Source organism: Novosphingobium sp., from assembly GCF_040398825.1.
GTDB lineage: Bacteria > Pseudomonadota > Alphaproteobacteria > Sphingomonadales > Sphingomonadaceae > Novosphingobium.
Genome location: NZ_JBBATI010000006.1, coordinates 1 through 57,671, shown reverse-complemented (window position 1 = coordinate 57,671; position 57,671 = coordinate 1). Strand labels below are relative to the sequence as shown.

Here is a 57,671-nt window from a genome sequence, read left to right as displayed (position 1 = left end):
GACCGCGCTGACCGGGCGCGACAATGTCCGTTTCATCAGCCGCATCTACAATTCGGATTTTGAACGCAACATTGTCGCGGTCGATGAATTTGCCGAACTGGGGCCCTATTTGCGCGAACCGGTGCGCACCTATTCATCGGGCATGCGCGCGCGGCTGGCCTTTGCGCTGTCGATGATCATCGAATTCGACTGTTTCCTGATCGACGAAATCAGCGCGGTGGGCGACGTGCGCTTTGCCCAGAAATGCCAGCACGAACTGTTCGAAAAGCGCAAGCACCGCGCGATGATCATCGTCAGCCACGATGCCGCCTATGTGCGCGACCATTGCGACCATTTTGCGGTGCTGCACGATGGCCGGATGCATTTTCACGACCACTTTGAGGACGCCTATGCCCTGTTCAAGGACCTGATCGGGTGGACCCCGCCGTGAACAGGACGTGCCTGGCCAACTTGTGCCTGACCCGCGCGCCATCCCGATGCCGATTGCCACCCGTTCTGTTTGGAGCCCCTATGTCGACCGAACCTGGCGAAAGTGATCCGCCGCCCTTGCCGACCCCCGGCGCGGCCGCGCTGCCACCGGTATCCCTGCCGCTGTTGCGCGCCGAACCGTTGCTGCCCGCAGAACGCGCGTTGAATGAGGCGCAGTATCGGGCGCGCACCGGATGCGTGTACCTGGGCGACCATACCGTGCTGTGCCGGGTGCTGGGGCGGTACAAGGTGTTTGTCGATACGCGTGATATCGGGCTGGCCAGCCACCTGATGCTTGACGGGTATTGGGAAATGTGGGTGACCGAAGTGCTGTCGGCGCTGGTGAAACCGGGCATGGTGGTCGCCGATATCGGCGCCAACGTGGGCTATTACGCGCTGTTGATGGCAGAGCTGGTGGGGCCGGCGGGCCGCGTGTTTGCGTTTGAGCCCAACCCCCGACTGCATGGATTGATGACCAATTCGCTGGCCGTCAACGGCATGGGCCACGCCGTGATCCACCGCATCGCGCTGAGCGACTGTGCGGGCGAAGTGATGCTGGTGGTTCCCCCGGGCGAGCCCAAGAATGGCTTTATCGCCCCGGTTGCCGACCCGGTGCCGGCCAATGCCGCGGTGGTCGGCAGCGTGCGGCTGGACGCCAATCCCGATTGGGCCGGAATCGAACTGGCGAAGATCGATGTCGAAGGATCAGAGGAAAAGATCTGGGCCGGCATGGCCGGGTTATTGGCGACAAAAACGCTGAAAACGGTCGTGCTGGAATTCACGCCGGAGCGGTATCGCGATCCGCGCGCGTTTCTGCAGGCGCTGACCGCGCCGGGCTTTTCGCTGGCGCGGATCGATGTTGATCGGGGTACTGTCGCCTGTGATGCCGATGCCGTGCTGTCGGGCCATCCGCAGGATGACGTCATGCTGGTGTTGCAGCGCTGATGCCATGCTGTGCCGCGCCCAGACCTTTCGCGAAAGCTGACCAGCGATGACCCGCATCATGATCGACGGGCGCAATCTGGGCCTGGAAAAAGGCACCGGGGTGGCGACCTATGCCCGCAATCTGAGCCATGAGCTCCACGCCATGGGCCACGGGGTGGAGGTGCTGTATGGCTATGGCGCGGGCCCTTCGCGCAACGCGCTGATGCGCGAAATCGCGTTTTTCGATGCCAACCATGGCGATCGTGACCGCATCGCCGCCGCGATTGAGGCGGTGCGCAGCCGGCTGATCGGGCCATTTGGGCAACATGCGTTCGATGTGCCGATCAGCGGGCGGGTGGTTTCGCGCACGTTCAGCGCGCGGCTGCCGTATTTCGACCGCATCGTCAATTCGCCGCATGTGTTCGCGCGCAGCCACGCCACCTTTGGCACGTGGAAAATGCTGACCCGGCTGTCGATGGCCGACCGGCCGGATATTGCGCACTGGACATACCCGCTGCCGATCCGGCTGAAAGGGCGGCCCAATGTCTATACCATGCACGATGTTGTACCGCTGAAACTGCCCTATACCACGCTCGACAACAAACGGTTCTATCTGCGGTTGATGAAGCGGATTGCCCGCGTTGCCGACCATATCATCACGGTATCGGAATGTTCGAAACGCGATCTGATCGACCTGGTCGGCATTCCCGAACACCGCATCACCAACACCTATCAATCGGTCGACATCCCCGAAAAATTCCTGGCCAAAAGCGATGAGGAAGTGGCGCGTGAGGTCGAAGGCACGGTCGGGGTCGATTACAAAGGCTATTACCTGTTCTGGGGGTCGATCGAGCCCAAAAAGAACATCGGGCGGATGATCGAGGGCTATCTGGCCAGCAAAGTGACCGCGCCGCTGGTGATCGTCGGCGCGATGGCATGGAAATCGGACGAGGAATTGCGGCTGTTGAACGATGAAAACATCGTGTTTCGCCGCACCATCGAAAACGACGAATTCACCCGCAAACGCGTGATGATCCTTCCCTATGCGCCGTTTTCACTGCTGGTCAGCCTGATCCGCGGCGCACGCGCCACGCTGTTCCCGTCAATCTACGAAGGGTTCGGCCTGCCGGTGCTGGAGGCGATGTTGCTGGGCACACCGGTCATATCATCCAACACCGCCAGTCTGCCCGAAGTCGCGGGCGATGCCGCGCTGCTGGTCGACCCCTATGACACCAGCGCGATCGCACGCGCATTGCGCACCATCGACGGGGACGAGGCCCTGCGCGCCGACATGGCCGCGCGCGGCCGGGTACAGGCGGCGAAATTCAGCCGCACCGCCTATCGCGAACGGCTGGCGCAGGTTTACCGCGCGGTGTCGTGAGGTGATGAAGCCGCCGACCATAATCCTGCACGCCGCTCTCGTCGTCGCTGCGATCGCCGGATTTGGCCCGGCAGTGGCGTCGCCACCATCGCTCGATCCCGGCCAAATAACCCTGACCGGCACCACGCTGCGGCGCGATGGCCACCCGTGGATCATGCGGGGCGTGAAACTCACCAGTCGGCTGGTGCCACCCCGCGTCATCCACCGCCCCATCATCGGGCCACACTTGCGTGAATCGCAAACGCTGTGGTCGGCCGATCTGCCCCTGCGCATCCGCCAGTTTGGCGCCGACACCGCCGCGATCGAAGTGTCGCAGCCGGGGCTGGACCCCGCCCACGCCATTTATGATCCGGACTATCGCGCCGAAGTGATCGCGGCGGTCATGGCGCTGCGCCACGCCGGGCTGACCGTGATGATTTCGATGCAATGGGAAAACGGCGCCGGTGCCCCGCGCCAACCGGATACGCCCGGCCCCGGCACACAGAATGCATGGCACGCGCTGTTATCGCCCGCGCCAGACGGCGTGGCGCTGCCCAGCGATGATGCGGGGCTGATCTTCGATGTGTTCAACGAACCGATGCCGATGCCTGTCTATGTCGCGGACATCCCCGCCGATCGCTGGGCGCAATGGCAAGCGGCGCACGCACCGGTGATTGCCACCATCCGCGCCGCCGGGTTCCACCGCCAGGTGGTGGTGGTCGGCGGGATCGATGGCGCGCACCGGCTGGACCATGCACCCATGGTGCCCGACCCCGATCACCGCATGGTCTATGGCGTGCATCCCTATCTGACCGCGAACATGCTGCAGTTTGAAACCGCGGCAGGCCGCGACCGCTATTTCGGCGATTTTTGCCGGCACAATGCCTGCATGATCACCGAATTCGCGCTGTCGCGCCGCCCCGATGAACGGCCAACCGGGTGCAAGGGCGATGCGCCGGCCGTGGTGCACGACCTGCTGGCCTATGCGTGGGACCGGCACCTGGGCATGGTCGGCTGGGCGTTCGATTATCCCTGGACGCTGATGGCGGGTCCGGATTTCACCACGCCCACCACGTTTGACGCCTGGGCCGGCAGCTGCGCCGCATCGACCGCGCCCTATGGCTTTGGCCAGATGTTGCGCGACTGGTACCACCGCCATGGATGACGCGACCGATGCCGCGGGCCGGGCGCAGACGGTGACCATGCCGCGGGCATCACAGCCAACCGCGCTGCATGCCGCGTTTGCCCGGCACGGCATTACCGATTGCGCGCTGCTGGCCAGCACATACCGGTCGGGCAGCACGTTCATCGCCGCGCTGCTGGGCGACAACGGGTTGCCCGGCCTGGGCAAGGAACGGTTCAACGACATCTGGCAGGTCGATGCGATCGACGCCGGCCTGGATGCGATCATCGCGCCGTTTGCCTGGGGCCGCTTCCCCACAAAACTGATGTGGCCGCACCGCAACAACCTGGCGCAGAAAATCGGTACCCCGCGTGATGCATCGCTGGTGCTGGCCAATGCCTTTCCCCATGCGCAATGGCTGTTCGTGCGCCGGCGCGACAGTTTCCGCCAGGCGATCAGTTTCTGGCGCGCCAAACGCACCGACCGCTGGCACATCTATACCGACCAGCCCGAACCCGACCTGGAATATTCCTTCGCCGAAATCGACACCTGCGCCCGCGAACTGGCCCTGCACGAACGCCTGTGGCAGGATTTCTTCGCCCGCGCCGAAGTCACCCCCTATGTGGTCCATTACGAAGACGTGCTGGCCCACCCCGGCATCCTGAACGGCTACCTCGCCCGCTATGGCAGCCGCATCACCACCACCCAGGTCGCGCTGAAAAAACAAAGCGATGACCGGTCGGAACGGTTTCTGGACCAATACCTGGCCGATTTGTATGCGCGGGGGGATTAGGCGCCACCGTCAAAGGTGGCGAAATTCAAGCTGAAACACCACCGGCCATTGCGCACCCGACGCGAATCCTTCAACAGTCCGTGGAATTGCCTACTCCGACAGGCCAAATCTCATCGGGCAGGATAGCGTTGGCAGCCAAGGAAGCTACGGCACGGATCAAGATCAACCGGCTGCTCGAAGAGGCAGGCTGGCGGTTTTTTGACGATACCAACGGGCCTGCCAATATCGTTCTTGAACCGAACATCAAGATCACCGAAACGCAGATCGATGCCCTGGGCGATGATTTCGAGACCACCAAGAATGGCTTCATAGATTTCCTGCTTCTCGACCGCGACGGCCGCCCGCTAATCGTTCTGGAGGCGAAGTCCGAGGGCAAAAATCCGCTGGCCGCCAAGGAGCAGGCGCGTCGTTATGCGCGTGAGCAAAATGCCCGCTTTGTGATTCTGTCGAATGGCAACATCCACTACCTGTGGGATTTGAAGCAGGGCAATCCCAACGTCATCACGAAGTTTCCCAGCCCGGACGCGATCAAGGATCACGATGCCTTCCAGCCGGATGCCGATCGCCTGGCCAATGAACTGGTTGATAACGACTTCATCGCGCTTACCCAGATGCCGGGCTACGCCAATGAGGCAGGATGGAAGGACGAAGCTCAACGCCCAGCCTTCATCGATAAGACCAAGCTGCGATTCCTTCGCTGCTACCAGAAAAGAGCCGTTCACGCGGTCCAGCGCGCCGCGAAGAAGGGCGATGTCCGCTTCCTGTTCGAGATGGCGACCGGCACCGGCAAGACCCTCACCTCCGCCGCCATCATCAAGCTGTTCCTCAAAACCGGGAACGCGCGCCGTGTGTTGTTCCTGGTCGACCGGATCGAACTGGAGACGCAGGCGGACAAGGCGTTCAAGGCGCTGCTGAAGAACGATTTCACCTGCGTCATTTATAAGGAGCGGCGCGACGATTGGCGCAAGGCCGACATCGTCGTCACCACCGTTCAATCGCTGCTGTTCAACGACAAATTCAGGCGATTTTTTGCCCCGACCGATTTCGACCTTGTCATCTCCGACGAAGCCCACCGTTCCATCGGTGGCAATGCGCGCGCGGTGTTTGAATATTTCGTCGGCTATAAACTTGGGCTCACGGCCACGCCCAAGGATTATCTGAAACAGTCCCGGAACAGCACTGCGGCCCGAGATCCGCGCGAAACCGAACGCCGCACGATGATCGACACCTATCGCATTTTCGGCTGCGAAGGCAGCGAGCCGACCTTTCGCTATTCGCTGCTCGATGGGGTGCGCGACGGCTTTCTTATCAACCCCTATGTCGTCGATGCCAGAACCGAGATCACCACCCAGCTGCTGTCGGACGAAGGGTTCCAGGTCGAAACGACCGACGAAAACGGCAATGAGGTGAAAGAGGCCTTCGCCGGCCGGGACTTTGAAAAAAAGTTCTTTGCCGATGCCACCAACGAAGTGTTCTGCGAAACTTTCATGAAGCATGGCCTGCGCGATCCCGTGACGGGTGAATTCGGCAAAGCCATCGTTTTTGCGGTCAGCCAGAACCACGCGGCAAAAATCGCCCAGATCCTGAATGAAATGGCCGATGAAATCTGGCCGGGCAAATACCAGTCGGATTTTGCGATGCAGGTCACCAGTGAGGTGACGACTGCCCAGACCATGACGATACAGTTCGCCAACAACAATCTGGGTGGGCGCAGCCGGTTCGATGAAAGTTATGCCACCAGCAGGTCGCGCGTCTGTGTCACCGTGGGCATGATGACCACGGGCTATGATTGCCCAGATATCCTGAATCTGGCGATGATGCGTCCAATCTTTGGCCCGTCAGACTTCGTGCAGATGAAGGGGCGCGGCACGCGCAAACACGCCTTTGCCGATGACATGCGCGATCCTGTGCGCAAGACAGCGATGGCGACGCTGCAAAAGACCCAATTCCGCCTGTTCGATTTCTTCGCCAACTGTGAATATTTCGAAGAAAAATACCAGTATGATGAAGAACTGACACTGCCCAGACCAGCAGCGCAACAGTTTGGTTCGACGGTGCAGTCGCCAACCCGCACTTTCACACCCTTCGAAACCTTTCAGGCCGACAGCATCGCCACCCAGCGCGAACAGCAGATCGGGCCGGAAGGGATGCGGATCGACCGCGAACTGTTCCAGAAATTCGAAGACATCGTCCGCGCCGACCCGACGCTGGCGGCAATGGTTGAACAGCAAAATTGGGAAGCCGCCACCCGCCGCGTGATCGAACACCTGTTCGACAAGCCCGACGATTTCTTCACGCTGGACAAATTGCGCCGCGCGGTCGGGCTGGATCGCCGTCTGACCGTGCGCGAAATCATCGAAAAGGCTTTCGGCCATATCCCCCGCTTCAAATCGCGGGATGAGCTGATCGACGACGAATTTCAGAAATTCCTGCTCGATCAAAAGCCTGAACAGGCCGACCGGATCACCCAGATGCGCTATTATTTCGATGCCTATATCAAGGACGCCGGCGTGCGCAAAAGCGTCGATGATGGCCACTTCACCAATCTGAACGTGAACCCGATTTTCGGCATGAAGGACCTGAAAGCGGTGCCAAAGCCGTGGATTCGCGGCATCCCGGAATATATCAAGGACTATGTGTCCCTGAACCGCTTCCTGCCGTAAGAGCGCCCGATGCTAGACACCGATACCAAACGCCGCATCAACACCTGTCGTGACATCCTGGTCGGCAAAGTGCCCGATCCCAAAAGCCAGGTCGAACAGATCACCATCGCGCTGATCTACAAGTTCATGGACGACATGGACCTTGAATCCGAGGAGATGGGCGGCACCCGCACATTTTTCGCAGGCGAGTTCGAACGGTACGCGTGGGCCAAACTGGTCGCACCGGGCGTGGGTGGGCAGGAAATGCTCAACACCTATACCGAAGCCCTGACCAAGATGGTCGAAAACCCGGGCATCCCCGAACTGTTCCGCACCATTTTCCGCAATGCCTATCTGCCCTATCGCGATCCGGAAACGCTGCGCAGTTTTCTGCGGGAAATCAACGGCTTTGCCTATGACCACAGCGAACGGCTGGGCGATGCCTTTGAATATCTGCTGTCAGTGCTGGGCAGCCAGGGCGATGCCGGACAATTCCGCACCCCGCGCCACATCATCGATTTCATGGTTGACATCATCGACCCGAAAAAGGGCGAAGTGATCCTTGATCCCGCCTGCGGTACCGCCGGATTCCTGATTTCGTCGTACAAACATATCCTGAAGGCCAACTCGACCGACATCGCCGGCACAGACGGCACCGGCGCGGAAGTTGACGCCGCAGAGGCAACGCTGGACAGCCCGCTGCGCTATGCCGGCGACCTGCTGACGCCCGATGATCGGCAACGGCTGGCCACCAATATCAAGGGCTATGACATTTCGCCCGACATGGTGCGGCTGTCACTCGTGAACCTGTACCTCCACGGCTTTGTCGATCCCAAGGTGGAGGAATACGACACCCTGACCAGCGACGACAAATGGGGCGAAACGGCGGACGTGATCCTGGCCAACCCGCCCTTCATGTCGCCAAAGGGCGGGATCAAGCCGCACAACCGGTTTGGTGTGGCGTCGAAACGCAGCGAAGTGCTGTTTGTCGATTATATGGCGGAGCATCTGAACCCCAATGGGCGCGCCGCGATCGTCGTGCCCGAAGGGATCATCTTTCAAAGCCAGGGCGCCTATTGCGACCTGCGTCGTGTGCTGGTGGAGGGTAAATATCTGGCCGCCGTCATCTCGCTGCCGGCAGGCGTGTTCAATCCCTATTCCGGGGTAAAGACCTCGATCCTGATCCTAGACCGTGCAGCGGCCAAGGCCAGCGACAGCATTGCGTTTTTCAAGATCGAGAATGATGGCTTTGGCCTTGGCGCACAGCGGCGCGCGGCGAAGGGCAGCCAGTTGCCCCAAGTGAAGGCTGAACTTAGTGCTTGGCTTGGGGCGATGCGAAGCGGCTGGGACGCGGTGCTGGAGTCATCGCTGGGCTTTGTAGTGGAGAGGGCGCGGATTGCCTTAGGCGGGGAGTATAATCTCAGCGCGGAGCGTTATCGGGACAACGAAGCACGGACTTCGGCCTTCCCAATGCTCCGTTTCGACGATGTCTGCACTCTGGAATATGGCTCTAGCCTTCCAAAATCTGATCGTCGCGATGGCCCATTCTTAGTCATGGGATCGAACGGCGTTACCGGTTATCATGATGAATATACGGTCGAAGGCCCAGCCATTGTTGTTGGCCGGAAAGGATCGGCCGGGGAAGTCACTTGGGTTAAAGATAATTGCTACCCAATCGATACAACATACTATGTAAAGCAGCGTAACCCCGCGGCGTCAGACTTACGTTACCTCTATTCTATTTTGCGCTCACTTGACCTTCCTTCGCTTCGGGGAGGCGCAGGCATTCCAGGCCTCAACCGAACCGATGTGTATGAAAAATACAAAATCCCCCTCCCGCCGCTGGAGGTGCAGCTGGAGATTGTTGCCGAGATCGAGGGGTATCAGAAGGTCATCGACGGCGCCCGCATCGTTCTCGAAAACTACCGCCCCCACATCCCCATCGATCCTGCGTGGCCGGTTGGCGCGATAAAGGATATAGCGACAACGGTCACTCCGCCTGCGAAGCTGCAAACCAGTGAGTACCGCGAATCTGGCCAGTTTCCGATCATAGACCAATCGCAGGAGTTCATTGCGGCTTGGACCGACAGTGCCGATGCAGTGATCGATCCTGCTGATGGCTTGGTGGTATTCGGTGACCACACTTGCGTCATCAAATTCGTCGATCAACCGTTTGTACAGGGTGCGGACGGCATCAAAATATTGAAGCCAATCGGCGATTTGAGCCCAGCCTACCTCGCTTATTTCCTCCAAGCCTACCCGCTGCCGACCGATGGCTACCGAAGGCACTTTAGCCTGCTCAAAGACTACCAAGTGGCCCTTCCACCTCTCGAAACACAGCAAGCCATCGTCGCGGAAATCGAGGCCGAACGGGCATTGGTCACGGCCAACCGCGAACTCATCGGACGCCTCGAAAAGAAGATCGACGCTGCGATCGCCCGCGTCTGGGGTGGGGCTGCGGAGGGCGTCGGCTGATGGAGGAGGCGCTCGAACTCAACGAATACCTCCCCTACTCGATGGCGGCTGCGAACGAGCAGAGCTACCTGGAGTTCCTGTGGTCGGCGTTCGAGAGCAACTATGAGCAGGGCCGCTATGAGTTCGCCAGCCTGGCATTTCATCTGCTCTATATGAGCTTTGTCAGCTTCTCGATCTGGCAGATCAGAATGGCCCGACCTGAGGCGTTCCACATGGCCATGGTCGGATTTCGCGCCGACGACGAAGGTAAGATCACCGAGTGCGACAGCCCCTTCAAATTCTATGACAAGTTGAAGGAATCCCAGATTTTCCGGTTTCTCAAGCTGATTGGCTGCAACAACGATCAGGTTGGCGAATTCGCGAAGTTTGTGAAGCGCCGCAACAAGATTGCGCACCCCACCGGCACCGTATTCTTCAACGACCAGCAAGCGATTGATGATGAAATCGTGGGCATGATGCGTGAGGTCCGCAACATCGAAGCGCATATGCAGCCGGTCATTGCCGAGCTTTATCAGCGCTTCCTTACCGACAGTGCTCAAGCCGAAGAGCTGGAATACGGCACCTTTGGCGAAGAGCTTTCCGCCAACTTCATCCACAAAGCCTATATGTCCATGGCCGACCTCCGCCACTGTTCGGCGTTCGATGTCACGACGTTCGGAGATCACCCCGGCCAGGACGTGATCACAGGGCTGCACGTTGAAGTTGTCGCATTGGCTGTGCGTGAGGGCGAACTGGTGGCGGCCTGATCGCCATCCGCAAGGTCATCTGGACGGTCAGATGGGAATGCAACGGCCAGAACCGGACATGTTCGTCTGTCAGATCATCGCGCCGGTTCCCGGCCCCTGGCGATCTGCCCGGCGGCGGGAATGCTAACGCATTCATTGCTCGCTGGATTCCCGATCCCGGTCGGGAATGACGAGTCGAAACAACCGATAACTGGTATAGTATCAAGCCGGGGCAAGCGCGACGCATACCTCCCACCCCGCATCGCGCGCCGGAACACCATAGCCTAATGGTATCGTTGGTGGTCGGGCTCGGCGCCCCGACCAATGTGGCTGGCAAAATCATATCCCGGCAATCCCGCCATCGCCCGGTTGCAGGCATGCAGCAGGCCGTGGGTTTCATCACCCAATTCCTGCGCGGCGCAGTTTTCGGCGACGATCTGGCGCAGGGCGTCGTCGGCCATCCGCTGCGCCGCCAGGGTCGCGCCGGCCGATTGCAGCGCGGGGGGGCGGCGGGTGGCGGGGTGGGGGGTGCGGGACGCTTGGGAGCGTATGGCCGCGTCCAGATCGGGGTAATCGGCGAAGGCGTTGGCGCGGAGCATCAGCCAGGGCAGGACTTCGGGTTCGACGCAGAGCATTTCGGCGAGCTCGGTGGCGGCGTCGGGGGGCAGGTCGTGGCCGGTTACCAGCGCGACGGCATCGTGCAGCCAGTCGGGGGCGATGGTCATGCGTCTGGGCCTTGTTTGCGCAGGTGTTCGGACAGGTGTGCGGGCAGCGGTACGGCGGTGAAGAAGCGTTCGACGCCGTCGATCATGGCGGTCAGGGTGAAATGCGCGGCCCAGGCGGCGCGTGCCTGTTCGCCGCGGCGGCGCAGTTCGGGACGGTCGGCGGCCAGGGCCATCAGCTCGGCCAGGATGGCCGCGACCACATCGGGGCCATCGGGGAACGCGCGGGCGCCATATTCGGGGCGGGCCACTTCGCGTGAGGCACCGGCTTCGAGCGCAAGCAGTGGCCGGCGCGCGGCCATCGCCTCAATCGCCACCAGGCCGAACGATTCAAACCGGCTGGGCATCAGCACCACATCCGCCGCGACATAGGCATCATCCAGCGCGTCGCGATCGAGCAGCCTGGGGGCAAAGCGGATGCGCGGATCATTCAGGATGGCGCCCGCGCCCAGCCGCCGCACGTGATCGCGTGCCGCATCATCCAGCACGCCGCCGACCAGCCGCATGGTCATCCCCGGCAGATCGAGCAGGCCGGCGGCGACCTGCACCGCGATATCAAAGCCTTTGCGCGGTTCAAACCGGCCGACGAACAGCACTTCGATCGGGGCGCCGTTCAGCATTTCCGCTTCGCGCGCGGCGGCGGCGACATCGCGGGTGATCAGCGGATCGGGGGTGCCGTGCGGGACCACGGTGGCGCGGTCGGCCACTGACAGGCCATACGTGTGTTCGATCGCATCGACCACGGCCGCGCTGTTGGCCAGCAGGTGTGGTGCGCGGGCCAGTGCGGCACATTCGGCGGCGATGACCTTGTCCACCACCGCAGCCCCAAAAATCGGGCGTTCGGTCCATTCGGGTTTGAACGGCCGGGCCATGGCATAGGTCGTGTGCAGGCTGATCACCGTCGCCAGATCGGGATCATTCAGCAGGGGCACAGCCTCCAAATCCCAGATCGGAAACGACACGATTTCCAGGCCGAACGATTTCAGGAATTGCGCCTCTCTCCACACGCGCGCCGCCCAGGCGGCGTGGGCGGGCGGCAGCGCATGGCATTCGGCCACGGCATCGGCGGCATCGTCATCGGGGATCAGCCGGTGCAGCCAGATGCCGTCGGAAAAGCGCACCGTTTCGTGGCCAGCGGGCGCGCGCGTGATGACATGGACATGGTGCCCGCGCGCGGCCAGCCCCCTTGCCAGCAGCGCGGTCCAGCGGGCGATGCCGCCATGATCGTGCGGCGGCCACCCCTGGCTGACCAGCGCGATCCGGCGCGCTGGGGCGCGGGGGAACGGGTGCAGCGGCGGGGGCGCCACCGTCGCCAGATCGCCGCGCTGCCGCGCACCATATTCGCGCGCCAGTTCCTGCCCCCGGGCAATGCCCTGGACCAGGTCTTCATCAAGCGAATGGCGGTGTTCGTGGGTAATATCGCCTGCCTGTTCCATGCGCAGGTTGGTTTCGGCAATCTGGCGGCGAAACTGTTCCAGTTCGTGCCCGGCGGCCACCGCATCGGCCGCGCTGCCATGGCGCATGATGAAATAGCTTTTCGATACGGCCGACGGGTACAGCGTGCGCGCCACGCGGTCGCCCGACCGGATATGGCTGGCGGCAAACTGGTGATAGACCAGCGCGCGCGGTTCGTAATGCACCTGCCAGCCGGCATCGACCAACCGCAGGCACACATCGGTTTCATCCAGCAGATAGGCAAAGCGGTGGTCAAACCCGCCAATCCCGCGCAGCGCGCTTGCGCGGAACGAACAATTGGTGCCCAGCAGGCTGGGGTAGAACGGCGTGCCAGGCCGGTTCAACGGCCGTTCGTCGAAATAATCGGTGACATTGTGCGCATTGCCAAACCGGTCGCACAGCGTTTTGCGCACCTGCCACTGCGTGCCGGTGTTGTCGATGGTATAGCCGCCGACCGCGCCGATATCGGCATCGGCATAGCGCGTGGCCAGCCGCCGCAACCATTGCGGGTGCGGCACCGCATCATCATCGATAAACGCGACGACCGCGCCGCTGGCGGCGGCAATGCCCACATTGCGTGACACCGCCAGATTGGCCACATCGCAGCTAAGCGCCTTGATCGCATCGCCCCAGCGCGCGATGACCGCGGCGCTGTTGTCGGTGGATGGGCCATTGACCACGATCACCTCAAATTCCGGGTAATCGAGCCCGGCCAGCCCGCGCAAGGCGTCATCGAGCCAGGCACCGCGGTTATAGGTGTTGACCACGATGGAAACCGGCGGAAGCAGTGTGGTCATATCAGCCCGCCACGACGTTGAGAAAATCGCGATTGGCGCGCGCGAAATCGTGCCGCCCCAGCAGGTCGCGCAGCACCGCGCGGTTGTCTGCCGCACTGCGCAACAGCATCAGCGCCTGATCATCCCCGGCACAGTGCGGCACCTGGGCCAGCCGCGCCAGCGTCGCGATATCGTGCCAGGTGGGTGGCGCCAGCAGCGGCGGCACAGCCAGATCGGGCACACCGCGCGGTTGATACGCGACCCTGCTGCCACGGCACACAAATGCCAGATGTTCGTCCACCGCATCGGCCGGTGCGGCCAGCGCCACCGCGCTGCGGTACCAGATTTCGGCGTGGGCGAACCGCCCCTGTTCCTTGATCGTGTGGGCATATTGGATGCAATAGCCCCAATGCAGCGGGAACCGGCGCAGCGCCGCGGCATATTCCACCTCTGCCACGCCCCAGTCACCACAATCGCGCGCGGCATCGGCGCGGGCGATATGGTCACAAAACCGCTCGTCCGCGCCAGACGTGGCCAGCGTGGTGGCGATTTGCCCGGCGCGGGTGACCGTGGCCATCGCGGCCAGCGTGAAGGCGCGCGGATGGTGAAGTGGCGCGTGATCAGGCGCGGGCGCGGGCGCAGGTTCGGCGACGGGGCGTTCGGCGGGCGGTCGCGCGGGAGGTTCCGCCGCGGTGCGCGCAGCGTTGGGTGCGAACAGCACGATCCGGCCCAGATCCGCCGCGCGGAGGGCGGCGGATGCGGCGGATGCGGCGGATGCGGCGGCCACGGGCAGGATTGTTGCGCGAATGGTCGGCACCTCACCCTCTTCGGCCAGCATGTGGCGACACTCCCCCTGCTTGACCCGCTGCCCGGCACTGATCCGGATTGCGTCCATGCTCGTTGCGATTGCGGTTCATGCGGACCCTGACCTGACCTAAACCCCGGTCCATGCCCGTCCGCGCCATCAAGGTATGATCGCATGCCTGACGAAATTGTAAGCGCGCCCTGCTCCAAATCCGATGGAATGCGACCCGACCTCGCCCCGCCGGACACGCTGCTGCCGGTCACACTGCTCGATGTCAGCCGGCTGGTCTGGCGGCGCTGGGCGGGGCGATTGCCGACCGGGATCGACCGGGTGTGCCTGGCCTATCTCGACCGGTTTGGTGGCCACGCCCGCGCCGTGCTGCAATGGCGCGGGCACGTGCGCGTGCTGTCACCCCGCCAATCGGCGCGGCTGTTCGATCTGATTGCCCATGGTGGTCCGGGGTTTCGCCGGCAATTTGTGGCGATGTTGCCCGCGATTGCCGTCGGCGCGCTGGGCGCAGGCGCGCGCGACCTGGCCGGCGCGCGCTATTTCAATGTGGGGCACACCGGGCTGGATCAGCCGGCGTTGCCGCGCTGGATCATCGCGCGGCGTTTGCGCGCGGTATTTGTGCTGCACGATCTGATCCCGATTACCCATCCCGCGCTGTGCCGCGCAGGGGGCGCGCGGCGCCATGAACGCCGCATCCGTCATGCGCTGACCGCGGGCGCGGCGATCATCGCCAATTCGGCCGCGACGCTGGCCGAACTGGATGCCTTTGCCACCGCACACGCACTGCCATTGCCGCCCCGGCTGCCGGCCTGGATCGGCGGAGTGGCGGCACACGCGCCTGCGCTCCACCAGCCGCCCGTACGGCCGTGGTTTGTGACGGTGGGCACGATCGAGGGGCGCAAAAACCATCTGATGCTGTTGCAGGTCTGGCAACGGCTGGCGCAGATTTTTGGCCCGGCCACGCCGCTGCTGATCGTGGCCGGGCAGCGCGGGTGGGAGGCCGGCGCGGCGCTGGCGATAATCGACCGCGATCCGGCGCTGGCCGCGCATGTCGTCGAAATTGGCGGTGCCGACGATGCCACGCTGGCCGGGCTGATTGCCGGCGCGCGCGCGCTGTTGATGCCGTCATTCGCAGAAGGATTCGGGTTGCCGGTGATTGAGGCACTGCAATTGGGCACGCCGGTGATCGCCAGCAATCTGCCGGTGTTTCGCGAAATCGGTGCCGGCATCCCCATGCTGATCGACCCCATCGACGCCCCCGCCTGGCTGGCGGCGGTGTGCGCGTTCCGCACCGACGGACCTGATCGCGCGCGGCAGATCGCGGCCATGGCGCAGTACCGCGCGCCGACGTGGGACGACCATTTTGCGCGCGTCGGACCCTGGCTGGACCAGATTCTGCCATGACCGCCGTGCCGTCACAAACCGACGCACCCCGGACGATCGTCATCGGCTTTCGCCGATGGCGGGCATGGAACCTGCGCCCGATGCTGCGCGCGCAGGGTGGCACATTGCGGTTTGTGCGCGATGTGGCCGGGGCACAGGCGCACGGCCCCGGTGCGGATGACCGTGTGATCGTCTGGGGCGCGGGCACGCCCGCCGGGTTGCCCGCGCTGATCGCGCACAGTGGCGCGACGCTGGTGCGGGTGGAAGACGGGTTCATCCGTTCGGTCGGGCTGGGTTCCGACCTGATACCCCCGCGTTCGCTGGTGTTCGACCCCTGCGGCATCTATTTCGACGCGACCCGGCCATCGCGGCTGGAACAGCTGTTGGCGCAGACGGCATTCGATGCCGCACTGTGCGACCGTGCCGCGCGGCTGCGCGCGATCATCGTCACGCGCGGGTTGACCAAATACAACATCGAAAACCCCGCGCCGCCGCATTGGCGATCGCATGGCCGCCAGGTGGTGTTGGTACCCGGCCAGGTCGAAACCGATGCATCGATCGCGCTGGGGTGCGCCGCCGCTGGCGTGCGCACCAATCACGCGCTGCTGGTGGCGGTGCGTGCGGCGCGGCCCGATGCGTTCGTGGTGTACAAACCGCACCCCGATGTGATGGCCGGCAACCGGCGCGGGGCACTGGCGGCGCGCGCCACCCACGGGCTGGCCGACCATGTTGAAACCGGCGCGTCGATCCTGGCCTGTCTGGCCCATGCGGATGAGCTGCACACGATGACCTCGCTCGCCGGGTTTGATGCGCTGTTGCGCGGGGTGCCGGTGGTCACCCACGGCATGCCGTTCTATGCCGGGTGGGGGCTGACGCACGATTGCGCGGGCGATCATCCGGCACACCGGCGGCGCGGGCGGCGGCTGACGCTGGACGAGTTGGTGGCGGCGACGCTGCTGCTTTATCCGCATTACTGGGACCCCGCAAAGGCTGCGTTTGTCGCAGCGGAATCGGCGCTGGCGGCGATCGCGTCCGAACGCGATCGATTGCGCGCCAGCCCCGCGCATGATCGCCACGCCCGCGGTTTCTGGCGGCGGCAGGGGCGCAAGGCCGGCGTGCTGGCGTGGGCCTGGCTGGGGCCGGGCTTGCGCGATTGAACCGGAATGACCCCAACCCGCCCGCGCGCGGGCGGCGCCTGGCTGTAAGCAGAAGCGCCAAGCGATGGGGGACATGCGCATGATCGCCGACGGGATCGCCGCCTATGCCGGGGCCAACGTGCTGCTGCTGCAGGGGCCGGTGGGGCCGTTTTTTGCGCGGTTTGCGCGCGATCTGGCGGGGGTTGGCGCACGCGTTCACAAGATCAATTTCAACGGCGGTGATTGGCTGTTTGACCGCGGCGGCACCGCGTATCGCGGCACCATGGCGGAATGGCCGGCCTGGCTGGCGGCGCGCATTGCCGATTGGGGCATCGATGTGGTGTTCCTGTTTGGTGATTGCCGCCCGATTCACCGCCCCGTGCTGGCCGTGGCATCGCGGCTGGGGGTACCGGTCGGCGTGTTTGAAGAAGGCTATATGCGCCCCGATTTCATCACGCTGGAACGCCACGGGGTCAACGGCAACAGCCAGCGCCGCTGCGATCCGGCGGAATACCGGGCGTTGCCGCGCCGCTCGGTGACCATCCGCCCGATGCCGCGATCGTTCTGGCCGATGGCGCTGTGGGGTTTCCTGTATTTCACGGCCGGTGCGCTGACCCGCGCGCTGTTCCCGCATTATTGCCACCACCGCCCGCTGACGCTGTTGCACGCGCTGCCCTGGCTGCGGTCCCCGTGGCGCAAGGTGTGGTATCGCATTGCCGAACGCGGCCTGACCGCACGACTGACCGGCGCCTGGTCGCGGCGGTTCTTTCTGGCGCCGTTGCAGGTGCACAACGATGCGCAGGTTCACGATCATGCCGATGTGCGCGGGGTGCCGGGGTTTATCGTGATGACGATCATTTCGTTTGCGCGCGCGGCGCCCGGCGATGCGCTGCTGGTGTTCAAACACCACCCGATGGATCGCGGCTATTGCGATTATGCGCACTTGATCCGCCACACCGCACAGGCTGCCGGGTGCGGCGGGCGCGTGATCTATTGCCATGATCAGCATATGCCGACGATCCTGCCGCACTGTCGCGGCGCAGTGGTGATCAACAGCACCGCCGGGCTGGCCGCGATCGGCGCCGGCCGCCCGACCAAGACGCTGGGCCAGGCAATTTTCGACATGCCCGGGCTGACGCACCAGGGCCGGCTGGACCGGTTCTGGACCGAGGCGGAGCGCAGCGCACCCGACATGGACCTGTACCAGGCGTTTCGCGCCGAACTGATCGCGCAAACGCAGATCAACGGCAATTTCTATCGCCGGCTGGACCCGCAAGAATCGGCCACCGGGCTGGTGTGGAATGCGGCCGGGCCGCCGCCCTGCGATCATGACACGGGTGCCCCCACCGATACGGTCGTGCCGTTTCCCGAACGGCCGGCATTGGCGTCGAATCGCCAGGAGAGCAGCCGCCACCGCGCGCAGCGATAAGTGCCGGCAACCACACCAAGGGGCATCGCCGATCGCCGGGCCCGCCGCTGGCAATGGTTTGCGGGTGAAAGCCGCTGTACGCCATCACAAAAACCGGTTTGCAGATTGTGCCGCAGTGCTAAGGGCAAAAGAAAAAGGCGGGAGACGTGGCAGTGGCGCCGCGCTTTCGCCGGATTGCTGTGCAAAGGACACTTCGCATGTTTGCAGATGCCGCCGACACCCTCACCGCCCCGGTGCGCACCGACTGGACCCGTGCGGAAATCGCCGCCCTGTTTGATCTGCCGTTTACCGAACTGGTGTTCCGCGCGGCAGAGGTCCACCGCACACACCACCGCGCGGGCGAAGTGCAACTGTGCACGCTGCTGTCGATCAAGACCGGCGGCTGCCCCGAAGATTGCGGATACTGTTCGCAATCGGTGAAGGCCGACAGCGGGGTGGAGGCGACCAAGCTGATGGAAGTGCAATCCGTCCTGCAATCCGCCGCGCAGGCGCGCGATGCCGGATCAAAGCGGTTCTGCATGGGCGCAGCCTGGCGCAATCCAAAGGATCGCGACATGCCCGCGATCATCGCCATGGTCAAAGGCGTGCGCGACATGGGCATGGAAACCTGCATGACACTGGGCATGCTGACCGATGCCCAGGCCGCGCAACTGGCCCACGCCGGGCTCGATTATTACAACCACAACATCGATACCTCGCCGGAACGCTATGGCGAGGTGATCACCACCCGCACGTTCGGAGAGCGCATCGATACGCTCGACCGCGTGCGCGCGGCGGGCATCAATGTCTGTTCGGGCGGGATTGTCGGCATGGGCGAAACGCGCAGCGACCGTGTGGGTTTCATCCACGCGCTGGCGACGCTGGACCATCACCCCGAATCGGTGCCGGTCAACGCGCTGGTGCCGATCAAGGGCACGGTGCTGGGCGATATGCTGGCCGATACGCCGCTGGCCAAGATCGACGATATCGAATTCGTGCGCACGGTCGCAGTGGCGCGCATCACCATGCCGCTGTCGATGGTGCGGCTGTCGGCCGGGCGTGAGGCGATGAGCGACGCGACGCAAAGCCTGTGTTTCCTGGCCGGCGCCAATTCGATCTTTACCGGGGACAAGCTGCTGACCGCCGCCAATGCCGGCGATGACAAGGATGCGGCGATGTTCGCCCGGCTGGGCCTGAAGCCGATGGAGGGTGAAGAACCGCTGCGCGCGATCAAGGCGGCGGCACCCTGCGCAGCGGTGGCGTGACGGGCGCCAAACCGCTGTGGCAGGCGCACTGTGATGATCTGACCCGGCTGGCAAACGACCGCCGCTTGCGTGCGCTGGTGCCGCGGCGCGGGGCGGATTTTGCCTCCAACGATTACCTCGCGCTGTCCGGCGCGCCACGGTTGCGCAATGCGGTCGCCGCGGCACTGGCGCGTGGCGTGCCCGCGGGATCGGGCGGATCGCGGCTGTTGCGCGGCAACGACCCCGAACATGAGGCGCTGGAGGCCGAAGCAGCAGCCTGGTGCGGCAGCGAATCCGCGCTGTTCCTGTCATCGGGCTATGCCGCCAATGTCGCGCTGCTGGCGACGCTGCCACAGTCGGGCGACCTGGTGGTGCATGACGAGTTGATCCACGCATCGATGCACGAAGGACTGCGGCTGACCCGCGCGACCGCGATCGGCGTGCCGCACAACGATGCCACGGCCTTTGCCGATGCCTGTGCGCAGTGGCGTGGAGCGGGGCGTAACGCAGGGCAGCGTGGGCGGATCTGGCTGGCGTTTGAAACGCTCTATTCGATGGATGGCGATCGCGCGCCGCTGGCGGATCTGGTGGCGATTGCCGAACGGTACGATGCGATCATGCTGATTGATGAGGCGCATGCCACCGGGGTGTTCGGGCCGCACGGGCGCGGGCTGGCAGCGTCGCTGGACGGGCGCGCCGATACCGTGGCGCTGCGCACGTGCGGCAAGGCGCTGGGGGCAGAGGGCGCGTTGATCTGCGGGCCCGCAGTGATGCGCGATTTTCTGGTCAACCGCGCGCGCCCGTTCATTTTTTCCACCGCGCCATCGCCGCTGATGGCCGCCGCCGTGCGTGAAGCGATCGCCATCTGCACCGACGAACCCCACCGCCGCGCCACGCTGGCCGCGTTGATCGCGCAGGCCGAAGCGTTGCTGGCCCCGCTGGGCGCGACCGCTACAGGCACGCAGATCCTGCCGGTCATGCTGGGCGACAACGCACGGGCGATGCGCGTGGCCGCATCGTTGCAGGCCGCCGGGTTTGACGTGCGCGGCATTCGCCCGCCGACCGTGCCGCCGGGTACCGCGCGCCTGCGCATTTCGATCACGCTGAATGTGGGGCCGGACGATATCGCCGCGCTGGCACAGGCGCTGGCCGTGGCAATGGAGACAATACCCGCATGACTGCCCCCAAATGACTGCATACGTGGTGACCGGCACCGACACCGGCATTGGCAAGACGGTGTTTGCCGCTGCGCTGGCCGGGGCGCTGGATGCGCATTACTGGAAACCGGTGCAATCGGGGCTGGAGGACGGCGCCGATGCCGATACCGTGGCGCGGCTGAGCGGGATTGCGGCAAGCCACATATTGCCCGAAACCTATCGCCTGACCCAGCCGCTGTCCCCGCACCGCGCCGCCGAGCTGGATGGTTTGACGATCGATCCCGCGCGGCTGGAACTGCCACAACACCGCCCGCTGGTGGTCGAAGGGGCGGGCGGCGTGCTGGTGCCGGTGACCCGCGACGTGACCTATGCCGATGTGTTTGCCACCTGGGCGCTGCCGGTGATCGTGGTTGCGCGCACCGGCCTTGGCACGATCAACCACACCCTGCTGACGATCGAGGCGCTGCGCGCGCGCGGCGTGACCGTGCACGGCGTGGCCTTTGTCGGCGATGCCAATCCCGATAATGAGGCGACGATTGCCACAATGGGCGGGACCCGCCGGCTGGGCCGCCTGCCCCGGCTGCCGGTGCTGGCGCCCGCGCCGCTGGCCGCCGCATTCGCCGCCCATTTCGATCTGGCGGATTTTGCATGAGCGCGATCTGGCACCCGTTTACCCAGCACGGGCTGAACGAACCGATCCCGCAGGTTGACCGGGCCGAGGGCGCCGCGCTGTATACCCAGGATGGCCGCCGCGTGATCGACGGCATTTCCAGCTGGTGGGTCACCACGCACGGCCACAACCACCCGCGCATCATCGCCGCGATCCGCGATCAGGCCAGCCGGCTGGACCAGGTGATCTTTGCCGGCTGGACCCACGCCCCGGCCGAGGCCGTGGCGGCGGGTCTGCGCGCGCTGATGCCGGCAGAGCTGACCCGCGTGTTCTTTTCCGACAGCGGATCCACCGCTGTCGAAGTGGCGCTGAAAATGGCACTGGGGTTTCATGCCCATACTGGCACCAGCCGCAGCGGCGTGGTGGTGATGGAGCACAGCTATCACGGCGATACCATCGGCACGATGTCGGTCGGCGAACGCGGCGTGTTCAACGCCGCCTATGCGCCGCTGCTGTTCGATGTCGATACCGTGCCGTTTCCGCTGGGCGATGGTGACAACACGCTGACCGCGCTGGAAACCTTGTGCCGCGACAGACGCCCGGCGGCGCTGATTGTCGAACCGCTGGTGCTGGGCGCGGGCGGCATGCTGTTTTACCCGGCGCAGGTGCTGACCCGGATGGCGCAAATCTGCCGTGCGCACGGCGTGCTGCTGATCGCGGACGAAGTAATGACCGGCTGGGGCCGCACCGGCACGTTGCTGGCGTGCGAACAGGCCGGCGTGGTGCCCGATATCCTGTGCCTGGCCAAAGGCCTGACCGGCGGATCAATGCCGCTGGCGGTGACCATGGCGACCGAGCCGATCTATGCCGCGCACCTTTCCACCGACCGCGCCAAAACATTCTTCCATTCGTCCAGCTTCACCGCCAACCCCATCGCCTGCGCCGCCGCCGCCGCCAATATCGCGATCTGGCAGGACGAACCCGTCCGCACCCGCATCGCCGCCCTGGCCGCGCGCCAAACAGCAATGGTCGCCCGCCTGGCCACCCTGCCCGGCGTCACCAACCCGCGCACCTGCGGTACCATCGCCGCGATCGACCTGGCCGTCCCCGACAACGGCTACCTGTCCACCCTCGCCCCCCGCCTGCTCGCCCATTTCCGCGAAGCCGATCTGCTGCTGCGGCCGCTGGGCAACACCGTCTATGTCATGCCCCCCTATTGCCTGGACGAGGATGACCACGCGCAGGTTGAGGCTGGGATCGTGGCGGCAATCGGCGCGGTTGATCGCGGGCGTCAATAATCCAGGACCGCTGTAATTGTGTCAAAATATTGGGCGGCCACGGCGGCCACGGCCATCGGCGGGATGCGTCCATAGACGGTGATAGTCTGCCGATAGGGCGCATTCACGCCAACCACGCCTGAAATCGGCACACTGCTGCCCTGATCCATCCCGTTGCCCCAGATCCGCGTTCTTGTCGGATCAAGATACAGCTGAAACCTGAGATCGGATTGATTGCCGATGAGATGGCGATCCGTTGCGGGCGATGCCCCGACCAAAGCGATGCTGCCCGAAACTTGGCCAACAACCGTATCCGACGTCGTGCAGATCACTTTGATCGTGGCCGTGGAATCTGTCGAATTGGTGCGGTAGGGAATATAGGCGCCAAACATCAATGCAGTGGCCGCAATCGTGCAGACGATACCCGGGCTCGACGACGCCATGGCCGGTTGCGGCATCGCCAGAACCAGCATCAATGCGGCGGCACATCCACCGCATCGGGTGCGGAATGATCTTACAGACACGGCACGGGTCCGATTGTCGGGATATCCCCGGGCACCGGTTTGTACGTGACCTCGGCCAGGCAGCGCGATCCGTCCGGCCGCGTGATCTTTATCCGATTTTCGGGTTTTAAATCATTTAGATAGGCCTCACCATCATAACCAACGGTCTGGTCTGGCGCGCCGTCGACCGTAACCAGCGATCCGATGGGAATGGGCTTGCCGGTGCTGTCGTGCAAAACAATGACCGCAGCATGCACTTTCGTAACGGCAAAATCGACAATGACGCCCGAACCATCTCGCGGCCGCACGATCGTGAACGCCTGGCCAACCACAATGTCGGGTGGCAACCGCGACGGATCGAGTGACAGGCGGTTGTTTTGATATGACATCAGCGCAGGCACGATCAGCAGTCCATCCGCATTGGTTTTGCCAATCGGCCGGTTTTCATACTGGATCGGGATATTGCCGATATGCCCGGTACGCACCAACGCAAAACTGTCGTCGATATGGTTGCTGGCAAACACCGAACCACCAATCAGGCTCAGCGCGCCGCGCACACCCACCTGGCCCAGCACACCTGCCGACGACTGTTCAATTCCCGCGGTTACGTGCCCCCATTGGCCGTAATGATCGAATTCCGCGCTGTGCCGGCTGATGCCGCCTTCGGTGGCGCGGATCGTGTAGCCGAGGTCACCGGGTGCGATCGCGGTTTTGCCAAGACTGGCCGAACTGGACGATTGGCCGCCGTCATAGGAACCATCCAGCGCGGCTGAAATCCCGGACTTTCCAAAAAAGACACTCAATCCGCCGCTGAAACCATAGCCACCATGGCGGGAAATGTCCCGGTATGCCCCCAGGCGGAACGATCCGAGTTTTCGAATATAAACGTTATAGCTGGCATTGATGATACGATATTGCGAATTTCCGATTGGCAACGGCAATCCTGCGTCAGGCATGTTTGGGGCGATGCCATACTGATTTTGCGCGATATAGGAAATTCCGAACAGGCCCCAATTATTGGTCCGGTATCCGGCGCTGATATTCACGGTCGATTTTGGCAGGGCAAAGCCCCTGACCGCTGCAATATCGCGATATCCCACCGTTTCAAACGTGGCATTTGCACTGAAATTTATCCGGCGGGAGATCCGCTGGAAACCGATGACCGCCAATTCGCCCGATCGGCGACCGGCGGTGACCAGGCGGTTGCCGACAGAGCCTGATAACGCAACATTGGCGATGCCCAGTGCACCGATGCGAATGGTCGCACCCAGGCCGATCTGGCCAAGACCGTCGCTGGCTTCGCCGTGTGCTTCGATGGTAAGCCAGTCGGTCAGACCATGCTGAACCGATGCGTTGCCCGCCCACCCGGCATAGTGGTCCGTGTTTGTGCCATAGCCATCGCGAACCAGGCCCGCCGCCAGCGAAAAATTGGTCAGCCCGGGGCGCAACAGCGCGCTGCTGACATAAATGGGCACTGTCAGCACCGTCTGCCGGCCAAGCGTGTCCTGGATGGCCAGCGAAACATCGCCGGCACCGGTGATCACCGGCAGCATATGCACCGCGAATGGGCCCGGCTGAATGGCCGTGCTCGACTGTTGCACCCCGTTGGCGATCAGGTTGACCGTTGCGGGCACAACCGTCGATGCGGCAAACGACGGCAGCGGATAAGTAACCAGATCGGGCCGAAGATTGAAATCGCGGCTGAACTGGATCCCGCCAAGGCGGATCGCCCGGTTCCACGACAATGCACCCGTGACAACATCGCCCACCCGCAATCTGAACAGCTTGTCCGGGTCGGTAAAGGTATATGTGGTGCCAAGCCGGTGCACCACACCGCTGTGCCCGGAAATGGCGACCGCAGTGACATTCGCCACGGTATCAAAGCTGCCAAACGGGCCAAACAGGTGCAGGTCCAACAGGCCCGCAACGCTGGTTCCGGCATTCGAACGGTTCGCCAGGATGTCATAATCCAGCACCGCGCCAAAGCTTGTCGGTGAAAGCGGGGCCAGCGGGGCTTGCGCATCACCACGGATTACGGTGGTCAGCAACGCGGCATTGTCCGCTTCGACATAGATCACCTGTTCGGCTGCGGCGATCCGCACCCGCACACCAGGCAGGGCGGACAGCGGGATCAGCGTGTGCGCCTTTGCCAGATCGTCTGGCACAACGAAGCCAAGCGCAGTCATGTCCGCCGCCGTGGCGCACGGTTGACCATCGCAGCGCTGAAATTCGCCAACCAGGCCGGTCACGCGCCCGTTCAAAGTCAGCCCGAACACCTCGGCGGCATCCGCACCAAACGCCGGCAAAGGCTGGACAATGATCGAAACGGCACAAACGATCGCCGCGGCCGGTTTCAAGATTCGATCGGCAAACTCATGGTTGACCGCCCTGCGCGCACGACAACCGTCAGATTGACCGTGGCATTGGTGATCTTGCCGTCAACGGTCCACCGGCGCCGCGCGCCGGGCAGGATATAGGTGTTGGTGCCAAGCGGGACCGCGGCGACAGCCGCGCCGCCCGGCATCGCAACGCTCAGCGCAATGATCCGGTCATAGGCGGACCCGGTGTTTACCACGGTCAGCACGATCTGGTCGCCCTGGCCACGGACAGCGCGCCATTCCAAAGCCGGAACGATCGGCTGGTCGGGCGTTACAAACACCGGAATCGACACGCGCATCGCAAAACTCAGGTCACCAGGGCTGGCGCCGGCGGCCGGGATCTCTCCCAACAGCATGCGATAATGCCGCTCTATGGCGGCGTCGGCGGGTTTGCCTGGCCGCATCAGCAGGCGCAAGACCTGCTCTGCCCCGCCCGGTATGGTGGCCATCGGCGGCGACAGGATCACATCGGATGTCGCCGTCAGCGCGTCCTTGTCGCCGTCCTGGGTCCAGCGAAAGATCTGCGCCTGCATCACGATCGGGTTGGACCGCGAATTCGCGACTTTAACCATGGCCGACGTTTGCCCGCGCGCCAGCACCACGCTGACGGGCGAGATGGTCAGGGTGCCCGCCGGAAGACCTCCGGCAACGGCCGCGCCAAGCGCGACCAGTTTTAAAAGGGAAAGGGCACCCATGCCGGATTCAATACGTCAGCGTAACAACGACAGTGTCGGTAAAGTCGGTGCCATTGCCCGATGAATACGGCTGACCGGCAGCAATACGGCCGTAAATCGGAATGATCTGGGCCGTCGCGATACCTGTGCCGACAACCGGCGCTGTAACGTTGGTCCAAACGGTGCCGCGCGCGGCATCCTTGTACAAATCATAGTTCAGCGTGTTCAGGCCACTTTTGATATTGCGCTGCGCAGCAACACCATTCTGGCCGCCATCCAGCGAAACCGAATAGCTGCCACCGTTGGTGCAAGTAACAGTAATGGCGCTGGTGCTATTGGTCTGCATGGTGGCAACGCCAGCGGTGCCGACTTGGCCAAAATTCATGGCGGTCGCGCTCAACGAACAGGCGGTGTCGATCGATGCATTGACCGGAAAGCTGGTCGAGGTCGTAGCCGCCATCGCAGGTTGCGCAATGATGCCAAATGCGGCCAGAAAAATTGGCGCGAAAACGATTTTGGAAATTTGCAAATTATTATCCATTTTGGTTGGGGGTTTTATTAATCGCCGTAATTCATCCGAGATTAAATTATCTATCGACTTTGGAGAGTATTTTTATCGTCATACGACTAATCAAAAATCAATTCCGGCTAGCTCTCCGCCCACCGAGGCCGACCAAATAGTTTTATTTTTCGGAATGTCAAAAATAATATTGAATTTTGGTCATAAAATGGATTGGTATGAGAAAATTTTTTATTTCTTGATTTAAGATGATTCACTCATATCGGCGAGATCGACCGATAAATAAAGCGGTCACGGCCACCGAAAGCGCCGATTATCGGCGCATTCAAATGCATCGGACACCTCGCGCAAAGCGGCCGCGCATCTGCTCAGTCACCGCGGCATGCCGGCAATCCGCGCGCGCGCGGGCAGCACGGCGGATCATCCGGCCCTTTGCCACGGCCGCGCCGATCCGGCGAAATTGCCCGATAACCGCCAGCATCGCAGCGCATGATCCCGACGAGGACAAGCAGGCCCCGCACGCGCACATCGCAAAACCGCATCGGGCCGATGCCCGGCGCTCAACCCCGCAGCAGGTTATGGATCAAACCGCGCTTGCGTGCGCCACCGTTGCCAAGCCGCCGATCGCGCCGGAATACAGGCTGGCGATCATGCCATTCGCACCGGGCACGCGCCGTTTTCAAGCGGCGGGGGCGTCCTCCGGCCCCATATCAAAGTTCACTGACGTGAACTCATACCTCCCGCCCCGCCTCCCCACCGGACCACCATAACCTACTGGTATCGTTGGTGGTCGGCTCCTCAGCGAAAACGTCCCCCGGACGTTTTCGTGCTCTTCGTCGCGGGAAGCGGGGCGGGAGGTATGAGTCGCGCTTTGCGCGACTTCGTATCAATAGGTCAGCGTGACGACCACCGTGTCGGTATAGTCAGTGCCGTGGGCGGCCGAATAAGACTGACCGGCGGCGATGCGGCCATAAACAGGAATGATCTGTGCGGTTGCGATACCCGTACCGGTAACCGGCGCGGCAACCGCGGTCCAGACCGTGCCGCGCGCAATATCCTGGTACAAATCATAGCTGAGGGTGTGATCGCCGTTTTTGATATTGCGCTGCGCCGCGACCGCATTCTGCCCACCGTCAAGCGAAACCGAATAGCTGCCACCGTTTGTGCAGGTCACGGTGATGGCACTGTCGCTGCTGGTTTGCGATGTGCCGGCACCGGCGACGCCAATTTTTCCGAAATTCATGGCCGTCGCGCTTAACGAACAAGCCGTGCCAAGCGACGCCGTGACCGGAAAGCTGGATGACGCCGTAGCCGCCATCACCGGCGCTGAAATTACGACAGATGTTGCCAGAACAATTGGCAGGGCCATAATTTTAACCAGCTGCAAGACAATTTCCAGATTTTTTGAGGGGCTATATTTGCCCGGATCATTTTAACTCGCATTATTTTTGATATCGGGTCTGACATCGATCGTGCGCTTTAAAATGTTAATAAAAAACAATCAGAATTAATGAACGGGTAGTAAATCAGGATTTAGCAATAGTGCGGCCTTGCCGGTTCCTGTCGACCAGGACGCCGCCGCGCATCGCTTTGACACCACCGCCCCGCAGGCCCATTGCCTGACCATGCACCTCGCCCATTTCGACATCGACCATTTCCTGTGCCACCATTGGCAGAAACGCCCCCTGCTGATCCGCAATCCGTGGGCCGCCTGGCGCAATCCGCTGGAGCCCGATGAACTGGCCGGGCTGGCCTGTGATGACGATGTCGAAGCGCGGCTGGTGATTGGTGATGATGCACGGCGGGTGATGGAAAGCGGGCCGTTTGGCGAAAGCCGGTTTGGGGAATTGGGCGCCGGGCCGTGGACTTTGCTGGTGCAGGCGGTGGACCACCAGGTGCCCGATGTGGCGGCGTTGATGGAGCCATTCCGGTTTGTGCCCGACTGGCGGATCGATGATGTGATGGTCAGCTATGCCAGCCACGGCGGGGGTGTGGGGCCGCATTTTGACCAGTATGATGTGTTTCTGGTGCAGGGGCTGGGCCAGCGGCGCTGGCGGGTGGGGCCGGTGTGCGATGCGCAGACGCCACTGCTGCCGCACGATGATCTGCGGCTGATCGCGGATTTTGAGGCGAGTGACGAATGGGTGCTGAACCCCGGCGATATTTTGTATGTGCCACCGTGCTTTGCGCATGATGGCGTGGCGGTAGGCGATGATTGCATGACCTATTCGATCGGGTTTCGCGCGCCATCGCGCGCCGAACTGGTCGAAGGTTTTTGCGATCACCAGACCGAACACATGGTGGACGAGGACCGCTATGCCGACCCCGATCTGGCGCGGCAGGCTGCGCCGGGCGAAATCACCGCGGTGGCGATCGACCGCCTGCACGCGCTGGTGACCAGCGCGTTGGCCGACCGCGACGCGTTTGCCCGCTGGTTTGGCGCGCACAACAGCCAGCCCAAATACGATGGCGACTGGCGCCCAGATGCGCCAATCGACGCGGCGACGCTGCGCGACAGCCTGGCGCAAGCGGTGCCGCTGGCGCGCAACCCGGCCAGCCGCTTTGCCTTTATGCGGCTGCCGGATGGCAACCGGCTGTTTGTGGATGGGCAGGACTTTGATTGCGCGGGCGCGCTGGCCGGGCTGGCCGAACAACTGTGCGCCGGCAGCGAGCTGGTGGTTGATCCGCACTGGGCGGGATCGGCAGACGGGCTGGCGCTGATCGCTGCGCTGATTGACCAGGGCAGTGTGGCGTTTGTCGAGGACGATTGATCCTGCGAAGTTTCCACGTAAATGCTTGATCCGAAGTTGTTATATTGCGGGCACTGCCCCCCTCCCCTTCAGGGGAGGGGCCGGGGGTGGGGGCTCTCAACAAAGCTCGGCGCTGGGGGATAGCCCCCACCCCAACCCCTCCCCTGAAGGGGAGGGGCTTTTCGTTCACTGATAACGCAGGGTGTTGTCAAACCCGGTGTTGGCCTTGGTCATCCCGGCCAGTTTTCGCAAACAGGCGCGGACCTCGCGTTCGAAACGCCGGTCATCATAAATGCCGGTGACCGGGTATTCATCCTGCGCCAGCAAGTGTTTCAGGCGATCGGCAAAGGCGGCCTGGTCGTGCTTGGCGGCGGCGGTCACGGCGCGGCAGACCCATTCCTCGGCGGCGGCCTTGTCATAATCGTCCTGTGCTGAATATCCGCGCTGGTCCGCTGCGGCCTGATCCAGCCGCGCCGCAGCGATGCGGGATTCCAGCCATGTGCGGACTTGTTCGCCGTCCCACGGTTTTGGCGCCACGCTCATCAGTTGCCGTCTGCGTCGACGGTGAACACCATCGGTTTGCCGCGCGATTCCGGGTCCCACCCGGCCAGCAGCGCGGCGCGAATGCCGCGCGCCACGATGGCATCGCTGATCTGCAGGCGGCCGCGTTGCAGTCCCTTTATCAGGCGTTTGGGCGGGGGAAATTCCAGCACGGCTTCGCGCTGGGTGTCCTGCTGGCGCAAGGCCACCGCCATGCCCCGCCAGCCTTCAAAATCGCCCCATTGCGGCTCTCGGCGCAGTTCCCAATCATAGGGAAGCCCGTCAACGTTGACCGTACCGCTAAGCTTGTGAGTGTTTGACATGGCCACGCGACTAGCAGGTTTCTGGCGGCAGACCATGGCCATGCTGCCCGCGCGCACCGCTCATGCGGCAAACGGGTGCCATCGGGTCACAATCAGCCCTTGGCGTCGCTGGGCAAGGGTTCGCGCCGCACCGTCAGCACTTTGACCGGGTCGGCCAGCATCTGCCCGCGCATCACGCCATCACCCAGCGTGGGGGACATCGGCGCATCCCAGATCTTGCGCGCGACATCCATGCCCGACACGACGTGGCCAAACACCGCATAGCCGACCTGCAAATCGGGGTCGGTGGCCGTGGGATCGGCATCCAGCCCGCTCATATCGGACAGCAGGATCGAAAAATCGGCGGTGGCAGTTCCGGGTGCATTGCGCGCCATCGAAAGCGATCCGGCCTTGTGCGACAGCCCGGTCGCACTGGTCGGTTCGTGTGCAATCGGCGGGAACAGGCGGCGCGGGTCGCGCAGGCCGCCCTGCACCAGCCCATTGGGCTGATCCCCCCAGGCCAGGTGCATCGCCCGGTAAAAGGTGATGCCGTCAAACCGTTTGGTATCAACATAGTGCAGGAAATTGGCGGTCGTTATGGGCGCATGTTTGCCATCCAGATCGACCTCGATCGTGCCAATCGTGGTCACCAGCGCCACGCGCACGGTATCGGCCAGCGGGATCGGCGCAGGATCGGGGGCCGCGGCGGGTTTGTGCACGGCGGCGCCATGGCTGGCGCGCACCGGGGCGGCCGCGGCGGGACCAGCGGACAGGGCGAAAGCGGCGCACCACAGTGCGATGGCGAATTGGGCGACAGCGAATCGGGTGATCATCATCGCGCGATGGTGCCGCAGCAAGGGCCGCCCTGCCAAGCCCGAACGGCACCCGCGTTAACCGCCCCTTGCGCGCGAATACCGAGGCACGGGCTTACGCTATTCCAGCGGTTCAGCGTTAATTTGGCGTGTATCGCCGCCGGATGCCCGGTGTCTGCCCTGTTGCTGGAGCCATCATGGTCCGTTTCAACATTTCCGCCAAATTGCTGACCGCGTTTTCCCTGCTGCTGGCGATCATGGCGGTGATGGGGCTGTTTGCCGTGCAAAAGATGGGCGAGGTCGATGCGCTGTCGGGCGAATTGCGCAGCCGCTGGCTGCCTGCGGCGCAATCGCTGGGCGATATCCATGCCTATCTGTCGCAATACCGCATCAAGCAGGGCGATCTGGTGGAAACCCCGTCGGACCGCACCGAAAAACTGGTGCGCAATGCCGAACTGGTCATCAACGGCCTGCTCGATGATTATGGCAAGCACGCCGATGACAAGCAAAAGACCGCGCTGGACCAGCTGCGTGCGGGCTGGACCGCCTATACCGCGCAGAACACCACGATGGCCGCCGCGGCCCGGCATGGAGATCCGGCAGCGCGCGCGCAATTCCAGGGCCCGGGCCTCGACCAGTTTTACGCGATGGAAGACAGCGTGCTGGCGATGATCGACCAGGATGGAAAGGCGGTGGCCGATGTGTCGAACCGCTCCACCCAGATCTACGCCTCTGCGCGCACGGTGCTGATCGGCGCCATCGTCGGCGCGCTGTGCGCGGCGATCGGGCTGATGGGCGTGCTGATGGTCAATATCGCGCGGCCATTGGCGCAGATGCGCGATGCGGTCGGGCGGCTGGTGGCGGGCGACATGGCGGTGCATCTGCCAGGCCTGGGGCGCAGTGACGAAATCGGCGCGCTGGCCGCCGCGCTCGACCGGTTCAAGGACCTGGTGCGCGCCGATGGCGACCGCGCCGCCGCCGAAAAAGCGCGAAGTGACGAAACGCAGATCACCATCGCCGCGATCGGCGGCGGCCTGGCCGCACTGGCGGCCGGCGATCTGAGCCACCGCGTGCCCGAAAATGGCCAGGGCGCGCTGGCCAAGCTGCATGTCGATTACAACACCGCGGTGGGCGAATTGTCCGCCGTGCTGGCCAAGATCGTCGATGGATGCACCACCATCCAGACCGGCACGATGGAAATCGCCGCCGCCGCCAACGACCTGTCGTTGCGCAGCGAACAGCAGGCCTCATCGATTGCCGAAACCGCGCGCACGTTGGGCACATTTACCGGCACGGTGCGCATCACCGCCGATAACGCGCGCCAGACCAGCAGCCGGCTGGGCGTGGCGCGCAGCACCGCCGGCAGTGTTGAGGATATCGCGCGCCGCGCGGTCGAAGCGATGCGATCGATCGAAGGATCGGCGCGCGAAATGTCGGAAATCGTCAACGTGATCGACGGCATCGCGTTTCAGACCAACCTGCTGGCGCTGAACGCCGGGGTAGAGGCGGCGCGCGCCGGCGATTCGGGCCGGGGCTTTGCCGTCGTCGCCAACGAAGTGCGCGCGCTGGCGCAGCGCAGCGCAGAGGCGGCGAAGGACATCAAGACGCTGATTTCCACCAGCACCGACCAGATCGGCGGCGGGGTCAGCCTGGTCGAATCAAGCGGCGATGCGATGCGGCAGATCGTGGGTGAGGTCAGCGCGGTGTCAAACCTGGTCGATGAAATTGCCGAAGCGGCCGAACGCCAGGCCACCGGCATCGCCGAAATATCCGACATGGTCAGTTCGATGGACCGGTTTACCCAGCAAAACGCCGCGATGGTCGAACAGACATCGGCCGGCACGCGCAACCTGTCAGAGGAAACCGTGCGGCTGATGGAACAGATGAACCGGTTCAATGTGGCCCAGGCCCAGGCCGGCGGCGCGTCATACCTGTCGCAGCCGCGCCACGAACCGGCGGTGGTGCCGCTGCCAGTCCGGCCGACACCCGCTGGGCGCCCGCTGCCGACGTTTGACGGTGCCGCGCGCCACGGCAACGCGGCAGTGGCCCGCGCACCTGCCGGCGATGACTGGTCGGAATTCTGACCGTGACCGGCCAATTGCCCACCACACGCGCAAATACGTAGCCAGGGATTGGCGCCGAACTAACCGCCAGTCGCCATACCTTGTTCAGCCTGATGGCCAATCCCCGCTTCCCCGTTTTCCCCGGACTGGTTGCCCTCCGCCTACCCCACCATCGCAAAAAAGGACGACACAATGCGCAAGTCTATGGCCCTGTCGATCGCCCTGGGCCTGGCCGCCCTGGCCCCGGCGACGGCATCGGCACAATCGGCCGACTGGATCAAATCGGTTGCCCGCGCGATTGCCGCCAAGCAGACCTATCCACGCAGCGCGCAAATGCGCGGCGAGGAAGGCACCGCCAAGGTCAAGATCAGCATCAGCGCCAGCGGCGCGATCGAACGCACCGAACTGGTGGCGCCGTCGGGATCATCGACGCTGGACAAAGAAGCCGTGGCGCTGCCGCAGCGCGCTGGCCAGGTACCGCCGCCCCCGGGCGGTGCCACCACCGTGACCGTGCCAATCACCTGGAAACTGCTGTAACCACTGATTGAATTACCATGATCGACGGGGCGCGGCGTGCATGCTGCGCCCTGTTTGATTCCGCGGCGCATCGGTGTGCGGGGCGGTGGGTGGCGCTTTTGAAACAGACGCTCAGGCGTGGCGATTGCCGGCGGCGTCGCGGGCATATTCCATGTGCAGCACACCGCGATGCGCGTTCCACCGCCCCATCACTTTGTCCAGTTCGAACAGCCATCCGCTGATCCGCGCCTCTGGCTCTCGATTCAGCAGCGGATAGAGCGGCAGGCGCAAGGTCAGCGCCAAGGTCTTGAGCAAGGGGCGCAGCCGGCCGTAATCGATCATTTCCCAGTTCACTGCGTGATTGCCGATCCGGAACCGCCGCATGCGCATCCATGCGACCGACGCACGCTGTGGCGGCACCTCCTCCTCCACCACCGCATCGGGGGCCCAGGCCATGGGATGCCCGGCATTGAACAGCGACCGGAAAAAGATCGTATCGCCGCCACCGCTCAGCCCGAACCGATCATCGAACAGCGGGCGCGGATGGTCGCGGATCGCATCCAGATCGATCAGGAAATTGCAGGTGCAGAACACAAAGGTCCGCCCGGCCAGCTGTTGCGGTTGCACCGACCAGAACCGGGCAATCCGCTGCAAACCCGCCTTGGTGGCGGGAAACACCGGCAGTACCGGCCCGCCTACGACATGGGCCTGGCTTTCGGCCTGCACCGTCGCCAGCGCCCGCAACCAGCCTTCGGCCGGCCATTCATCATCATCGATCATGGCCATGAAGCGCACCCCGGCCTGCTGCGCCCGCGCAAAGATCGCGTTGCGCGCGGCGGCAATGCCGGGCCGTTGTTCCACCGAAAAATCCAGCCGCAGGCCCAAACGGCGCGCCTGATCCGCGGCCGCCTGCGCTACCGCAGGATCGGTGCCATCGTTATCCACCACGATCACCAGCGGATCGATCCCGGCAAAGCGGGCCGCGCGCGCGACATGATCGATCACCCGCAGCAAACCTGCCGGCCGGCGATAAGTGGCCAGACCGACCGCCCAGGAATCACCAGACCCCGCACCGGGACTGTCGGGCATGGCGGCACGCATTGTCATGGCAAACAACCTGTCATGGCGAAAAACCTTGTCGTCTGGGGTCAGCGGGGTCCTACGCAGGACCCCTTATCCAAACCAGTTCAACCAACTCGGAAACGGACAGAACCGCCGCCCGCATACGCCACCGCCCAGAACGCCAATCTGCGTGCCACGGTGTCTGTGGCAGCGAATCGCACCGGTTGGTCCGATTGCCGCCGACGACCGCCAGGACAGCGCCCCTGCACGCCGGTGCGCAGGTGCGCAGGTGCGACGGTTCAGTTTTGGAACTGGTATCGAGCAATTGCGAAAGCCGCGATTGCCGTCGCCAAATCCGCCCAAAATTCCGCCCATCCCCTTGATTTACGTATAATAGTATAGAGCAACTAAGCCAGCAATCGGTGCCGTTAACCGGGCCGGCGGCGATGAACGGGCCGCATCGCACCATGGCCTGTGCCTATTCAACCGGATTCGGGTCAAACCCCCGGCGCGCGTGCATGGACTTGTCCAAATGGCTTGGTTAGCCCGAAATTAACGACAAGACGGCACTGTTTTGCGGCCCTTTGATACGGGGTCCGCCCCTTTGATACGGGGTCCGCCCCTTTGATACGGGGTCCGCAAGCAGTTCCGCCCTGGCGTTTTTCTGATCGGGAGTATTCACATGATGAAGAAACTTGTTTTGGGCGCCGCCGTCGCGTCTGCTGTCATGGCAGCAGCCCCGGCACACGCAGCGCTCGTTTCCTATACGGCATCGGGGACCACCTCGTTTGCCGATCCGACGACTGGCGATGCGTCCTCCAGCAGCTTTTCGGACAACGGCATCGGGTCGGGCAGCTTTACCGACACGCTGAAGTTTACGACGGGCATTACCGGCGAAACGATTGCCGCCATCACGATCACGGCGTTTTCGCATTCGTTCAGCTCGTTTACCGCGACGCTGAACGGCAATACGCTGACGCCGAACATCATCCCCGGCAACATCCGGGTTTATGCGATCGACGTGGCCAATCTGGTGGCTGGTACGCAAACGCTGGTGATCAGCGGAAGCTCGCTGGGGCATGCCGGGTATTCCGGCAGCATTTCGGCGCCGATTCCGGAACCGTCGACCTGGGCGCTGTCGATCCTGGGCCTGGGCCTGGTCGGTGGCATGCTGCGTTCGCGTCGCCAGACGCTGCGTCAGCAGTCCGGTGCGCTTGCCGCGGCCTGATTGCCACAATGCAGGGCGGGTCGTGCGGTTGCCCAACCGCACGGCCCGCCGCTGTCGGCCACCGCGATAGACCGCCGCCTGTGCAACCGTTTCTGCGGCAACAGGCGATGGCGTCGGCGGCAATCTGCGGCATTCTGACAAACGGTTGGACGGTCGCGGGGCCGGCAATCGACACAATTCCAGCAGGGCGTAACGCCGCCTGTGGATGAATTTGGGGACCTGATTGTGGACAATCTTGCCGGAAACGAGCGCCGCCTGGCCCGTCGGGTCATGATTGCCACGCTGCTGATGCTGGTCTTTTCAACCGCACTGTTCGTCAGCCGCCCGTATTTTCTGGCCCGGCCCCAGCCTGACGATGCGTCGCCGGGCAGAGATCAAGCGGCCGCACTGGCGCAGCTTACGCCTCTCGCCAGATTGCACGCAGCAGACCCGTCCGACCACAACCCCGCCCATCCGCGCCCACGCACGCGGGCGCACCGTCTGGCGCTGGCCCAAACCTCGCCCGATCCCGGCGGTTTGCGCCAGCGCCTGGTTGGCGCGACCGGACCGGCGCCCAACACCGATCTGGCCATCAACCTCCCCGCCCCGGACGCAGACCTGTTCGCCATGGCAGCCCCGCAACCGCGCCAGTTCGGCGCGGACGACCTGGGCCTGCTCTATCGCTTTTCCGCCGAACGGCGATACCTGCTGCCACAACGCGGCCTGGCCCTGAACGACCGCCTCCCCCTGATCTTTGCACAAAGCAACGCCGTGCCGGAACCAGGCACGTGGATGACGATGATCCTGGGCCTGATGCTGACCGGGGCACTGCTGCGCGCCCGCGCGTCATGGGGCCCAAAACTGGCCATCGCAGAAGATCCGCCGCTGTAGCCCGCCGCGCGGCGTTTTTCACACCGTGAACATTCCGGCAAAACGCGCGGGCAAATTCCGCTCAAGTGGTGCGCGAACGGACGGCCGACAACGGCCAATAGCAGCCGGGTAAGGCTGTGGAAGCTTTGCGCCCCAATTGTCGCCGTTCGCGGTGCATTTCGCAAATCCCAAAACCAGCCATTCCGGTCCAGCCTAGCCGCCCCCTGTCGTGTCCGCTGGTGAAGGCGGATCGGTAGGGCAGGTCGTGGGGTGCGCATGGCAGATCGCTACCGTTGGATATGCGGCATCTCAAACCTAATAATCTGACCTACCCCTCCAATGGCAGCTCAGGTTCGATTACAGCTTGCATCGCCTACTGCAAACTCTTCTCAGCTTCGGAGAAAATATAGTCGGCGTTGCTAATTTGCAAAGTTAAAAAGAATAATCTCTCAAAATCGTCTTGGGTTACCACAAGAATACCAAGCTGACGAGCTTGGTCGAGATCACCCTGCACTTCATCGCGGGTCTTCATGGTGAATATCACTGGTAGTACCCGAAGGTTGGGAAAGTTTGACTGCTCCAGTTGGTTTCGAACAGCGGCTGTTCGGTCGACAAGGTGCGTGAGTTTGTGCTCCGCCTTTAGTACGCCGATGGTGCATTCTACGACGGCAAAATGGCCTTGGGGCGTGGTGACTAAGACGTCAGCTGCGTCTGACATGCGCGGAATGCCGCCGAGATAGACCGAGTTGAAACCAAGCATCCACAGCAGGCAAGCGACTGCGGCTTCAAATTCACGTGCCTGCTTGCCACCGGTGCGGACAAGGGACTTTAGCTTCTGCAGTCCCTTGTCTGTGGCCTCGTACGCTGCTCGTCGGGGATTCTGGCTGTGGTCTGGATCGCTGAACCACCAGTGCTGATAGGTGGCGCCATCATAACAGGCATAGGCATGAATCGTTGCGGCTGCCGGCACATCTACAGTCGCTTGACCGAGCTGTACACCGTCCACCTGCGACCACGTCATGGCCGTTCCACCTATCCGCTCACGGGCGATAGCCACACCTTGAGACATCACTCTGTAGCCGATGCTGGCTTTGGCAGTATCAAGGCCTTCGCATAGCCGGAGCCCAAAATGCGCGACGGTGCCGTCGACATGCGAGGCGTTGTCGATGGCGACGACATTGAAGGCAACGGCTTCGAACAGGGAGCCGTGTTGGGGCAAAGTGGCCAGGTTCAGTTCACGGGTGAGCTCATTTACGCCATCAAAGGGTTGCGCCGCCGCCCGTAGCTCCCAATCGAATGGCGGGTGCAAAAGATAGCCGGTCTGATCGTTTCCAAACATCTGGAGGACAGCGATGCGGGTTTGACTGGCGATACCGTCAGGGTGGAGTGGTATGAACGTCATGCCGTATTCGCCTCCCATCCTGGGAAGGAAATGCAGCGTCTCGCCACCGACCTCGATCACACCGGAACGCATTGCGTCGATGCACTTTTCCAGTGCGAACAGGTCCGTACCAACCGGGTCGGTCCCAGCGAGGATATTGTCCGTCCTTACTGAAAGGAGCGGTATCTTGGTTGCGGGCAGGTGGAGGGTGATACGGGCACGAAATATTTCCCAGCGTCCATCGCGGCGAAATGCCACGAAACTGAAGCTTGGCACCATCGCCGCCCGAAAGCCACGCACCGCATTGAGGAAGTCAGAGATTGCTGGCGGCGCGGCAGGCTGATCGGGCTGGGTTGTCATAATATTTCCCGCGAGAAGCGGAGATATGCTCACATACTCTCCTGAAACCTACCAGTGGGCGATGGGCTAATTCCACCATTAGCGATGTCATGAACGAAAGCTAGCTTCAGTCGGTCGGGATTTGGGCAGCGACCGACCGCAATGGCAGCGGACGGATACGTCAGGTCTCATCGCCGTCCTCTTCATCATCGTCGGGGCGATTCCCATGCCAATAAACATAGTTGAAAAGGGCATCGAGTTCGGTGAAATCGTGGAGCCCGAGCGCCTTGCGCACGGCATCCGCATGGCCGCAGTAAAGCTGATACGAATCCGCGCTGACGCTCGCCTTCGACGGATGCCGCGGAAATTCATTGTACCCTGCGAGGCGCAAGCCGGCGACTGAGTTCTGGTTCATCACCGCAAATCGCTTGTTATCGAGCGTGTGCAGCATCTCGGTGAGCAGATTGATACCTGCACCTCTGATACTGACGAAGGCGCCGTGCAGAACTGCGAAGGCATCGTGTGGTGAGAGATCGGGCCGATCGATGATCGAGACTACGGCAAGCACGAACGCATCGCGTTGAACAGCGATCCGGGTCTTTTGACGCGCTAACCCACCAGAATGAAACAGGGAAATCAGGCGTTCATATAGTCCGAGAAAATCCTTCTCTGATTTGCCGCGCCATGAAGCGATGGATCGCAGCTGCCTAGGCGCGGCGACGAGATTGTCGCGTCTGATTTTCAGTTGAACCTCAAAATTCGATTTCGCGCCGCCTTCCTTCATCAGTCGAAGGAAATTCGCCAACGCATCAAGCGATGAATCGCCGGATGCGACCGCGCGGCTTGCGCGCCGCTTGGCGAAACGAAACCACGCGGCGTTGATTTCGTGATCCTTTTCGTACCGATTGATCAGCACCGTGGTAGCTGGGACAATTGCTTCATCTTTGATCAGATCATTGAAATGCTTAGTGACCGATGCCATCATCATGCCGCGCGCATCATCGACCAGCACTGAAGCCTCATAGTTTTGGGATAAGCCGCCGTGAGTGAAGTTCGCCGAACCAACCACGACAGTGTATCTATCTCTATACTCGAATGCGTAAATTTTTGGGTGAAAAGTGTTATCGGAATTGCTGAGATACAATTCTAAATTATATTTCTTGCTGAGCTTGAAAAGGATGCGGAGTACCTGAGGATCGGTATGAAAAAAGTTGAGACCTATGGCGATCCGTGCCGACATCTCACTTGCGATTGCCATTTCCAACGCGACTTTTACGTTTTTCCACCCGGAGCGCTTTGCGAATGCCACCAAGCATTCGAAACGCTTGGCATTTTTGAACAGTCCAACAATCTCGGATTTATGATCACGGCTTTCTTCGTTAAATAGGAGTTGAATTGCCTGTGTCTTTGCCATGAAAATCCCTCGAATTTTTCAAACGATGCATTGCCTTGACTCAATATCGAAGGGGCCGGTACCAACCGCAATCGCATTCCACACCAACACTAAAGGCTCACTCTAGCGCAAAGATGCCGAAACATTGCCGATAGTCAAATAGGTAATTAGTCCAATTAGCTAGCATTGCGGAGTTGGCACTAGGAACCGACAGTCCCGGAGTGAACGTAAGGTGGCTTTCGATCAAGCGATTTCAAGCTCTGAATGTCGCCTTTCGCGGTGGTAGCTGGCGACCGCTCGTAGCATTCTCGAACGGCGGCTATTCCGAGGTCGGGACCTAAAACCTGCCAGTCAGCACACGACCCAATTGACGACATGCGGGATGGCTCTGCCAATGGCGGATTCCCAGAACACGCCACCTCATTTTAGCGAGCGAGGGCATCTGTTCGCAGTCGGTCGGTTTGGACGTTTCTTGTGCGCTGCCACCGCCGCGCGGCACGTGGCGGCCTTTCTGTGACCATCGGGTCGTCGCCTGCGGCCAATCGCGCAATCCTGACCCAGCACGTTGCCGTGCACATAAACCGGGCGTCATTCCCGGAATTAAGGCCATCCGTATTCGCACCGGCATGATCGGAAAGGCGCGTTAACGCGTTGTGTTGGGGATAGTGTCAAGTCTGGCCTGGCGGCGACGGCCGCCGGAATCTGCCGGAAATCGGGCGTGGGCGCGGTGGGACCGGCCCGGGCGGGTGATTCCTTGACGGCGGATTTACCACGCTGGGTAGCCATCACCCTTGGCGCATTAACACCTTGAAAACCAATGGCTTCAATTCGCGATAGAGGAAATTCGGGGAAAACGGTATCCATCACGAGACGCTGATTTTGCCCGGCAATATTTCTTCGCACTATCCGCACCTCATCGGGTGATACGCCAATATTACTGCGCTTTTACGCGGGGTAATATTGTGGACATGCGCAGGACATATTGTTCGCTGGTAAAGTCTTGACTGCCCTTCGCAGAAAGGACCCGCCTGAAATGGCCGTTATCAAAGATTTCTTTGGGAATACCGTTCGAACAGCGGTCAGTTGGCAGGATGTTATCACGATTGCCAATCTTGCCAATGGCACCGCCACCGGTACGGCAGGCAACGACCAGTTCAAGATGGATGGCACCGGCGGCCACACGCTGATCGGCAATGGCGGCGATGACGTATTCTACGGCGTCACCAACACCGACAAGATCATCGAACCGGTCGGCTACACCGGCTTTGCCACCGTCTATGTGTCCAGCAATTATACCATGGGCGCAGGCCTGACCAACATGACGGTATTCTGGGCGGGTTCGGGCGTCACCGGCAATGCCAGGGCCAATGTCATCGTCAGCAATACCGAAAACATCACGATCGACGGTGGCGCCGGCAACGATGTGCTGACCGGATCGGCGGGTGACTGTTTTCGTTTCACCGCGGGCAGCGGTTATGACGTCATCACCAATTTCGTGTGCGGCGCGCGCGCATCGGTTTCGGCCAACCCGGAAACGGTACAATTGGCCGGCTATGCGCAGTTCAAAACCTTTGCCGATGTCAAGGCGGCGATGACCCAGGTCGGGTCGGATGTCGTGCTGCAGCTGGATGCCAGCGACGCGATCCGGTTTCAGAACACCACCATCGCCGGTTTCAGCGCCGACAATTTCCTGCTGGCGTCGAATGTCGTGACCAAACGGATGACGGTGACATTCAATGCCGAATTCAGCAGCGGCAAGCTGAGCGCGTCGACCGGCGGTGGACAAACCCTGTGGCGTACCGATTATGGCTGGGGCGACAATCCCAACGCCGTGGCGGCGCGCACGTTGCCGCAATCGGGCGAAAAACAGATTTTCGTTGACCCGACCATGATCTCGCAGGTTACCGGCAAGGCGATCACCACCAACCCGTTCAGTTTCAAAAACGGCACCCTGGTGATCAGTGCCGCGCCGGCGCCCGCCAGCCAGCAAAGCGCGCTGTACGGATACCAGTTCACATCGGGGATGCTGTCAACGCGCGACAGTTTTACCCAGACTTACGGCTATTTCGAAGCCAAGCTTAAACTGCCCGCGGGTGGCGGCGCCTGGCCGGCGTTCTGGCTCTATTCAGTGTCGGGCGGCGCAGAAATCGACATTATGGAAAGCCACGGCAGCGACACCTGGACCGCGACCACGCATTCCTTTGCCACCGGCAAAGAGGTGATCGGGGCCAGCACGGTCTATACCCCCGACCTGTCATCGGGGTATCACACCTTTGGCCTGTTGTGGAATGCCACCACGATCACCTGGTACCTGGATGGCGTGGCGGTGCGGCGGATCGCCACGCCGGCCGACATGCATGGCCCGATGTACATGATGCTGAATCTGGGGTTGGACAAGACCACCACCAGCAGCTTTACCGGCGCCAGCATGAATGTGGCCTATGTCCATGCCTTCAGCCTGGACAATCTGCCCGCCACCGTGGTTTCCGGCGGGGCCAGCAACGACACGCTGAATGATCTGAACGGCGCAACCACGCTGACCGGCGGCACCGGCAACGACAGTTACTATGTCAACCGCACATCGACCCAGGTGGTAGAGGCGGCCGGCGCCGGCACCGACACGGTTTTCGCCTCGGTCGATTACACCCTGCCCACCAATGTCGAAAAACTGGTGCTGACCGGCACGGCAACGCGCGGCACCAGCAACGCGGTGGGTGGCATCCTCGTCGGCAACAGCATCGGCAGCGTGCTGACCGGTGGTGGCGGGGCCGATACGCTGATCGGCGGTGCGGGCAATGACCGCCTGATCGCCGGGACCGGGGTGGAAATGCTGACCGGCGGCGGTGGCGCCGACACCTTTGTGTTTGGCGCGACCATCGGCAAAGGTTTCGTCACCGATTTCGATGTGAAGAATGACCATCTTGATCTGTCGGCGCTGGCCGGCCACGCCTATACCCTGATCGATACCAACGGCGGCGCGATGCTGAAAATCAGCGGCGCGGGAAACATCTTTTTCAACAATGTGAATTCGTCAGCGCTGGCCGGCAGCAGCGGTTTTGCGGTGGCCAGCGTGAACCACAATTCGTGGAGCTATTACGGCACGGCCTGACCTGCCCGGCCGGATCAGCGCGTGCGTGGGGCAGGAGGCGGTGGGGGCGGCGAACGGCAAAGGGGCAGGATCGGATGCAGTTCGCCACACAACCGCGGCCCGATTGGTTAGGCCATCCGGGCAAGAATGACCGCGGTCATTCGCAGGTAACACGGGGCTGACCATGTCGATCGACCAAATCGTTGCGCGCGAAAAAGATTTTCACAACCGGCGGTTCGCCGATGGCCATGACAACCGGCACGACCAGGAAAAATACTATAGCGCGATCGGCAATTGCGCGCGCGATTTCGAAGACGAGGTGCGCGCCTGCGCCCGGGATGGCGTGGTATTGGACTATGGCTGCGCCAACGGCTGGTCATCGTTCCGCATCTGCGACGTGGCGCGCCATGTGCACGGCGTGGATATTTCCGATGAGGCAATCGCCACCGCCCGCGCCCGTGCGGCCGCCAACGGCATCACCAATGTCGATTTCCAGGTGGGCGATGCCCATGCCTTGCCGTTTGCCGATGGCACGTTTGATGTCGTGTTCGGCAGCGGCATCATCCACCATCTCGACACAGAACGCGCCTTTCGCGAAATCGAGCGGGTGTTGAAGCCGGGCGGACGCGCGGTTTTTCGCGAGCCACTGGGCATCAATCCGGCGATCCGCGTGTACCGCGCGCTGACGCCTTCGGCGCGCAGCGTGGACGAACATCCCCTGCTGCAAAGCGATTTTACGCTTGCCGCGGGAATTTTTTCCGGCGTCAAAAACCGTTTCTATGGCCTGACCACGCTGGTGGCGGTGCCGTTGCAGCGCTATGCGGCGGGACGCCGACTGATGCCGGTGATGGAACGGCTGGACCGCTGGCTGTTGTCCATCCCCATGCTGCGCTGGCACGCCTGGTATGTGGTCAGCACGTTTACCCGCTGACGGCGGGCCTGCCGGCGCCCGGGACGCTTGTTACTGGTACCTTTCGCTGCGCCCCAGCCCCAGTGCCGCACCCAACCCACCCACGGCCCAGGTCGCATCGAACACGCGCTGCACTGCGCGATCCCAGTTGCACCGCACCAGATTGGCCGCAACCCGCATCAGCGATGCCAACAGCCGGCGCGACACCAGCGCCAGCACCATGACCCGCCCCTGTTGCGCCACTGCGATATGCGCCATCGCGTTACCGGTGGAATAGTACCGTTCGAACAGATATTTTGCGGTTCCACGGTCCGCCGGAAAATCCTCTATGCACAGCGCCTGGGCCGACCATGCAAACCGGCCCCCGCGCGATTTGGCCGCATCCAGAAATTGCATGTCTTCGCTGCCCGATTTGCCCAGATCGGTATCAAACCACAGCAGCGGTTCGGCCAACAACAGCCGCCGCGCCAGCAGCATGTTGCCCCCGGCGTGAAACCGGTCGATCGGTCCGGTGGGGTGGTTCGGGCGGTTGACCAGAATCGAATTGCGCACCAACCGGCTGACCCCCGGTGCGTCGGCGTCGATGCGATAGGGTCCGCCAACCACATCGGCATCGCACCCGCGCCCCACGCTGATCATCTGTTCCAGCCAATCGGGTGGCGCGACCAGGTCATCGTCCAGCATGGCCAGCCACGGCGCGGGCGGCATCATGCGATAGGCGGCGAGCAGGGCGTTGCGATTCTGGCTGATGCCGCGTTCATGCACCGGCAGATAATGGATGTCGGGATAGCGCCTGGCAAAACCCGCGACGATCGCAGCAGTTTCAGCATCGCAGGCATTGTCACCCACGATCACCGCCACCCGATAGCGGTCCAGCGACGGCTGCAGCGAGGTCAGCAAGCGGTGCAGGCCCTGCGGCCGTCGATAGGTCGGAATGGCGATTACCGCATCGAAACTCATGCCAAAGTCTTTCCCTCAACCGGTTGCCAGCGCCGTTCACGCAAGGCGACCAGCCCGCTGACAAATCCGAAACCCCAGGCAAAATGCATGACCAGCGCGGCCACCCCGCCCAGCAGGCCGCACGCGCTGCGGTGGCGCAGTGCCAGCCCCAGCGATGTTACCGCCAGCACCGCGACATAGGCAGCCGGCACCAGCCACAGCACCGGCATGAACGGCGCGCCCAGCGTGGCCATGACAATCGCTGAAACCCCGCACGGCACCAGAAACTGCCGCAGCCGCAGGCTGGAAGGATGGCGCCGCACCGTGCGCGACCGGCCGCGACCGTAATTGCAATATTGCCGCCACAACGCGCGCAAAGTTGGCCGCACGAAATAGGTCAGACGGATCGCCGGATCGATCCAGATCCGCCCGCCCAGCCGGGTCAGCCGGCAATCGAATTCGGCATCTTCGTTATGGGTAAAGCTTTCATCATAGCCGCCCGCCGCCAGATAGCTGCCCAGACGCCAGCCGGCATGATGGCCATGATCGATCCAGCCCGCGCGCGCGCCGCCACGATGCGCCGAACCGCCCGAACCCAGTGGCGTATCCGACACCCACGCGATTGCGCGCCCGATCAGGCTGGCACCCTGCGAATCCATCGGCACCACCACCGCATCGGCGCCGGTACGTTCCAGCGTGGCGACCAGATCGGCGACAAACCGCGGCGGATAGGCAGCATGCGCGTCGGCGCGGATCAGCCACTGCGCCGGTCCCGCACCCCGCGCCACCAGGTTCATCGCGGCGCTTTGCAATTTTCGCGGATTGTGCACCAGCCGCAGGCGCCGGTCGTTCGCCGCCATCGCCAGGACCTGTGCGCGCGTGCCATCGGTGCTGCCACCGTCGGCCACCACCACCTGGGCATCCCGGTCATCCGGCAGCCCGGCCAGCAATTCGCGCAAGACGCGTTCGATGCCGTGTGCTTCGTTCAGCGCGGGCACGACCACCACCACCCGCCCGGTCATGCTGCGCGCGCCCGTTTGGCCAGCAACCGCCGATACAGCGCCGCGGTTTGCGCCCCGATCGCATCCCAGCCCGGAATTTGCGCATCGCGGGCCGGCCGGCGCCCGACCGCATCGGCCAGCGCGGCGGCCAGCGCATCTGCATCGCCAGGCGGAACCAGCGCGCCGCGTGCGCCATCATGGCCAATGACATCGGCAAACGCGCCCAGATCGCTGGCGATGACCCAGCGCCCCAGCCCCGCCACCAGAAACAAGACCCCGCTCGCCTCGATCGCGCGATAGGGAAAGACGAAACTGTCGGCGCTGCCCAGCAGATCGGCCATATCCTGATCATCAAGCCGGCGCGGCACGATCTGCAACAGCGGTGCGGTCAGCCCCAGCGCATCGGCACGGCGCAGCAACGGCGCCAGATCGACCAGCGGGTCACCCGCCACCACCACTTCCAGCCGATGCCGCACCGCATCGGGCAACCGCCCCAATGCCTCGATCAGCACGTCGATCCCCTTGTAGGTTTGCAGGCGGCCAAACAGCACCACGCGCCAGCGATCGGGGGATTTGCCGGGCATCGGCCGGGCCGCGTGCCGCAGCGAAAGCGGACCATGGGCAATCACGCTGATCGCATCGGCGTCCGCCCCGCGCGCGATCAGGCTGGCGCGCGCGCCGGCGGTGTGCACGATCACGTGATCGACCACGCCGAACAGATCGTCAAAACCGCGCCGCTGCCAGGCGTTGACCGCCGCACCGTTGAACGGCGTGACATCATGCACGGTCAGCACCACCGGGCGGTCGCGCGCAATGCGGCGCATCGCCGGAATATCGAATATGGGCATAATCGCCCATTGGAAGTGGACCAGATCATAGCCGCGCGCATCGGCCAGCCGCACAATCCGCCGCAGATCGAGCGCATGTTCGCAGCCCTTGACCAATCGCCCGGCCAGCCCGCGCCGGCGGTTGGGGCCATCACTGCGCCGGTAACAGGTGAGCCTATGCGCGGCCGGGTCAAGATCGCCTTCTTCCCCGGGACGAAGCGCGCGACTGGCCCATTCGACCCGCACCCCGGCCGTCGCCAGGCCAGCGCCCAGAGCCGCGTCATAGGGTGCGGTGAACAGCGACGGATCAACCGCCAGCACCTTGAACGCGGCATCAACCGGGGGCGCCACGGGGGTTGATGCGGGGGTCGCAGCGGGGGCCGCCGCCAGCGCGGGACGCGGGCTCATGGCCGGGTGACCTTTACCCAGCGGACTTCCAGCCCGAACGGAACGGTTGTTGCATCGGTATGGGCGGCCAGGCCACCGACCTGTTCGCTCAGGATCAGATTCATCGGGTCGCCAAACCCGGGTGGCGCCGGAATGCGGCAGCGTTCGACCCCGTTCAGCCCAAAGCGGATCTGGCCGGCCAACCGCGTGACCGACACCGTGATCCAGTCGCGCGGGATAACCGCGATCGGGCAGCCGGCGGTGCGGAACTGGCCAGTTTCGTCGCGATAGTGGATAACCTGGCGCACGTGCATGCGCCCGTCCGGTTCATTGGTCACCTCTGCCACGTCGATTTCGGGCGGCCAGCGCCGGTGCGCAGGATCGTTGAGCATCCACAGCCCATCCCACGAAGACGCGCCGGCGCCCGGGCGGATCATGGCCGAAACCGTGGTACCGATCGCGAACGAGGGCCGCGTCTGCATCCAGGCCGAGGTCCAGCGGGCATTGGCCAACGCATCGCGGTAGCGCGGCTGCAAATCTTTCTGCCGCGCCATTTCCCGATCCAGCAGCGCGCGTTCGGTATCGGTCATCGGGCGGGCCAGCAGCATGATGCCGCCTTCGGCGCCCCTGACCACCGGATCGCGCCCCCCGCCCAGCAAGGCCGGGTTCCAGAACACTTCTTCACCAGATCCGCTGACCAGCGCCGAACACTGGCTCAGCTTGTCTTCCCACGGCTGCGCGCAGCGCGACCAGTCGGTCCAGCGCGGCTGGTCCCCGCCAAAATCGTCATGCCAGACAACGGTCGTGCGGTGTGGGGCGTGGGTATGAGTATGAGTATGGGTATGAGTATGGGCATGCGCGGGCAGACACGCCAGCAGCGCGAGGGCGGCAAAGGTGCGCGCGCGGTTACGATGTTTGCGCAAGCCGCTCCGCAAATACCGGCGGTAGTGGTTGTGGCCGAGCGACATCGCTGATTCCCTGACTGACGCATCCGGGTTTCGATCTACGCCAGGACGGACAGGCACGGGCCACCGATCGCGCCCGTTTCGAAGGTATCTCCCGAACAAAAACATCCAACCGGTGGTATCGCCTGTGCGATCGGTCAGCGGCGCTGGCACATGTGCGATCTGCCAGCGGCGCTGGCACAAGGGCAAGGGATTGGTCCGATGGAATCAGTATTTGATTGGTTGACGGTGATCATTTTCGGCGGGCTTGCCGTCTTGTTTATGCAACGTTCGGCTGGGCCCCGGCCGGCAAAGGATCGCATGCTGCACTATCTGCCGCCCGCGCTGGCCTGTGGCACCGCCAATACGCTGGGCAACCACGGTTGGACATTGGTGTCGGTCATGCTGATGACCGCGACGGTCGCCTATGTGTGGATCGTGCTGAAACCGCTGCGCCCCGGCGACGCGGCCTGACCGGCCCATTTCGGGCGGATCAGGCGGGCCGGGCCGGGGTCACCCGTGCAACCCGCCACGATGCCGCGATCAGCACGATCAGAAACAGCGCATGGCCCGCCACAAATCCGGCGATCACACCGTTGATGCCACCCAGCATATGTTCGCCGGCCACCATCAGCAGGCCCAGCGCCAGGCTGGCCCCGATGGCAAGGCCCGCACGCAGGCCCTGATGCCCCGCGCCGGTCAGCGAATCTGCGGCCAGATATTGCAGCCCGATCAGCGGCAGGGCCGTGGCCAGCAGCACAGCGGCATTGCGCGACGCCACAAAATCATGCCCCAGCACTTGCGGCAAAAACTGCGCGACAATCGCGACAATCACCAATGATCCGACCCCGGTCGCCAGCATGACCGGCGCCTGTGCCATGGCAAAACGCCGGGTCGCGGTGATACCGCCCAGACCTTGCCGGAAAAATTCGGGATAAAGCATCCGCGTCAGCACCTGAATCGGGAACAACCCGACCACCAGCAACCGGGCGCCAGCGGCATAGGCGCCCAGTGCCGCCGGACCGACAAAGCCGGCCAGTACCAGCCGATCGACATTGCCCTGCAGCGCCCGGGCGGTCTGATTGACCGCAAAGGCCAGCCCGGCGCGCCATTCCTGCCACGACCAGGCAAAGCGCGGGCGCCCATAGCGATGCACGATATAGAGGCACAGCCCGATCGCCAGCGCGATCGATTGGCCCAGCACGACCCACACCCACAGATCAAGCGCGCGCGCCATGGCAAAATAGCACAGCGCCGAAACCAGCCGGGTCACCACCGTTACCATGCGGACCACCGCCGCGCCGGACATGCTGCCATGCGCCACCATAATCGCCTCGGTCGACGCGCAGCAGCGACCAGCAATCATTTCACCGGCCAGCCCGACCAGCGCGACCGAAAACGGCAGCGCCGTGCCACTGGCCACCGCCAGCAGGCCGGCACCCCCCAGCAGTACCGGCACAAATGTGACCGCAAATGCCATCAGCATCAGGCCGAAATAGGTGGCGAAGCTTGCGGCATCGCGGGCGACGGCGCGCACCAGCACATCGCTGAACCCGCAACCAAGCAGCTCTATCAGGATGGCAGAAACCGCAATGACCGTTGCGTACAGACCGAACGCCGCCACACCCAGCCCGCGCGCGGTGACCGCAAAGGTGACGAATTGCAGGGCCAGCGCCACACCGGTGGGGCCAAGCGCGCGGGCATAGCGCAACACGCCCGGCCGCGCCGCAGCGGCGCGCCGACCGATCGCGCGTGACAGCGGCCTTCGTCGATCGGGCAGGTCCGTCACCGCCGCATCAGGTGGCACCGTGCAACCCCGGCGCATTGACCACCGGGGCGGGACGATCCGGCCAACCCCAGGCCCGGATCAGCATGATCATGAAAATGCCGGCACCCACGCCAAACACTTCGTGCGTTTCATCCAGCCCGCTGATCAGAAAAAACAGTGTAAAGGCCTGCAGCAGATCGCGGCTTTTGGCATGCGGCACCTGCCATTCGTTGAACAGGATCGTGGCGAACGCCAGCACATAGGCCAGCAGCCCGATTATCCCGGTTTCCCCAAACACCGCGATGAAAAAATTGTGCGGTGTATAGATCTTGCCCAAGGTCTGAAATCGCAGCCCGACATCCTGCGTGGCGGAGGAAAGTTCGGTAAAGCTGCCTGGCCCGGCGCCATAGACCCAGGTATCCAGCGCGCGCGAAAAATATGCCTGCCAAATGGTGGTGCGCCCGGTCAGCGTCACATTGCGGCCCAATGCGGCCAGAATGCCGCGATATCCGATCGAGCCGGCAATCGCGGCAACGCCCAGCACCGACGCATTGGCCAGCACGCGCATACCGGGCGACAGCCCGAGCCGTCGCCACAGCGCAATCAGCGCCATAATGCCGGCAACCGCGCCCAGTGCCATGACCGAGCCCGCCGAATGCGCAAAATACAGACACGCGCCCGCAAGCACCGTCAGCGCAACCCGAAACATGATCCGCAGCCCGCCCCCGAACGCGGCCAGCAGCACGGCAAACCCGGCATACCAGGCCAGCCAGTTTTTGGCGACAAACACCCCGCGCCACGCGCCATGGGCAACCCGCCCGTCGGCGATGACCCCGATCCGCGGAAACGCCAGTGCAACCACGATCGATGCCAGCAGGACGGCGCCGAACCACACCAGCAACACCGCGGGAAGATGGATGTTGCGAAATTTCCGGCCGATTACGCATGCGCTCAGCACTGTCATGAGCCACAGCGCCACTTTCGCAACCCCGTCCACCGGTGCATCGCCCAGCAGCGCAGAGCCGATGCCGGCCAGCCCGAACGGAACGAATGCCAGCAAGGGTTTCAGCTGGTCGGACGGTTTGGCGGACAGCACATCGAACACCGCGATCACCGTCACCACCAGCCAGGTGACGCGCCGCGCGGCCACCAGCACCGCCAGCGCCAGCGGACTGACCACCGCAAACGCCATGGTGATCTGGGTAAGCGTCAGCAGCAGGAACAGCGCCCAGCACGCGCGTCGTAAAGCCTGATCGCCAGTGCCAAGCCGCCAGCGCCATGGCACCGGCGGCAATGCCGGGGGCATCGACGGCGCAGCATCAGCGGTTGCCGCGCCGGCACGACCGCCCAGCAGGCGCGGCGAGCGGTCCGCAAAGGTGTCTGCAACATTGGCGCCAACCATCACCAGCCCATCCTCATCACCAGCCCAACCTGCGTACAGCCAATCCGGGCGAACCGGCGCAGGGGCAGCGGCCCCTGATCGCCCGACGCTGCATTCCCGCGATCGACACCGGGCAGCAAGGGCAGGCACATCGGAAATGGGGCGGATCGACCACGGACGATGGGCGGCACAGTGCGCGCTGCAGTGCGCGGGTTGGCCAAGCGCGGCCCGCGCCGTTCCATCCCCGCCGGCCCGGATGGGCGCCGGTCCCGGCCCGCGCTGAGGATCGTTACGCTACGCCCCCATTACGGAGCAATTCACCCGCGCCCGGCGTCCCCGCAGACTTTATGCGCCGATCCGGCATGACATCCGCAACCATCCCCCATGTGCGTTATCGGTCCGACATCGACGGGTTGCGCGCGCTCGCGATTCTGCCCGTGGTGTTCAACCATATGGGGCTGCGCGGGGTATGGGGGGGGTTTGTCGGGGTCGACATCTTCTTCGTGATTTCGGGCTTTCTGATCACCGGAAACATCGTGGCAGAGGCGCGCGCTGGCCGCTATTCGATCGCCGAATTCTATCGCCGGCGGATCTTGCGCATTTTTCCGGCACTGTTCACGCTGTTTGCGGTGTGCACGGTGATCGCCGCGATGGTCATGCTGCCGTCCGAGCTGGTCCGTTATGCCCGATCGCTGACTGCAGCGACGTTTTTCGGGTCCAACGTGCTGTTTTATGCCGAAACCGGCTATTTCGAACCAGCCGCAAGGCTCAAACCGCTGCTCCACACCTGGTCGCTGGCGATCGAGGAGCAGTTTTATATCCTGTGGCCGCTGATCATCGCCCCGCTCGCGCGCACCCGGGCATCGTGGGTCCCGCTGGTGACGGGCGCGGTGATTGCGGCATCGCTGGCCGCGTCGATCTGGCTGGTCGGCGCCGATCCGTCGGCTGCTTATTACCTGTTGCCGTCGCGCGCGTTCGAACTGGGGCTGGGTGCGCTGGTGGCGACGGCACCGCCCATGCGGCTGTCGCACCGCGCCAACGACCTGCTGGCCTGGGCCGGGCTGGCCGCGATCATTGTGGCGATCCATTCGCTGCATGCGGCATCGCCGTTCCCCGGCGCGCTGGCATTGCTGCCCTGCGGCGGTGCCGCGCTGCTGATCCTGACCGGCGGGCAAGGCGGCCTGGTGGCGCGTTTGCTGGGCACGGCGCCGTGCGTGGCGATCGGGCGCATCTCCTATTCGCTGTATCTGTGGCACTGGCCGGTCATCGTGTTCGCCTCGATCGGGTTGTTCCTGCCGGTGACCTTGCCCGTGCAGCTGGGCGAACTGGCGGTCATGTTTGGCCTGGCGATCGCATCCACCCGGTGGGTGGAGCGGCCGTTCCGGGTCAATGCCGGCGGATGGTCGACACGCGCGGTGCTGACCGGGGCGGTGCTGGCCATGCTGGGCTGTGCCGCCATCGGCGCCACGCTGATCGCGGCGCGCGGTTTTCCCGCACGCTTCACCCCGGCGCAACAGGCGGTCGCGGCGTTTGACGGGATGGACGGCGATGCATTGTACCGGCGCGGCAGCTGTTTTGCGGTTGGGCCGCGGATGGAATTTGCAGCGCAGTCCTGCCTGGCCCATGATCGACCGCTGCCCAATCTGTTGTTGCTGGGCGACAGCCACGCCGCGCAATTCTGGCCAGGGCTGTCGCAATACGGCAACCGGTTCAACGTGTTGCAGGCCACGCATACCGGTTGCAAACCGCTGCTCTATGCCCCCAGCGCCGATCCCTGCCGTGAACTGTTCCGGGCGATGCTGGGGCAATGGATCACCACCAACCGCAGCGATGTGATGCTGTTGATTGCGCGCTGGCGGCTGGATGACCTGCCCTTGCTGCAACACACGCTGGCCGACCCTGCGGTGCGCGCCGCGCATCCGGTGCTGGTCGGGCCAGTGCCGCAATATTCCAGCGCGCTGCCCCGCCTGCTGGTGTTCGGATCGCTGCGCCATCAGCCCGATCTGGCATTTCGCGCGCGCGATCGGGAGGTTGAGGTGACCGACCGGGCGATGCGCGCGCTGGCACAGCGCAGCGGGGTCGCGTATATTTCGATGGTCGATCTGCTGTGCGATGCACAAAGCTGCCTGACCTGGGCCGCGCCCGGCGTGCCCATGCAATTCGACTATGGCCATTTTACGCAGGCTGGATCAGTCCGCGCCGCCGACCTGATGATGCCGGCGATTGAGCGCGCGTTGGAAAAACAGCGGGCCGCGGCACAGGTCGCCCCGCGCGATGTAAGGTAGACTTGACACAATTCGCTTCGCTGGGTATGTAAGGTTATCCTGACATAATGTCAGGTGAACCTAGCGGAGGAACCGGATGTTGTTTTATCGCATGCGCGCGCCCGCGCCGCAGATTTCCATCAACGCAGTGCGTGGATGTTCGATGCTGGCACTGGCAGCCTATCCCGTCGGCGCGCTGATCATCAATTTTGCCAACCATGCACCGTTGCCCGTGGCCATCGGTTACGGCCTGATCCTGGTATCGCTGGCGTGTGTTGTGCCGCTGGTCTCAAGTTCTTTGCAACGGATCGTGGCTGAATCCCCCGCCAGCCTGGACGAATACGAATTGCAGCTGCGCAGCCGGGCCATGAACCAGTCATATGGCGGGTTTACCGTGCTCACGCTGGCGGGCGTGATCTATGCCGCGGTGGCGGTTGACCATGGCGGCTGGGTGCCGGTCACCTATGAACAGTTCAACGGGCTGTTCTGGGGCGTTTTTCTTTATGCATCGGTGATGCCGGTCGCCTGCCTCAGCTGGCTGGTCGACGCTTCGTTCGAGGCCGGACAGTGACCGCCAGCGCGGGAGACCGACCTTGAACAACCGCTTGCGAATATTGCGCGCAGAGCGTGCATGGAGCCAGGCCGACCTGGGGGCGCAGCTGGGCGTTTCGCGACAGGCGGTCAATGCGATCGAAACCGGCAAGCACGATCCATCGCTGCCGCTGGCGTTCAGGATCGCCCGGTTGTTCGGCCTGTCGATCGAGGCCATTTTCGATGACCCCGATGCGCCAGCGGGGTAAAACCCCCGGCCGCCTATTTGGCCAGCGCGACGATCTCAACCCGGCGGTTGGCCGACGCCGCTGCCGCAGTACCCGGCAGCGGCACGTCAAAACCAAACCCTTTGACATCGAACAGCGCGCGGGTGGCCCCTTGCGCCACCAGATAGTCCACCACCGCCTGCGCGCGTCGTTCCGACAGGTCCTGGTTGTAGGGTCGCGATCCCACTGCGCTGGTGTGGCCACCGATCATGAACCGCTTTGTCGCCAGCGCCGGCGATTGCAGCGCCAGCGCAAACTGATCGGCGGTCCGCTTGCCCGCACTCGTCAGCGTGGCCGATCCGGAAAGGAACGCGATGGCGAGGTCGGCATGCCCAACCGCGCCGCGCGGCGCGTGAACACCACCGGGCGGAACCACATGCAGACGCTGGGTGCTCGCCTGGTGGCCGCCGGTCGCCGCACGCGCAGATCCGGCATGAATAATGCTGAACCCGCGCGTTTGCGGGCCGTTGCGCGTTGGCGCGGCAGCATTGCCGCCGCATTCGCCGCTCAGATCGCAGACCAGTTGTTCGCTCGACACTTGTGCCGGCGGGGCGGCCACGGCCACGGCCGGTACCAGCAGCATGGATGCAACAACAACGAACCGGATGGTCATGGCATCAAACCCCTGTGCATGGCGTTATTCCGGCAAGGTTTTGCCGGTCCGCAGTTGCTGCGCACGCTAAGACGGTCGTCGGCCAAGGGCAAATGATTCCTGTGCCGATCGGGCGCCGGGCCGGCGCGGTGGCCGCTATTTGCCGGCCGGTGCGCTGCCGATCTTGTCCGGTGCGGGCCACCAGCTCAGCGTGTGCTGATCGTGCGCGGTGGTCCACACCCCGGCGGCGGTGTAGCGCAGCGCGCCGCTGCCGGCCGGTTTGCCCAGGCGCGCCAGGATGGCCAGCGATTGCGGGTCGATCACCGCAAACACCTGGTCATCGGTAGTGCGCAGCCACACTTTGCCGCCGCCGGCGTCGATGTCCCCATATTTCAGGTTATCACCCACTTTGACCCGGCCGGTCACCTCACCGCTGTGCGGATCGATCCGCGCCAGCGTGCCATCGCCCTGTTCCTGCACCCAAACCGCGCCTTCACCCGCGACCAGAAAGCCCGGTTCGCGCCCCAATGCGGTTGTTTTCACCACCGTATTGGTGGCGGGATCGATCCGCTGGATGGTCTGCTGCGTGCCGCTGACCGCCCACAGCGAACCCAGCCCGAACGCCAAATAAAACGCATCGGGATTGACCGCGATCGATGCAATGACGGTGCTGGTCAGCGGATCGACCCGCGCGATCACGCCCTTTTTATCGCTGGTCACCCACACCGATCCGGCACCAGCCACGACATTGAGCTCACCCAGCGGATTGGCGATGCCCGTGGCGATCCGCGCCGTAATGCGTGCGGTGCGCGTGTCGATGCGGTTGAGCGTGCCATCGGCGCAATTGGCCACCCACAGCGCGTGGTTGAGCAGGGCCATCGCCCCGCACGGATGCGCCAACGCCACCGTGGCCAGCTTGCGGTGGCGCGACCAGCGTTCCACCCGCCCCTTGTTGGTGGCCCAAACCGTTTTGCCATCAACCGTCAGAAAATCGGCAAAGCCGGGCACGGTGATCACTTGTGCCTGTTGCGCCAGTGCCGGGGCGGCAATCCCGCCGCAGCCGGCAGCAAACGCGACAGCCGCCAGCGACAGTCCCGCCGGCCGGGCCATGCGCGCGCGAAATTTCTGCAGAATGACCATGATCTGTCCTATCCCCTGTAAATCCACCCGCAGGTTGGCATGCGCCATTCTGGATGGCCAGACCCATGGCGCGTCGTAGTGGTGTTAGGCGCGTTCGGCCGACGCGGCATACGGCAGTTGACGTATCGGCCCGCGCGCGTTTCGCGCCTATGCGCGAACCAAGTGTGATCGCAGCAACCGCTGTGGCCCGCCAGGCGGTGACGCCGGGCTAACGGCTGACCCTGCCATCTGCCGGGACACAACAAAAACCACCACCGGTTTGCCAGCCCGGTCCACTGGCGGCGAAGTGCACGATCAGGCGTCTGGAAAAGTTCATGCGTTTGTGGCTATAGTGCCAACGCGACTACGATCAGGATGGGGTTGCAACGTGACCAGTACGACCGACGACATGAAAACGCGCGCGCTCAATCTGTTGCCGCCGGCGACGATTGCGGTTGTCGTCGCATTCTGGATGCTGGCGCCCAAGGCGTGGGTGAACAACCCGCTGTCGCTGGTCATCGCCGGCTGCGTGACACTGGCATTTGTTCAGGCGCTGGAGTGGGTGCACGAACGCCATGTGACCTGGCGCCTGACCTGGCGGGAATTTTTCACCGACCTGTTCTACGTGATCTTGGGCTATACCGTGATCAACTGGCTATCGACCCATCTGGCCGAAGACCCGCTGACGGCGTTGAAAGCGGCGCTGCACATTTCGACACCCTGGGCCGAACATCTGCCGTTCCTGGTGCAGGCCGCATTGGTCATCGTATTGATCGAATTCGGTCAGTACTGGATGCATCGGCTGATGCACAATTTCACCCCGTTCTGGATGACCCACGCCCCGCACCATCACATCACGCAGCTGAACGCGATGAAGGGCGCGGTGGGCAACCCGATCGAACTGTTCCTGATCAGCCTGAGCGTGGTCGCGCTGTTCGATTTTTCGCTGCCGGCGGTATTCTGCGGCGTGCACGTGCTCAGCACCGTGTCGATCTATGCCCATGCCAACGTGCGGTCCGATCCGCCGCGCTGGTACGCGTTCTTTTTCACGACGATCCGCAACCACAGCCTGCACCATTCGGTCCCGCTGGAAGACACCCGCAGCAATTACGCCAATTCGCTGATCCTGATCGACCGCATTTTCGGCACATTCAAGGATGGCGAAGGCGTGGTCGTGGGCCAGGACGAACGCAAACGCCTGTCGATCTGGGACCAGACCGTGTTCCCGTTCATGCCGCTGATCAAGATGATCAAGGCACGCCGCGACCAATCCGCCGCGGCGTGAGCGATCAGCGGCTTGCACCGACAAACGCAAGCCTTCCCTGCTTTTTGCCCAATTCCCTATCGGCGCTCGTCGTGAACCCGCCGAACCGCAAGGCCAACGAAGCGAAAAGCAGGCAGAACGACCGAGTTGAGGCATTTGGGCAACCCGTATGTGCGACCTGCGACGGGCTGGCGAATAAACGGATGGTCTTTGGAAATCCCGGACGGCTTGGCCCCATCCGACTCCCTGCCTCACTCATTGCGGGATGGCAGAAATCGGCCAACTTTCGCCGTTCCGCGGCGGCCTCTGGAGCGTCGGCCTACGCCGGAACCAGACTTACAGAAGTCAGGCCGCCGGTTGACTACCGCGCCCATTGTCGTCGCCCAACGGCCCTTGCTGATTGCTCAGAGGCGGTCGTTCGTTCGGGTTGGAGCAGCAGACCATCTTGAGAAAATTGCTTGGACTTGCAATCCGTGTTGCGACACGTATGTGAGCAGCCCACCACGGTTATAATACCAACGAGCGGTGAAGCTGACTCACGGTGGGGATTCCCAAGCGGCTGATTTT

The 57,671-nt window shown here is 63.2% G+C and carries 51 protein-coding genes (1 of these 51 running past the window's edge); 29 read left to right on the top strand and 22 right to left on the bottom strand.

Annotated elements, in window-relative coordinates:
- The 8 genes from ABWP89_RS05125 to ABWP89_RS05090 all read left to right on the top strand — a co-directional run.
- Positions 1 to 430, top strand: partial view of an ABC transporter ATP-binding protein gene (locus ABWP89_RS05125; protein WP_353227692.1) — the 3' portion only. 236 nt of this gene lie to the left of the window's left edge; only the last 430 of its 666 coding nucleotides appear in the window; the start codon falls outside the window, past its left edge; it ends in the stop codon at positions 428 to 430.
- An 80-nt stretch (positions 431 to 510) separates the two neighbouring features.
- A complete protein-coding gene (locus ABWP89_RS05120; protein WP_353227690.1) occupies positions 511 to 1,413 on the top strand; it encodes an FkbM family methyltransferase in 903 nt (300 codons plus the stop codon).
- A 46-nt stretch (positions 1,414 to 1,459) separates the two neighbouring features.
- Positions 1,460 to 2,773, top strand: coding sequence for a glycosyltransferase family 4 protein (locus ABWP89_RS05115; RefSeq protein ID WP_353227688.1), 1,314 nt, complete (start codon positions 1,460 to 1,462; stop codon positions 2,771 to 2,773).
- Positions 2,774 to 2,777: 4 nt separating this feature from the next.
- On the top strand, positions 2,778 to 3,917 hold the full coding sequence (locus tag ABWP89_RS05110; protein WP_353227687.1) for a cellulase family glycosylhydrolase: 1,140 nt from the start codon (positions 2,778 to 2,780) through the stop codon (positions 3,915 to 3,917).
- Positions 3,910 to 4,668, top strand: coding sequence for a Stf0 family sulfotransferase (locus ABWP89_RS05105; RefSeq protein ID WP_353227685.1), 759 nt, complete (start codon positions 3,910 to 3,912; stop codon positions 4,666 to 4,668). The genes ABWP89_RS05110 and ABWP89_RS05105 overlap by 8 nt, the downstream gene beginning before the upstream one ends.
- A 128-nt stretch (positions 4,669 to 4,796) precedes the next feature.
- Positions 4,797 to 7,331 carry a DEAD/DEAH box helicase family protein gene (locus tag ABWP89_RS05100; protein ID WP_353227684.1) on the top strand — a complete coding sequence of 845 codons (2,535 nt, stop codon included), beginning with the start codon at positions 4,797 to 4,799 and terminating at the stop codon, positions 7,329 to 7,331.
- A 9-nt stretch (positions 7,332 to 7,340) separates the two neighbouring features.
- Positions 7,341 to 9,785: an N-6 DNA methylase gene (locus ABWP89_RS05095; protein WP_353227682.1), complete on the top strand. Its 2,445-nt coding sequence runs from the start codon at positions 7,341 to 7,343 to the stop codon at positions 9,783 to 9,785.
- Positions 9,785 to 10,531: a hypothetical protein gene (locus ABWP89_RS05090; protein ID WP_353227681.1), complete on the top strand. Its 747-nt coding sequence runs from the start codon at positions 9,785 to 9,787 to the stop codon at positions 10,529 to 10,531. Before ABWP89_RS05095 ends, ABWP89_RS05090 begins: the two co-directional genes overlap by 1 nt.
- A gap of 263 nt (positions 10,532 to 10,794) precedes the next feature.
- On the opposite strand, the gene ABWP89_RS05085 is transcribed toward ABWP89_RS05090, so the two are convergent.
- Genes ABWP89_RS05085 through ABWP89_RS05075 form a run of 3 tightly spaced genes read right to left on the bottom strand, consistent with a single transcriptional unit; the run spans position 10,795 to position 14,358 of the window.
- The gene (locus ABWP89_RS05085; RefSeq protein ID WP_353227680.1) at positions 10,795 to 11,235 is read right to left on the bottom strand and encodes a hypothetical protein; all 441 of its coding nucleotides are present in this window, start codon (positions 11,233 to 11,235) and stop codon (positions 10,795 to 10,797) included.
- Positions 11,232 to 13,484, bottom strand: coding sequence for a glycosyltransferase (locus tag ABWP89_RS05080; protein WP_353227678.1), 2,253 nt, complete (start codon positions 13,482 to 13,484; stop codon positions 11,232 to 11,234). The genes ABWP89_RS05085 and ABWP89_RS05080 overlap by 4 nt, the downstream gene beginning before the upstream one ends.
- 1 nt (position 13,485) lies before the next feature.
- A complete protein-coding gene (locus ABWP89_RS05075) occupies positions 13,486 to 14,358 on the bottom strand; it encodes a hypothetical protein (RefSeq protein ID WP_353227677.1) in 873 nt (290 codons plus the stop codon).
- 84 nt (positions 14,359 to 14,442) lie between these two features.
- Between ABWP89_RS05075 and ABWP89_RS05070 the strand changes: the two genes are divergently transcribed.
- The 7 genes from ABWP89_RS05070 (at position 14,443) to ABWP89_RS05040 (ending at position 22,513) form a co-directional block, all read left to right on the top strand.
- The gene (locus ABWP89_RS05070; protein ID WP_353227676.1) at positions 14,443 to 15,681 is read left to right on the top strand and encodes a glycosyltransferase family 4 protein; all 1,239 of its coding nucleotides are present in this window, start codon (positions 14,443 to 14,445) and stop codon (positions 15,679 to 15,681) included.
- Complete coding sequence (locus ABWP89_RS05065) at positions 15,678 to 16,817, top strand: capsular polysaccharide export protein, LipB/KpsS family (protein ID WP_353227675.1); 1,140 nt, start codon at positions 15,678 to 15,680, stop codon at positions 16,815 to 16,817. Before ABWP89_RS05070 ends, ABWP89_RS05065 begins: the two co-directional genes overlap by 4 nt.
- 73 nt (positions 16,818 to 16,890) lie before the next feature.
- The gene (locus ABWP89_RS05060; RefSeq protein ID WP_353227674.1) at positions 16,891 to 18,225 is read left to right on the top strand and encodes a capsule polysaccharide biogenesis protein; all 1,335 of its coding nucleotides are present in this window, start codon (positions 16,891 to 16,893) and stop codon (positions 18,223 to 18,225) included.
- Between the two features lie 197 nt (positions 18,226 to 18,422).
- Positions 18,423 to 19,469: a biotin synthase BioB gene (gene bioB / locus ABWP89_RS05055; protein WP_353227673.1), complete on the top strand. Its 1,047-nt coding sequence runs from the start codon at positions 18,423 to 18,425 to the stop codon at positions 19,467 to 19,469.
- The gene (locus ABWP89_RS05050; protein ID WP_502915235.1) at positions 19,466 to 20,626 is read left to right on the top strand and encodes an 8-amino-7-oxononanoate synthase; all 1,161 of its coding nucleotides are present in this window, start codon (positions 19,466 to 19,468) and stop codon (positions 20,624 to 20,626) included. The genes bioB and ABWP89_RS05050 overlap by 4 nt, the downstream gene beginning before the upstream one ends.
- Positions 20,627 to 20,636: 10 nt before the next feature.
- Entirely contained in the window at positions 20,637 to 21,257 is a 621-nt protein-coding gene (gene bioD, locus ABWP89_RS05045; protein ID WP_353227672.1) for a dethiobiotin synthase, read from the top strand.
- The gene (locus tag ABWP89_RS05040; RefSeq protein ID WP_353227671.1) at positions 21,254 to 22,513 is read left to right on the top strand and encodes an adenosylmethionine--8-amino-7-oxononanoate transaminase; all 1,260 of its coding nucleotides are present in this window, start codon (positions 21,254 to 21,256) and stop codon (positions 22,511 to 22,513) included. The genes bioD and ABWP89_RS05040 overlap by 4 nt, the downstream gene beginning before the upstream one ends.
- Here the strand turns inward: ABWP89_RS05040 and ABWP89_RS05035 are convergent.
- Genes ABWP89_RS05035 through ABWP89_RS05020 form a run of 4 tightly spaced genes read right to left on the bottom strand, consistent with a single transcriptional unit; the run spans position 22,507 to position 26,447 of the window.
- Positions 22,507 to 22,965 carry a spore coat protein U domain-containing protein gene (locus tag ABWP89_RS05035; protein WP_353227777.1) on the bottom strand — a complete coding sequence of 153 codons (459 nt, stop codon included), beginning with the start codon at positions 22,963 to 22,965 and terminating at the stop codon, positions 22,507 to 22,509. The genes ABWP89_RS05040 and ABWP89_RS05035 overlap by 7 nt on opposite strands.
- Before the next feature lie 41 nt (positions 22,966 to 23,006).
- Positions 23,007 to 25,352, bottom strand: a complete 2,346-nt coding sequence (locus ABWP89_RS05030; protein ID WP_353227670.1) for a fimbria/pilus outer membrane usher protein — start codon at positions 25,350 to 25,352, stop codon at positions 23,007 to 23,009.
- A complete protein-coding gene (locus ABWP89_RS05025; protein WP_353227669.1) occupies positions 25,349 to 26,068 on the bottom strand; it encodes a fimbrial biogenesis chaperone in 720 nt (239 codons plus the stop codon). The genes ABWP89_RS05030 and ABWP89_RS05025 overlap by 4 nt, the downstream gene beginning before the upstream one ends.
- A gap of 7 nt (positions 26,069 to 26,075) precedes the next feature.
- The gene (locus ABWP89_RS05020; RefSeq protein ID WP_353227667.1) at positions 26,076 to 26,447 is read right to left on the bottom strand and encodes a Csu type fimbrial protein; all 372 of its coding nucleotides are present in this window, start codon (positions 26,445 to 26,447) and stop codon (positions 26,076 to 26,078) included.
- Here ABWP89_RS05020 and ABWP89_RS05015 point away from each other — a divergent pair.
- Positions 26,431 to 26,814, top strand: coding sequence for a hypothetical protein (locus ABWP89_RS05015; RefSeq protein WP_353227665.1), 384 nt, complete (start codon positions 26,431 to 26,433; stop codon positions 26,812 to 26,814). The genes ABWP89_RS05020 and ABWP89_RS05015 overlap by 17 nt on opposite strands.
- Positions 26,815 to 27,453: 639 nt before the next feature.
- Here the strand turns inward: ABWP89_RS05015 and ABWP89_RS05010 are convergent.
- Positions 27,454 to 27,810: a Csu type fimbrial protein gene (locus ABWP89_RS05010; protein ID WP_353227664.1), complete on the bottom strand. Its 357-nt coding sequence runs from the start codon at positions 27,808 to 27,810 to the stop codon at positions 27,454 to 27,456.
- Between ABWP89_RS05010 and ABWP89_RS05005 the strand changes: the two genes are divergently transcribed.
- Both ABWP89_RS05005 and ABWP89_RS05000 read left to right on the top strand, forming a co-directional pair.
- On the top strand, positions 27,746 to 28,003 hold the full coding sequence (locus ABWP89_RS05005) for a hypothetical protein (protein ID WP_353227786.1): 258 nt from the start codon (positions 27,746 to 27,748) through the stop codon (positions 28,001 to 28,003). The genes ABWP89_RS05010 and ABWP89_RS05005 overlap by 65 nt on opposite strands.
- A 189-nt stretch (positions 28,004 to 28,192) precedes the next feature.
- Positions 28,193 to 29,338 (top strand): JmjC domain-containing protein, encoded by a 1,146-nt coding sequence (locus ABWP89_RS05000; RefSeq protein ID WP_353227775.1) that lies wholly within the window; start codon positions 28,193 to 28,195, stop codon positions 29,336 to 29,338.
- 165 nt (positions 29,339 to 29,503) lie between these two features.
- Here ABWP89_RS05000 and ABWP89_RS04995 read toward each other — a convergent pair whose 3' ends face one another.
- The 3 genes from ABWP89_RS04995 to ABWP89_RS04985 form a co-directional block, all read right to left on the bottom strand.
- Entirely contained in the window at positions 29,504 to 29,860 is a 357-nt protein-coding gene (locus tag ABWP89_RS04995; RefSeq protein ID WP_353227663.1) for a hypothetical protein, read from the bottom strand.
- Positions 29,860 to 30,180: a hypothetical protein gene (locus ABWP89_RS04990; protein WP_353227662.1), complete on the bottom strand. Its 321-nt coding sequence runs from the start codon at positions 30,178 to 30,180 to the stop codon at positions 29,860 to 29,862. Before ABWP89_RS04990 ends, ABWP89_RS04995 begins: the two co-directional genes overlap by 1 nt.
- 92 nt (positions 30,181 to 30,272) lie before the next feature.
- Entirely contained in the window at positions 30,273 to 30,995 is a 723-nt protein-coding gene (locus ABWP89_RS04985; protein ID WP_502915234.1) for a peptidylprolyl isomerase, read from the bottom strand.
- A gap of 173 nt (positions 30,996 to 31,168) precedes the next feature.
- Between ABWP89_RS04985 and ABWP89_RS04980 the strand changes: the two genes are divergently transcribed.
- Together ABWP89_RS04980 and ABWP89_RS04975 are read left to right on the top strand one after the other, a co-directional pair.
- Positions 31,169 to 33,055 (top strand): methyl-accepting chemotaxis protein, encoded by a 1,887-nt coding sequence (locus tag ABWP89_RS04980; RefSeq protein WP_353227659.1) that lies wholly within the window; start codon positions 31,169 to 31,171, stop codon positions 33,053 to 33,055.
- A 171-nt stretch (positions 33,056 to 33,226) separates the two neighbouring features.
- Positions 33,227 to 33,571, top strand: coding sequence for an energy transducer TonB (locus ABWP89_RS04975; RefSeq protein ID WP_353227658.1), 345 nt, complete (start codon positions 33,227 to 33,229; stop codon positions 33,569 to 33,571).
- A 111-nt stretch (positions 33,572 to 33,682) separates the two neighbouring features.
- Here the strand turns inward: ABWP89_RS04975 and ABWP89_RS04970 are convergent, their stop codons facing one another.
- Complete coding sequence (locus ABWP89_RS04970; RefSeq protein ID WP_353227656.1) at positions 33,683 to 34,657, bottom strand: glycosyltransferase family 2 protein; 975 nt, start codon at positions 34,655 to 34,657, stop codon at positions 33,683 to 33,685.
- Positions 34,658 to 35,297: 640 nt separating this feature from the next.
- Between ABWP89_RS04970 and ABWP89_RS04965 the strand changes: the two genes are divergently transcribed.
- Positions 35,298 to 35,840, top strand: a complete 543-nt coding sequence (locus tag ABWP89_RS04965) for an FxDxF family PEP-CTERM protein (RefSeq protein WP_353227655.1) — start codon at positions 35,298 to 35,300, stop codon at positions 35,838 to 35,840.
- A gap of 225 nt (positions 35,841 to 36,065) precedes the next feature.
- The gene (locus ABWP89_RS04960) at positions 36,066 to 36,710 is read left to right on the top strand and encodes a hypothetical protein (RefSeq protein ID WP_353227654.1); all 645 of its coding nucleotides are present in this window, start codon (positions 36,066 to 36,068) and stop codon (positions 36,708 to 36,710) included.
- Between the two features lie 352 nt (positions 36,711 to 37,062).
- Here ABWP89_RS04960 and ABWP89_RS04955 read toward each other — a convergent pair whose 3' ends face one another.
- Positions 37,063 to 38,430, bottom strand: coding sequence for a hypothetical protein (locus tag ABWP89_RS04955; RefSeq protein ID WP_353227653.1), 1,368 nt, complete (start codon positions 38,428 to 38,430; stop codon positions 37,063 to 37,065).
- 160 nt (positions 38,431 to 38,590) lie between these two features.
- Positions 38,591 to 39,823 (bottom strand): phospholipase D-like domain-containing protein, encoded by a 1,233-nt coding sequence (locus ABWP89_RS04950; protein ID WP_353227652.1) that lies wholly within the window; start codon positions 39,821 to 39,823, stop codon positions 38,591 to 38,593.
- Between the two features lie 1,012 nt (positions 39,824 to 40,835).
- On the opposite strand from ABWP89_RS04950, the gene ABWP89_RS04945 reads away from it, so the two are divergent.
- Complete coding sequence (locus ABWP89_RS04945; protein ID WP_353227650.1) at positions 40,836 to 42,911, top strand: family 16 glycosylhydrolase; 2,076 nt, start codon at positions 40,836 to 40,838, stop codon at positions 42,909 to 42,911.
- Between the two features lie 163 nt (positions 42,912 to 43,074).
- A complete protein-coding gene (locus tag ABWP89_RS04940) occupies positions 43,075 to 43,821 on the top strand; it encodes a class I SAM-dependent methyltransferase (RefSeq protein WP_353227649.1) in 747 nt (248 codons plus the stop codon).
- A gap of 30 nt (positions 43,822 to 43,851) precedes the next feature.
- Here ABWP89_RS04940 and ABWP89_RS04935 read toward each other — a convergent pair whose 3' ends face one another.
- From ABWP89_RS04935 to ABWP89_RS04920, 4 genes are read right to left on the bottom strand one after another with little or no spacing between them, the layout of a single operon-like run.
- Positions 43,852 to 44,760, bottom strand: coding sequence for a glycosyltransferase family 2 protein (locus ABWP89_RS04935; RefSeq protein WP_353227647.1), 909 nt, complete (start codon positions 44,758 to 44,760; stop codon positions 43,852 to 43,854).
- Entirely contained in the window at positions 44,757 to 45,761 is a 1,005-nt protein-coding gene (locus ABWP89_RS04930; protein ID WP_353227646.1) for a glycosyltransferase family 2 protein, read from the bottom strand. Before ABWP89_RS04930 ends, ABWP89_RS04935 begins: the two co-directional genes overlap by 4 nt.
- The gene (locus ABWP89_RS04925) at positions 45,758 to 46,975 is read right to left on the bottom strand and encodes a glycosyltransferase (protein ID WP_353227645.1); all 1,218 of its coding nucleotides are present in this window, start codon (positions 46,973 to 46,975) and stop codon (positions 45,758 to 45,760) included. The genes ABWP89_RS04930 and ABWP89_RS04925 overlap by 4 nt, the downstream gene beginning before the upstream one ends.
- Positions 46,972 to 47,922 (bottom strand): glycoside hydrolase family 16 protein, encoded by a 951-nt coding sequence (locus tag ABWP89_RS04920; protein ID WP_353227644.1) that lies wholly within the window; start codon positions 47,920 to 47,922, stop codon positions 46,972 to 46,974. Before ABWP89_RS04920 ends, ABWP89_RS04925 begins: the two co-directional genes overlap by 4 nt.
- A 150-nt stretch (positions 47,923 to 48,072) precedes the next feature.
- Between ABWP89_RS04920 and ABWP89_RS04915 the strand changes: the two genes are divergently transcribed.
- Positions 48,073 to 48,372 carry an XrtV sorting system accessory protein gene (locus ABWP89_RS04915; RefSeq protein ID WP_353227643.1) on the top strand — a complete coding sequence of 100 codons (300 nt, stop codon included), beginning with the start codon at positions 48,073 to 48,075 and terminating at the stop codon, positions 48,370 to 48,372.
- A gap of 19 nt (positions 48,373 to 48,391) precedes the next feature.
- Here the strand turns inward: ABWP89_RS04915 and ABWP89_RS04910 are convergent, their stop codons facing one another.
- Entirely contained in the window at positions 48,392 to 49,705 is a 1,314-nt protein-coding gene (locus ABWP89_RS04910; RefSeq protein WP_353227642.1) for a lipopolysaccharide biosynthesis protein, read from the bottom strand.
- The gene (locus ABWP89_RS04905; protein ID WP_353227774.1) at positions 49,695 to 51,068 is read right to left on the bottom strand and encodes an O-antigen ligase family protein; all 1,374 of its coding nucleotides are present in this window, start codon (positions 51,066 to 51,068) and stop codon (positions 49,695 to 49,697) included. Before ABWP89_RS04905 ends, ABWP89_RS04910 begins: the two co-directional genes overlap by 11 nt.
- 341 nt (positions 51,069 to 51,409) lie before the next feature.
- On the opposite strand from ABWP89_RS04905, the gene ABWP89_RS04900 reads away from it, so the two are divergent.
- From ABWP89_RS04900 to ABWP89_RS04890, 3 genes are all read left to right on the top strand, one after another.
- Complete coding sequence (locus ABWP89_RS04900) at positions 51,410 to 53,332, top strand: acyltransferase family protein (RefSeq protein ID WP_353227641.1); 1,923 nt, start codon at positions 51,410 to 51,412, stop codon at positions 53,330 to 53,332.
- Positions 53,333 to 53,408: 76 nt separating this feature from the next.
- Positions 53,409 to 53,882, top strand: a complete 474-nt coding sequence (locus tag ABWP89_RS04895; protein WP_353227640.1) for a hypothetical protein — start codon at positions 53,409 to 53,411, stop codon at positions 53,880 to 53,882.
- 22 nt (positions 53,883 to 53,904) lie between these two features.
- Positions 53,905 to 54,111: a helix-turn-helix transcriptional regulator gene (locus tag ABWP89_RS04890; protein ID WP_353227639.1), complete on the top strand. Its 207-nt coding sequence runs from the start codon at positions 53,905 to 53,907 to the stop codon at positions 54,109 to 54,111.
- A gap of 13 nt (positions 54,112 to 54,124) precedes the next feature.
- On the opposite strand, the gene ABWP89_RS04885 is transcribed toward ABWP89_RS04890, so the two are convergent.
- Complete coding sequence (locus tag ABWP89_RS04885) at positions 54,125 to 54,742, bottom strand: OmpA family protein (RefSeq protein WP_353227638.1); 618 nt, start codon at positions 54,740 to 54,742, stop codon at positions 54,125 to 54,127.
- 135 nt (positions 54,743 to 54,877) lie between these two features.
- Entirely contained in the window at positions 54,878 to 55,861 is a 984-nt protein-coding gene (locus ABWP89_RS04880) for a Vgb family protein (RefSeq protein WP_353227637.1), read from the bottom strand.
- Between the two features lie 367 nt (positions 55,862 to 56,228).
- On the opposite strand from ABWP89_RS04880, the gene ABWP89_RS04875 reads away from it, so the two are divergent.
- Positions 56,229 to 57,125: a sterol desaturase family protein gene (locus tag ABWP89_RS04875; protein ID WP_502915233.1), complete on the top strand. Its 897-nt coding sequence runs from the start codon at positions 56,229 to 56,231 to the stop codon at positions 57,123 to 57,125.
- Positions 57,126 to 57,671: the final 546 nt, after the last annotated feature.

Bases quoted from the DNA above. Each gene is read 5' to 3' on its own strand.
- ABWP89_RS05120 (WP_353227690.1), top strand. From the start codon at position 511: ATGTCGACCGAACCTGGCGAAAGTGATCCGCCGCCCTTGCCGACCCCC.
- ABWP89_RS05115 (WP_353227688.1), top strand. From the start codon at position 1,460: ATGACCCGCATCATGATCGACGGGCGCAATCTGGGCCTGGAAAAAGGC.
- ABWP89_RS05110 (WP_353227687.1), top strand. From the start codon at position 2,778: ATGAAGCCGCCGACCATAATCCTGCACGCCGCTCTCGTCGTCGCTGCG.
- ABWP89_RS05105 (WP_353227685.1), top strand. From the start codon at position 3,910: ATGGATGACGCGACCGATGCCGCGGGCCGGGCGCAGACGGTGACCATG.
- ABWP89_RS05095 (WP_353227682.1), top strand. From the start codon at position 7,341: ATGCTAGACACCGATACCAAACGCCGCATCAACACCTGTCGTGACATC.
- ABWP89_RS05090 (WP_353227681.1), top strand. From the start codon at position 9,785: ATGGAGGAGGCGCTCGAACTCAACGAATACCTCCCCTACTCGATGGCG.
- ABWP89_RS05085 (WP_353227680.1), bottom strand. From the start codon at position 11,235: ATGACCATCGCCCCCGACTGGCTGCACGATGCCGTCGCGCTGGTAACC.
- ABWP89_RS05080 (WP_353227678.1), bottom strand. From the start codon at position 13,484: ATGACCACACTGCTTCCGCCGGTTTCCATCGTGGTCAACACCTATAAC.
- ABWP89_RS05075 (WP_353227677.1), bottom strand. From the start codon at position 14,358: ATGGACGCAATCCGGATCAGTGCCGGGCAGCGGGTCAAGCAGGGGGAG.
- ABWP89_RS05070 (WP_353227676.1), top strand. From the start codon at position 14,443: ATGCCTGACGAAATTGTAAGCGCGCCCTGCTCCAAATCCGATGGAATG.
- ABWP89_RS05065 (WP_353227675.1), top strand. From the start codon at position 15,678: ATGACCGCCGTGCCGTCACAAACCGACGCACCCCGGACGATCGTCATC.
- ABWP89_RS05060 (WP_353227674.1), top strand. From the start codon at position 16,891: ATGCGCATGATCGCCGACGGGATCGCCGCCTATGCCGGGGCCAACGTG.
- bioB (WP_353227673.1), top strand. From the start codon at position 18,423: ATGTTTGCAGATGCCGCCGACACCCTCACCGCCCCGGTGCGCACCGAC.
- bioD (WP_353227672.1), top strand. From the start codon at position 20,637: ATGACTGCATACGTGGTGACCGGCACCGACACCGGCATTGGCAAGACG.
- ABWP89_RS05040 (WP_353227671.1), top strand. From the start codon at position 21,254: ATGAGCGCGATCTGGCACCCGTTTACCCAGCACGGGCTGAACGAACCG.
- ABWP89_RS05035 (WP_353227777.1), bottom strand. From the start codon at position 22,965: ATGCTGGTTCTGGCGATGCCGCAACCGGCCATGGCGTCGTCGAGCCCG.
- ABWP89_RS05025 (WP_353227669.1), bottom strand. From the start codon at position 26,068: ATGGGTGCCCTTTCCCTTTTAAAACTGGTCGCGCTTGGCGCGGCCGTT.
- ABWP89_RS05015 (WP_353227665.1), top strand. From the start codon at position 26,431: ATGGCGGTCGCGCTCAACGAACAGGCGGTGTCGATCGATGCATTGACC.
- ABWP89_RS05005 (WP_353227786.1), top strand. From the start codon at position 27,746: ATGGCACTGTCGCTGCTGGTTTGCGATGTGCCGGCACCGGCGACGCCA.
- ABWP89_RS05010 (WP_353227664.1), bottom strand. From the start codon at position 27,810: ATGAATTTCGGAAAAATTGGCGTCGCCGGTGCCGGCACATCGCAAACC.
- ABWP89_RS05000 (WP_353227775.1), top strand. From the start codon at position 28,193: ATGCACCTCGCCCATTTCGACATCGACCATTTCCTGTGCCACCATTGG.
- ABWP89_RS04995 (WP_353227663.1), bottom strand. From the start codon at position 29,860: ATGAGCGTGGCGCCAAAACCGTGGGACGGCGAACAAGTCCGCACATGG.
- ABWP89_RS04990 (WP_353227662.1), bottom strand. From the start codon at position 30,180: ATGTCAAACACTCACAAGCTTAGCGGTACGGTCAACGTTGACGGGCTT.
- ABWP89_RS04985 (WP_502915234.1), bottom strand. From the start codon at position 30,995: ATGATGATCACCCGATTCGCTGTCGCCCAATTCGCCATCGCACTGTGG.
- ABWP89_RS04980 (WP_353227659.1), top strand. From the start codon at position 31,169: ATGGTCCGTTTCAACATTTCCGCCAAATTGCTGACCGCGTTTTCCCTG.
- ABWP89_RS04975 (WP_353227658.1), top strand. From the start codon at position 33,227: ATGCGCAAGTCTATGGCCCTGTCGATCGCCCTGGGCCTGGCCGCCCTG.
- ABWP89_RS04970 (WP_353227656.1), bottom strand. From the start codon at position 34,657: ATGACAATGCGTGCCGCCATGCCCGACAGTCCCGGTGCGGGGTCTGGT.
- ABWP89_RS04965 (WP_353227655.1), top strand. From the start codon at position 35,298: ATGAAGAAACTTGTTTTGGGCGCCGCCGTCGCGTCTGCTGTCATGGCA.
- ABWP89_RS04955 (WP_353227653.1), bottom strand. From the start codon at position 38,430: ATGACAACCCAGCCCGATCAGCCTGCCGCGCCGCCAGCAATCTCTGAC.
- ABWP89_RS04950 (WP_353227652.1), bottom strand. From the start codon at position 39,823: ATGGCAAAGACACAGGCAATTCAACTCCTATTTAACGAAGAAAGCCGT.
- ABWP89_RS04945 (WP_353227650.1), top strand. From the start codon at position 40,836: ATGGCCGTTATCAAAGATTTCTTTGGGAATACCGTTCGAACAGCGGTC.
- ABWP89_RS04940 (WP_353227649.1), top strand. From the start codon at position 43,075: ATGTCGATCGACCAAATCGTTGCGCGCGAAAAAGATTTTCACAACCGG.
- ABWP89_RS04935 (WP_353227647.1), bottom strand. From the start codon at position 44,760: ATGAGTTTCGATGCGGTAATCGCCATTCCGACCTATCGACGGCCGCAG.
- ABWP89_RS04930 (WP_353227646.1), bottom strand. From the start codon at position 45,761: ATGACCGGGCGGGTGGTGGTGGTCGTGCCCGCGCTGAACGAAGCACAC.
- ABWP89_RS04925 (WP_353227645.1), bottom strand. From the start codon at position 46,975: ATGAGCCCGCGTCCCGCGCTGGCGGCGGCCCCCGCTGCGACCCCCGCA.
- ABWP89_RS04920 (WP_353227644.1), bottom strand. From the start codon at position 47,922: ATGTCGCTCGGCCACAACCACTACCGCCGGTATTTGCGGAGCGGCTTG.
- ABWP89_RS04915 (WP_353227643.1), top strand. From the start codon at position 48,073: ATGTGCGATCTGCCAGCGGCGCTGGCACAAGGGCAAGGGATTGGTCCG.
- ABWP89_RS04905 (WP_353227774.1), bottom strand. From the start codon at position 51,068: ATGGTTGGCGCCAATGTTGCAGACACCTTTGCGGACCGCTCGCCGCGC.
- ABWP89_RS04900 (WP_353227641.1), top strand. From the start codon at position 51,410: ATGACATCCGCAACCATCCCCCATGTGCGTTATCGGTCCGACATCGAC.
- ABWP89_RS04895 (WP_353227640.1), top strand. From the start codon at position 53,409: ATGTTGTTTTATCGCATGCGCGCGCCCGCGCCGCAGATTTCCATCAAC.
- ABWP89_RS04885 (WP_353227638.1), bottom strand. From the start codon at position 54,742: ATGACCATCCGGTTCGTTGTTGTTGCATCCATGCTGCTGGTACCGGCC.
- ABWP89_RS04880 (WP_353227637.1), bottom strand. From the start codon at position 55,861: ATGGTCATTCTGCAGAAATTTCGCGCGCGCATGGCCCGGCCGGCGGGA.